This is a genomic window from Streptomyces sp. NPDC048479 (assembly GCF_040651435.1).
In the GTDB taxonomy this organism is placed as follows: domain Bacteria; phylum Actinomycetota; class Actinomycetes; order Streptomycetales; family Streptomycetaceae; genus Streptomyces.
Window position 1 is genome coordinate 1 of the sequence record NZ_JBEZKA010000026.1, and the last position, 55,365, is coordinate 55,365.

A 55,365-nucleotide genomic window follows, 5' to 3' on the forward strand; every position below is an offset into this window, starting at 1 on the left:
CGGAAGTGTAGTGCGCCAAGTATCGGCGCTGGTAGATGGTTCGTGGAATTGTGTGCCGACAGGGGCGGGGCCGGGGCTGCGAACTCACGCGGAGAACCCCGGCCCCGCTGCCGTGCCCTTGGGGGTGAGGGCGCCGACCGTTCCACCCAAGCCCGCAGTTCGGTACAGGTGGAAGACGTCGTGGTCTTGATTCACTCGGTCGTGTGACCGAAAAACCCTGGCAGAGCGCTTGTATTCGACCGATTATGGCCAGGGCCGAAAGTGCCCCGCTCCCCCACCGGCAGGTGAAGGAACGGGGCGGGCGGCGCTCCCGGTTCAGGAGACGGCGGATTCGGCCTTGTCGGTCTCTTCCGAGTTGAACTGCAGGAGCAGTGCGGTGTACTTCCGTCGGGCGGCCGGCTCCATCCGCTGCACCGTCATCTGCAGGAGCTGCTGCGGGTCGTCCCACGGCACATCGTCGGCGACGGTCGGCCGGCTGGACGCGCGCGGCCCCGGCGCTCTCGGTGCCGCGGCCGGCTCCTCTCTCTGGTCCGGCACTGGAGACGGGCTCTGTTCCGCGGCGGTCGCGGCCGGCGACACACCCTGGGTGGCCTGGGCAGGCGCCTGGGGTTGTGTGGGCGGTGGTGCGGGCTGGGACCGCTGGCGTGCCTTCTCGGCGCGCGCGTCGGCCTCCCGTCGCTGCTCCTGCGGCGTCAGCTTCCCCAGGTTCCGTACCTGCTCGGCTGTCCGGCGTCCCTCTGCCAGGTCGGCCTGCAGCTCGGGGCTGGCCTTCAGGATCGACAGCTTGGAGGAGATGGTGGACTGCGCAAGTCCCAGGCGCTGCGAGGCCTTGCTCTGGCTTCCGTAGAACTTCACCAGCGACTCGAGGGCGTTGGCCTCCTCGAGATCGGTCATGCCATCACGGTGGTAGTTGGCGACGAACGCGGCCTCGAGGAGTGATTCGTCCGTGGCCACCCGGGCGTCGTCGACGGTCACCTTGATGGTGGCCAGTCCGGAGCGCCGGGCGGCCTCGAGGCGGCGGTGCCCGTCGACGACCACGTAGCGGGCGCCGTCATCGAGTTCGCCGGCCCGGTCGGCCCGCTCTTCGAGGTAGGCGGCCACGCTGGCGACGGTGATGGAGTTGATGACGCCCAACTCTTGGACGGACTGTGTCATGTCGTCCAGGTTGCGCAGGTGGTCGCGTGGGTTGTCGGGATTCTGGCTGATCACGGACACAGGCAGTTCGGTGGGGTTGGGAACGCCTTCGGTGGGCGCGCCGGTTACGGCGGCGGTGGCCGCGCGCCGCGCACTGACCGGCCGTGCCCGTCCGAACGAGGCGCCGGTGCCGAGCTCGTCCGCGACCCGGGTCATGAGATCTCCCGGGCCAGGGCGCGCATCGTGACGGCCTGTTCGCTGCGGGGGGCGTACGCGAGGAGCGGCTGCTTGAGGCGGACGGCCTTGCGTTGCTCGGTCAGGTCGCCGACGACGGACACGACCCGCGGATCCTTTATGTCCATCCATGCCTGCAGCGAGGACGTGGCGATGTATCCGCGGCGCGGGTCGTACAGGTTGACCACGATGCCCAGGTAGTCGACTTCCAGGGCGAGGTCGTCGCGGAGGTCTTCGATCTGGGACGTGAGCAGGTCGTAGGCGTCTGCGGAACTGTCCTCTGCCTGGACGATGATGAGGACGCCGGACGCTCCGGGCCGTTCGCCGTCGCGTCGGCGCCCGTAGTAGACCGCGGCGTCCATGCTCAGGCCGAGGGTGGGCGGGCAGTCGATGATGATGGCGTCGTACTGGTCCTCGATGGGTGCGAGGGCCCGCTCCAGGGCCGCCTCGCGGGCGCGGACCTTGGACAGGGAGACGTCCAGGAGGAATCCGTCCTGGCAGCCGGGGAGCAGGTCCAGGCGGCCGCCGAACCGGTCGTCGGCAATCGGCACGATGAGATCTCTGATGTGGCCCTTGGCTTCGCCGGCCATGTGCTTGGTGAGGCTGTCGCCGTCCATGGGCAGTTCGTCGTGCCCGAGCTGCTTGGTGAGGTGGCGTTGGGGGTCGAAGTCGACGAGCAGGGTCCGCTGTCCGAGGCCGGGGAGCTCTTCCACGCTGAGGGGGTCCGCGGCGTGCGTGTCGGAGTCGTCGGGGTGGTCGGCGAGTTGGGCGGCGAAGTACTTGGAGATCCGTACCGGGTGAAGGGTGTTGCTGTCTTCCGCGAGGGCCTGGCCGAGGCCGGCGGCGATGGCTGTTTTGCCGACGCCGCCTTTCTGGTTGCAGACGACGGCGCGGCGGGTGTGCTCCGGGCGCTGGATCTGGGGCGCCGGGTTGGAGTCGAGCCACAGTTGGACAGACTGGGCGAGGCCTTGGATGAGGGACACCTTGCGGTCCGCGCAGACCGTCCTGAAGTCGTCCCACTGGCCTGGGGGGAGGAACGTGGCGAAGGAGTCGGCGCTGGCGGTGTCGACGGGGGCCGGGTTGGATGCAAGGGCGGTCCAGGCAGTGATGCCCTGTTCCACGGCGTTCTGGATGTCGATGCCGTGCTGGGCGGTTCGGATTTTCAGGTCCTGCCGGAGCCATCCCGGCAGTTTGGAGACGACTTTCTCGCGGTCGCTCGAGGTGGCTGGAGAACTCATGGCGGCCACCTTACTAACGTTGGTGATCGTTCGTGCCCATCGACACGTTAGTTGGTGTCTTTCACTCGGTCGGGTCCCGGATTATCACGCCGTGATAATCCGTCACTGCCCCTCGGCGGCCGGTCCGGACGGCGGCCGATTATCACGGCGTGATAATTGCCGATCATGGTCCGGGTGGCGGTGTCCGCGCGGGCTCGATTATCACGCCGTGATAATCACGCGCCCCGGCCCGCGCTGGCGTCCAGGTGCTCGCGCGTCAGCTGGTCGAGCATCCGCCGCTCGGCCGCGGCCTCGTAGGCGTCGACGACTTCCTCGGCCTCGAGATGGTCATTCGCCTTCTCCCACTCGAGGTAGGCCTGCCAGCACTGGGGTGCCAGGTGGTGCACGTCGGCGTGCAGCAGGCACGCCCTGGGCGGTTCGGCGGGCTGCGTGGCGGCCGACAGCGTAGGCACGGCGGTCTCCGTTCAGGAAGAAGGGGGTTGAGTGACCAAGTTCCCGCAGACGCCGGTGATCGGTGCCCCCGCCCGCGGTCAGGCGACGATCCGGCGCACGGGGATGCCGGCCTTCTTGGCGCGCCTCATGCAGTCCGCGGTGCCAGCCGAGTTGTTGTGATGGGCGGCGACGACCAGGACCGGACCGCGGTCGACGAGGAGCTGGTTGCGGCGGCGTCCGGCCGTGGGGCAGTAGTCGCCGCGCCGTCCGCGGCGCCGGTGTCCGGGCTTGCAGTCCGGGGCGCACGGTCCGGACCAGTCGGCGGGCTCGCGGTGGCGGGGGATGCCGTGTCCGATGGCCCACAGGTCTCCGAGGGCGTCGGCGCCGTCTTCGCAGGCGCCGTGCTCGAGCTGGATGCCGTCGTATCCGAGCTGCGTGGCGTCGTGCCACACGTCCATGAGCGTGTCGGCGAGAAGCTGCGGCTCCGGCCACGAGCGTGAGCCGGTGAGGCAGATCCGGGCGAGGCCGATGGGGCTGCTCATGCGGTGCCGAACAGCCGGCGGGGCTCGCGGCCGCCGTTGTGCTTGTAGGCGAGGGCTGCCTGCACGCTGGCCTGCAGCGGGTCTTTCGGCTTCGCGCCGGTTCCATTCCGCTTGAGGTCTTCGGTGGTCGGCTTGTGCTCGAGCGCCGCGGCGAGGGTCAGCCGGTATCCGGAGGATGCGGTTTCGCGGGTGCGTACGGGCGCTTCGGGCGTGGCGGCGGGCTCAGGTGCCGTGTCCGGGACGGTGGGGGATGCGAGGGCGCCGACGGACAGCACCCGGACGGCCCGTACAGCCTCCTTGCCCAGCTTGTCGTTGATCTGCTTGGCGAGCTGGCCGGAGAGAAGGCGGAGTTGGGTGGCGTAAGCGTCGCTGCCGGGGCGCAGGTCGAGCCGTCCACGGTCCGCGTCGTAAGCCACGGCGTCGACCTTGCCGACGAACTGCGGGCACAGGTCTACCCACCGCTCGAGGACGCTGCCGCCGTCCAGGCCGGACTTCCAGCCCTGCTCCGCGCTGAGTGTGCCGACCAGGTCGGCGAAGCTGACCGGGTCGCGGCCGCCGGTGCGGTCGACACGTCCCGCCGGCCGCCTCCTCCGAATAGGCGTGACACCCGGCCGGCCGTTGGCTTTCCACACGGCCAGGGTCTGGCGGGCGAGGTCCCGCCCGGACGCCGTGGGTGGGGTCTCGTCAGACATAGCTGGCCTCCTGTCGGGACTTGCTCTGGGCGTCCATGCGGACGGCGTACGTGCACAGGCGCTCGCCGTACAGGTCGATGGCGTCGTCGGGGTCGTCGGCGTAGTGGTCGGCGACGTCGGGCCACAGGTTCCAGTCCAGGCGGGCGGCGCGGCGGTCGTCGTCGGTACGTACCGGCTCGGCGGGGCCGGTGCCGAACAGCGCTTCGAGGGAGGCCAGGTCGGCGGCCTGCTGTGCAGTTGCTGCACGCCAGGTCTGGCCAGCGAGCCGTTCGGCATCCGCGGCCAGCACCGCGTCGTGGGCTGCCTGCTCGGCGAGGGCTGCGCGGATGTAGTTCGCGGGCTGCTTCGGCCGCCAGCCCAGGCACATGCCGGCGAGTTCGGCGGCGATGTCGTGGCTGTCCAGGCCGCGGTCGATGAACGGGCGCAGCACGTAGGCGAGTCGGCGGAGCCGTTCGGTCTGGGTCCAGTTGACGAGGGCACGCACCCGGCGGGCGATCTGGATGTCCCGGGCTACCTGCAGCGGATGACGGCGGGAGGGACCCCCCTCGCTGCTGCTGCGCTTTTGATCGGTCTGGTCGGGGAGGGATTCGGTTTCACGGCTCGCGCGCTTGCGCGGGGTGTAGTTAAAACCACTCTCTACCTGAACCTGACCCACTTCCTTAACCACGGTCAGGGAAGGGGGCGCACAAGATCCGGAAGGCTGGTTGTCCACAGGGGAGTTATCCACAGGCTTCCGCTGGTGCACGACGATGCGGGCCTCGTACCCGGTACCGATGACCTGGTGGCCCATGGCCCGGTCGTACACGGCCGGGATCACGGCGGCGTACACGGTCGCGGTGCCTGCGTAGCCCTTGAGGCCCAGTGCCCGGCGGATGTTGGTCTTGGTGCCGTGGACGACCCAGGCGAGGGCCCCGAGCTCGCGCAGCACGGCGGCGTGCCGCTTCACGGTCGACTTGTCGATGCCGAGGCGGGCCGCGGTCTCCTCCATGCAGTACCGGGCGTGCCCGGTGTCGTAGTCCATGCGGGCCCCCAGATCCTGCGCCACTTTGAGCGTGGTGGCGTTCGCCCGCGGGTGCAGGCCGGCTGCGATCAGCCATTCCACGGCGCGAAGCCACCGACGCGGGCCGGACCGGCGCGACGCAGTGTGTTGCACGTTCTGGGCAGTACCGCGGACCGGTTCGGCCTGGCCGACACTCTCGCACACGCGTTCGAAACTGTCAGGTGTGGTGATCGTGTCGCCAGGCGCCCGCTGTCCCGGAATTGCCTCAGAGGCAGGGGAGATTGTTCGCGAAACGCCGATAAGGGGGCGTGGAAGCTGACAAGAGGTCAGTGCGTCGGGCACTATGGACTCGCTTTCGTCCGATGGATGAGGGCAGCAAAAAGCCCGCCCTTGTTGGTGGGTGCTTCTCGGTAGAAGCAGTTCGCTCGGAGGATCTGGGCCGGTCGCCAAACCGGATCAGAGGCTCAGAGCCCTAGCTCGGTCGCCAAACCGAGCCGTATGAAGTGGCCGCGCACGGTGCGCCAACACCAGCGGCCGGCGGTAGAGGAAAGCCCCCGCCATAGGGGCACGTACCTCCCGCCCAGGAATCGCTAAGTCACGAGACCCCCTCGAACAACGAGACTTGACGGGCAAGCGGTCGGTTCGACCAGACCACTTCGGTTCCCCGCGGCACGTCGGTGCGACCGCGGGAGTTTGTGGCAGCTCGGTGTACGGACACCTCGAGCCGATCCCATTCGCCGTAGAGCTCGGTGTACAGAGGCGACGGGTAGCCGGACAGCAGGACCAGGCCCTGCACCAAATGCAGGGCCTTCGCCAAGGTGCGGTGGAAGTCCTCGCTGTCGGCCTCGTGCGCGTAGTCGCGTGCGCACTGACGCGTGCCGGACAGGTACGGGGGGTCAAGGTAGAAAACCGTGTCAGGCGCGTCGTGGACTTCTACAACCTCGACCGCATCCCGGTTCTCAACCACAACCGACCGCAGCCGGTCCGCGAGCTGCCACAGGCGATCCACCAAGTTCGTCGTGGCGGTGGCGTCCGTGTGCCGTGTCCTTATGCCATTGGACCATCCCGCGCGGCCGCCGGAACCAGCCGCATTGTGGCCCTGCGTCGTACGCACGAAGAACCGCCGAGCGCGCTCAAGGTCCGTGAGGCCTTCCTCGGACAGGTCTGCGGCCGCGAACTCATCGCGGGCGTACGGCGTGAGCTTAAGAGCGCGCACGAGGTCATCCTGCCGGTCCCTCAGAGCACGGAAGAACACGATGACGTTCCGGTCCAGATCGTTTATTACCTCAACAGGCGCGGGCCGCTTCGCGAACAGCACAGCGGCTGATCCGGCGAACGGTTCGACGTAGACCCGGTGATCGGGGATGAGGTCGACGATGTGGCCGGCCAGACGGCCCTTCGCTCCGTAGTAGGGGAAGGGGGGCCGCAGGCCGCCGCGGCTCACAGGAGCGGTTGGGTAGTGGTGACAGGGCCCGGCTGCATCGGCGGTGTGATCTTCACGCCGGTGGCTCGAGTCCCACTGTCTGTCTGCCCGGATGTCCGGGTACTCTTCCGCATAGCGGCCACGCTTTCACTTGTCTGGTAACTGGTGTCGTGGTCCGGCCCCGCTGCAGTCCTGAGTGTTGACGCACCCAGGAGCGGGGCCTTTCCTTTTGAGTTGTCGCGCCCGTCCGGCCGGCTCGTTTCTGAGTGGCCGTCTGGCGCTGTGCGCAGCCTACCGGTTGAAGTCGCCACGTGCCCAGCTCCTTGCCGTCTGTGTCGGATCAGCGTCTTGTCATCAGATGCCCAGGTCATCGGACAGCCGTGCGACTCACGATCTTTGTCCAATAGAAAGTCACCCCGAATAACGGATCCGAGCGGTCTGCCCTGGCTTCGCCTCAGGAGGCTCTGGCCAGCGGGAACGGGGGTTCCGGCGCGATCTGCGGCCGGATGTCGTGGAGTTCGGCGGGCTGGTCCTCGGCCTCTCGTTCGCGGCGGCCTGCGCGGCCGGTGCGGATGGCTTCGACGCATTTGGGGTGCCGGCAGTGCTGATTGTTGTAGTGGGCCTCACCGTGCTCCTTGGCGTCGTCGCGGAGCTTCTTGCCCTGTGCTCGGGCTTGTTGGAGGGCGCTGGCGAAGGCGTTGTCGGTGCGGGCGTGCCGTTGGGGGATGTTCAGGCTGATGCCGACGTGCGCGGCGGCGTCTTGGAGGCGCATGCCTTCGGCGACGGCGTCGAGGTATTGCTGGCGGAGTTGGTCGTTAAAGCGGTGGGCGGGTCCGCTGCCCGGGCCGCCGGTCACTGGTTGTCCCGGGGGCGGGTGGTGCCGTGTTCGTGGTCGGCGGGGTGGTGGAGGCGGGCGGTGCGGTCGGCGTGGCGGGCCATGCCCTGGTATCCGGCCTCGCGGAGGGCGGTGCGGAGGCGGTCGAATCCTTCCGGTGTCCAGCGGGGGCGGGCGAGGGATTTGCCGACGACGACGCCGACGGGCAGGGCGCGTTCCCAGATGGCGCGGACCAGTTCGGGGTCGGCGTCGGGCCATAGGAGTTCGGGGAGGCGGTCGGGGCGGCCGACGGTGTGGAGCATGCCTTGGGCGATGAGGCCGGCGAGGTGGTCGCCGGCGGTCTGGCACATGTCGGCCAGTTCCCGGTCGGCGGCCGCGGGGACGGGTGCGGCTGGCGCCGGGGTGATGGCGTCTGGGGTGGTGGTCACGAGGCTGCCTCCAGGCGCGCGGTCGGGACGGGGAGGAGGGTGGGGTGCTGGGCGAGGGGCGGTACGAGGCGCAGGCGCCGGGGCCCGCGCGCAGCCGGGACGGCGGCCGCGGTCTGCGGTGCGGGCGGGGTGTGGCGGCCGCGCGGGTAGTGCGGGAGGCCGGGGATGAGGAGCTGGATGGGCCGGCCGGGGGCGATACGGCGCTGCCGGATGCCGTCCGTGGTGGGGGCAGCGGCGTAGGGCCAGCGCCCGTCGGGCCGGATGGTCAGCGACGGCGGGATGAGGCCGTGCTCGCGGGCGGTGTCGAGGAGCTGCTGCCGGGTAGCGGTCTCCCGGTCCAGACCGAGCAGGCCGCAGAGCGCGGAGCGGTTCCAGTTCGCCGTGCGCAGGTCCATCCCGGCCCGGTAGGCGACGAGTTCGTCGTCCGTCTCCCGTGCGAGGGCGCGCAGGACGGCGCGCTTCTGGGGGGTGCGGCAGGCGGCCAGGTCCCGCTCCGGGATCCCGGTAGCACTGTCGTGGGTGCGGCGGGCGATCAGCGCCCGGTGGCGTTCGAGGGCGAGCTGCCCGCCCCAGATGCCCTCCGGTTCGGCCAGGTGCCCGTCGGCGGTCTCTGTGTTCGCATACGCGCGGCAGGCGTCCTTGACGGGGCAGTAGCTGCACACCTGCTTGGCGGCGCGTTCGCGGGCGTGCCGGCCGGCCTGCGGCTCGGCACCGTCACCGGTGTACGGGCCCCACGCGTCGACGGACAGGTCGGGGTCACCGGCCGCACGCGCCGGGTCTTCCGCGTCGGGGCCGCAGCCCCGGTAGTGGTACCGCGGGTGGTCGGTCAGGGCCCTCAGGGCGTCGCGGGGTGTCAGCATGTCGGTCCCCCCTCCGGGGTCTGGCGGACGTACAGATCTATGGCGTCGTCTAGGAGCCGGTCGGCTTCGGCGAGGACGGCCGTTGTCTGGGGGCTGTCGTCCAGTGCCCGGTCGGCGGCCGCGCGTAGGAGCCGTTCGTACGCTTGCCGGTCGCGTTCGTGGCATCCGGCGGTCAGATGCGAAGCGGCGCGCTCCGTTTCCAGAGCGCGCCGCATGTTCCGGTGCTGCCGCCATGCCAGGAGGCTGGCGGTCAGGGCCGTGGTGGTGAGCACCACGGCGTGCGTCAGGGGCATGGTGCTCACCTCCTTTGGGGGGTGTCTGTGCTCGGGTGTCACGGGCGGGGTGTCTGCCGGGCCCGGTAGGCCTCGATGTGCAGGACGGTGAAGCCGAGCGCCAGGGCGAACGGGATCATCAGGAGCAGGGCCACGGTGGTTCTCCTGTCAGGCGGCCGGGGGCCGGTTGCCGGGGAGCTGGCGCTGTTTGCGGCGCTGCCACCAGGAGTCGCCGGCGCAGAACACGGCGGACACGGTGAGGATTGCGGGGATGAGGATGCGCATGGTGGGGCCCCCTTATGCGGCCGTGACCAGCTGTGTGTCGGCGTACCGGTCGAGTTCCTCGCCCGTGATGGACTCGACCAGGGCGCAGAGGATGACTTCCGCAGCGTTGGGGGTGACGGCGTTTCCGTACTGGCGTACGCGTTCACGCTTGCTGCCGAGGACGATGTACTGGTCGGCGAAAGACATTGCGCGCCCGATCTCGTGGGGCTCGAGCATCCGGAAGAGGACGTCGTTGATGTCGACGTCGCCCTTGACGAGCGCGTACCGGTCACGGGTCGAGAGGGTGCCGACGGGCTCGGCCACCGTCTTGGCGGTGCCGTTGCCGTAGTAGGGCACCAGCAGGTGCTCCCAGGAGACGAGCGACTGGTGGCCGGCCGTCGTCATGGTCCGGAGGAATTCGGCTGCCGTGGTGCAGTGTTCGCCGCCGTCGCCCTTGCTGCCGTTGTTCCGCATCACCATGGCGGGGATGTCGGGTGTGACGAGGCCGTGGTGGTTGCCGTTTGCGGACACGGTGCCGAGCGCTTCGTGGATGGACCGGCCGCGCAGCTGGTCACCGCCGCCCCGCATGGTCACCATGAACGGCAGCCACGCCAGGCCGGTCTCGTTCCGCGCGGTCTGGGTCCGCAGCGGCGCGTTGGCCGATCCGGCTTCCTTGCCGTCCCGCCCTTCCACCGGGATCAGCAGCGGCGGGATCGCCAGCCCGTCGTTCTCGCGGGTGGTGCGGCAGGCCATCGGGTCGAGGACCGAGGAAGGATCGTTGCGCCAGGTGCCGCCGGCCGGAACCATGAACGGCTCGTAGGCCATGGCTTTGGTGGCCGTGGTGGTCTGCGCCGTGAGGGGTGCGTCGACCGGCCAGGTCCGCACGCCGGGCCTGCGCTCGAAGGTGTGCCCGGCCGCCTCCAGGGTGATGGGCCGGGCGAACTTGTCGAGGCCGGCCTGGATGCGGGCCAGCGTCTTGTCCGCCAGGGGCTTGGCCCGGTCGCCGATCCGCTGGCCGGGCAGGGTCCAGTCGATGGCGACTGCGGCGGGCAGGGTGGAGGGTTCGATGATGCTGTTGCGGCACTTGGCCTGCGGGCAGCGGTACACGTACTGCTGCCGGTAGCGGCCCATGTCCCGGCCCGGTGTCTTGAACGACTGGACGGCCTGCACCCACATGTCGCAGGTGGGGCACCAGGCGCGGGGCCGCAGCCACTTGTTCCAGTCCGGGGTCCGGTTCAGGGACTTGTGCCAGTAGGCGACGTACAGGCGGTCGCGGGACTGCGGGGCGCGGTGCAGGGCGCGCGGGTCGGCGTGCATGCTGTTCAGCGCGATCACGCGGGTGGCGTAGCCGAGTTTGTGGATCTCGCCTATCCACCGGTCCCACTGGTCCCAGGCGCGGACGTCGACGACGTTCTCCACCACGCCGGCCTTCACCAGGCCGCCGCGCTCCTGCACGCCGCGGAGGTACAGCGGCACCTCCTCCATCAGTGCGCGGGACCGCTCGACCTCTTCGGAGGGGGCGAAGGCGTCGTCGAACAGATCGCCCTGCAGGGTGGTGGCGAAGTCCCGCTTCTTGCCGCGGGCGTTGGACCACTGCGGGCATTCCGGGGAGGCCCAGAAGATGTCGGTCACGGGCCACCGGTCGACGGGGGCCTCGCGGATGTCGCCGCGGTAGTGGTCGACGGTGGGGAAGTTCGCGGCGTGGGACTCGATTGCGCGCTCCCAGTGGTTCGCTGCGCGCTCCACCCGGACGCTAGGGATGGCGTGCGCTCCCTGCGAGGAGCCACCGGCCCCGCAGAACCAGTCCATGACGGTCAGCGCGTCGTTGTCGGCTCGGTACATCAGGCGGCGCTCCTCTCGGTGTGGCCGCCCTGGGGGGCCTGCTTCAGTTCGGCGATGCGGACCGTGAGCAGCGTGCGGAACGGCAGCCAGTTCCCGAACGGGTCCTGCACCTGCTCGTCGATCACCGCATGCTTTTCCGCGTCGGCCATGACCTGCTCCAGTGCGAGGGGCTTGTCCCAGCAGCGCTGTGTCTGTCCCATCAGTCGGTCCAGGTGCGGGGCCGCGGTGCTGTCGTCCTTCCCCGAGGCGGCGGGCACGGCAGCAGGGGAGCTCTTAGCGGCTGGCTGGTTGTCCGTCTTCCGCTCGCGCGTCGGCCCGCCCAACTCGGCAGCAAGCTCCGGCGCCAGCTCCACACCCGGTTCGAGGATCTGAAGGTCCGATGAGGTCCACAGGTTCAGCGCCATGCCGAAGCGCATGCCGGCGTTGCGGAGCGCGTCGCCGATGATCTCCTTGACGGCGTTCGCGCCGTCCTTCCCCGTTGCGTCGCCGTACCCGATGCGGGTGACGCCGCACACCGTGAGGCGGATCCACATACCGCGGTTGCCGTCGTACTGCGGCAGGCCCAGCTGGTCGAGCGCCAGCGGCTCCCAGTCCCAGAACGGGTCCGTGTTCAGCAGCCGGTTCGTCGCCTCGGCGTGCCCGATGTACTTCAGGCAGATGTGTGCCTCGGTGACCTTCTGGCCGTTGCACCGCTGGCACTTGATCTCGGTGTGCCGGTCGCACACCTTGGGCCAGGTCTTCTTGGCCGAGCACGCCTTGCACCAAGGCTGGGGCTTGTAGCGGACCTCCCGCTGGTCGAACGGCTCCCGCAGCTTGTGCAGGGAGGCGATCTGCTCGGCCCGGGTGTAGCCGTACGTACCGGCTGGCTTCGGGGCCTGTTCCAGCAGTCGCTCCAGCCTGCTGACGAGGTCTTCGGCGTTCTGGTTTTGGGTGTGCGAGGTGGGGCCCTCCGCCGTGATGCTGGCGGGGGCCTCGGTGGCCGGGGGCATGAGGTCTCTCCTATGGGGTTGTTACAAGCGGTGCGGGTGCGGGCCCGGTTGTCGGCGTCCAGGCCCGCACCCGCGTGCTGCTACTTCTTCGCCTTGGGGGCGTACGGGCCGACCTTGTACTTGCGGAGCAGGCCGTCGATGGCGAGGCTCACCAGGTACAGGCGGTCGCCGCCCTCCCGGGCCTGCCCGCACATGCGGTGGACCTGTGCGACCAGGTCGGCGTCCGGGATGCGAACGACCAGGTTGACGCGCTTCCCACCCGTGGCGCGGGGCAGCGGCTTCGGCTCGAACTGCCCGTTCACGAACGCTGCCAGGATGGCGGTCACGTCCGCGGACAGGATGTTGCCGGCTGCGGCAGCTGCTGCCTTGAGCTGGTCCCGCCACTCTTCGCGCATGCCGAGCGACAGGCTCGGGCCCCGGTTGTCCTCCACGTCCTGGGAGTCCCTGCGGAGCCGGGTGACGAACTCGGCCCCCTTGGGGGAGAGCACGTAGTCGATGGCCTCGACCTGATCGGGGCGGCCGGCCTGGCGGCAGGTCTCGGCCGCGGCGACGAGGTGGTCGCGGCGCTTGCGGTCGGTGCTGGACAGGGGCACGGAGTGGGGTCCAATCGGCGGGCGCCGTCCGGACTTGTTGCGGCCGGGCGGTCGCGTGGGGGCGTTGACCACGCCAGTCTCCTCCAATTTGTTGTGCCACGGCAATGCGATCTGGGTGTGTGGCGGGGGGGTGGTGTTGCTTCTGGTGACAACCTTACGCGCTTCGCATTGCCATGGCAATACATTCACGCTAGGCTGGTGAACACACCACGAACCAGCGGGGGACACGATGAACGCCAAGACCGCGAAGAAGCGCCAGATCCTCAAGGCCCGCGCCACCGCCAACCGCGCAGCCGCCCGGATCCGCCGAAACGGCCAGGCCTCCCTGACCACCCACGCCCTCGCCACCGGCCTCGCCCCGAAGGAGGCTCGCACCGTCGCCTCCTCCCTCCGCAAGGCCGCCGCCCGCCTCGACATCACCGGCACCCAGCACCGCGTCCACGCCGGACGCCACATGCGCAACTGCACCCGGTACACGCCCGTCCAGGTCGCCGCGCTCGCCACCGTCTACCGCCCGCGGAAGATGGCCTACAAGCTGGCCGCCGACACCCTCCGCCTCGCCGCCTGACCGAAGGAGACCCCACATGGCCAAGACCACCACCGTCTTCACCATCGACGGAACCGAGTACAGCAGCCAGATCACCTACCAGGACGCCCATAACGGCTACTGGAACGCCGCGGGCAGCCGCCGCGACGACGACATGCCCCTCATGCAGACCGAGGCCTACTACGGGGAGCGCCACGTCGACGGCATGGACGTCATGTACCTCGACGACCTGATCGCCGCCTACGGGCCGCTCAAGGACGCGGACCCGGACCTGGAGGGCCGCACCAACGAGGTCACCCGCGCCCTCCGTACGTACCGCGACTCCATCCGTAACGTGCCCTCACGCCTCTCCCCGGCCCGAGCCTCCACCCTGATCGGGCGTCTCCAGGCGGGAGTCGAGGCTCTGGCCGGCCAGCTGAACCTCAGCCCGGACGCGCCGGTGGACGAGGACGCCTGACCCCCAGCACGACGAAGGCCACTGCCCCGAACGGGTAGTGGCCTTTCAAGTCACACTGATTGCGCACGCGCAGCGTAGCCGATCAACTGACGGACCTGCTAGAGCGATTGCAGATTCTGCAAGGACACTGGACCCATGGCCCGAACCGTGACCCAGCCCGCCCTGGTCGACGACCCTGAAACCGGCTACCGGCACCGGTACTGCCGCCGCTGCGGGCGTGAACTCACAGACCCCGCGTCCAGGCTGGCCGAATACGGCCCGGACTGCGACCGGGCCCGGCACCCCCAGGCGGCCCCGGAGCACGTGATGGACCAGGACCCGATACCCGGCACCTGAAGCAGCCCGCCCCTACCGGGACCGCAGACGGGCCTCTTCCCGGCGCGCCTGCCGGCCGTTCGTCGCCGCCTCACGACACTCCGCCTTTCGGCAGCCCGCGTTGTAACAGGCCTCCCGCCCATGACGCAGCGGACGATCCGCCGGCAACCGGGGCCGGCCCAGCGGACGGCGCGGCCTGAGCGCCTCCGCCAACTCCGCCCGCTCCTCACGCGCCCGTACCTCCTCCGGCACCACAAACGCACGCCGCAAACCCTCCAGCCGGCCCGGCAGCGGCTCCCAGCCCTCCGTGCCCGCCATCACCCAGTTCAGCGTGGCCACCCCCCGCGCATACGCCCTGCGCAGCCCGTCCGGTGCCAGCGGCACACCCGCCGGTTCCGACGCCGACCTCCGCACCAGCGTCACCCACAGCGCATCCGCCGACCCCTGCAGCGGGTACACCAGCTTGTCCCGGAACGTCAGCCACCGGCGCACCGCCACCCTCGTGCCCTCACTCAGCGGCAACACCAGCTCCACCTGGGGCAGATGCTTGCCGTTCTGCTGACGGCGCCGCACCCGCACCGTCGCCTCACCCTCACCCAGATCCGACATCCGCATCGCCGCCAACTCCCCCGACCGCGACCGCGTATCCAACGCCACCCCGGTCAACGCCAGCAGACGGGCCCGGTACTCCACCGACATGCCCGCATCCCCGCGCCCCAGCGGACCCCCCGACGCCAACCCGACCAGGAACCGGAACAGCTCCACCTCCTGCCCCCGTGTCGTCGTCGCCCGCGGCGCCGGCTGCACCACCGTGGGCAGCCGCACCCGCCTGTCCGGCACCACCTCACGCGCCAGGATCTCCAGACAGTCCCGCACAATGCGCCGCGTCGCCAACGGCATCGGCTTCCCGGCCTGGTCCTCCTGCTGCCACAGCTCTCCGGCCTCCGCCAGATCCCAGAACGCGTCCAGCGCAGCCCACGTGAACAACTGCCCGGCGTTGCGGTACGCCCGCCCCGGCATCTCCTCCCGGCCCACCGCCCGGTCCCACATGCCCACCACCATCCGCAGCTGCCGGGCCCGCTCCACCGACACCGAGCCGGTCACCCGGTCCGCGACCGCCGCCAACTGGCGTACCGACGGCGAACTGTACGTACGCTCGCTCACCCCTGCTGCTCCTTCGCCCGGCGCTCCTGGACCTTCAGCCACGGATTCTCCGCCCTGGACAGGGCCCGGTCGAGATACTCCCGCTTCACCACCGCGCTGCCCGGCTTCCACCGGCCCTGTTTCGTCGGGTCGCCGCCGGCGTCCGCGATGGCCTGCGCGCCACCGCGGCGCAGCCCGTGCGCCGTGACCTGCTGCCAGTTCTTGGCCCCGGCCTGGTGGGCGCGGCCGCGAACCCAGTCGTTGATGGCGTCCCCGGTCACGTAGTCGCCGCGCTCCGTGGCCGCGGCCCGGTTCTGCAGGGTGCCCCGCGAGGTGAGGGCTCGGAAGAAGGCGCCCTCGCGGACCCCGAGGCGGTGCAGCACGGTCAGCCAGTCCCGTACGGCCGCCACCGGGTCCAGAAGCGGGTCCGGGTCGGCGGGGATGTCGGTGTGCTCGCCCTTGCCGTCCTGATCAGTCTTGGAGGAGCGGATGTGCAGGGTGACGAAGTCGTCGTCGACGGCGACGTCGGCGATGGACAGGTCGGCGAGCTCCACGCGCCGGTTGAGCGCCCCGCAGCCGAGCAGGAGAACGCACCGGTCCCGCACCCCGGCTGGGGTGCGCAGGTCGCAGGTGGCGACCATGGCACGCAGCAACTCCTCCGTGATGGGCGGGGCTTTGCGCACCGCGGTCCGCTTGCCCCACGTCTTGCGGTACTCGTTCAGCATGCCGCGCGCCTGCTTTGTGCCGGGCTTCTTGTCCTCCGGCATCCAGGTGCGGATCGCGGACATGGCGGCGCTGATGGCGTTCGGGGACCGGCCGGCTTCGATGAGGTGGGCGACGTACTCGATGAACGTGGCGGTGGTGCACGGCCGGGCGACGCGGCCCTGGTCGGCACACCACCGTTCGAAGATGCCGCGCTGCGCCTTGTAGTTGGCGCTGGTGTTCTTCGGTGCGGACTGGTTCTCCAGCCGTTCGGCGGTCTTCTCCGAGACGTACAGGTCGCGTTCGGTGTACGCGGGGGCGTCGGCTTCGGTGGGCAGGCCCTGGCCGGGGTAGAGGATGGTGTGCCGGTCGACCACCGGCCGGGCGGCCGGGCGCGGTTCGATCGTGGCGGGGAGGCGGTCGTCGTCAACCAGCTCCGCGTCGACCACCTCGAGCTCATCGTGCGGGCTCATAGCAGGACGTTGGGCTGAAGGTCGAAGAAGAGCACCTTGGGATCGCGGTACGGCTTGCCGTGCCTCTTCTCTGCCGCGGCCGTGAGAGCAGCGACCAGCTTGTCGCAGATGGCCCCACGGGTCGCGTCGGCCTCGGGCCGGACTACGCCGCGGTCGCCCAGGAGCGTCTGCCGGCCGTCCACGGTGCCGGTCAGTGTCAACGCCCAGTGGTACGCCCCACGGTTGGCCGCCTCGGTCGCCATCCGGACGGTGATCTTGTCGACCGGGTCAAGGAGGCGGCGGGCACTGCGGTGCAGAGTCTCGTCGTACGGTCGGATCTCGTCGGCGGCTTCGTACTCGCGCAGATCCAGGATGCGGCGCAACTGATCCGTCTCGCGTAGGAGGGTCGTCATCAGGTGCTCCGTCTCGGCCTCGTTCGCCGCTGCACTCTCCCGATTGCTCACGCGCACTCCACCTCAGAATCCCTCTGGCGTGATCAGTAACGTACAAGGGAAATTATACGAGGGTGATCGCTGAGGCATCCCGCCGACGGCCGTCGACTTGTCTACGGAGAGCACAGACCCTTCTCGACGGCGTTGGCGATGACCCCCCCTGTCACGATCAGGCCGACCCATGTCAGCAGCAGCCCGAAGCAACACCCACCGATGATCACCTCCGCGTCTGTCGCCCCTCCCTCACGCACCTGCTTGATTAGGGCCACGCCGCCGACGGCTAGCGCCACGCCGAGGAGCAACGACAGCAGGGGGGCCGTACACCCGCTTGCAAGCTGGACTGAACTGGTCACAGTGAACACGTCGCTACCGTAGGGAACTTGTCACGAGTTGAGGGTCCGGCGCGCTGGCCATCGCCGAGGCCGCGCCCAGCGGGCGTCATGAATCGCATGTGAGCTTATCGCGGGTCACGCGCGATGATCCGGGTGCGACGGGCCGTCAGGCCGGCTCCGTAATGACTGTTATGGAGACAAGGCACCGAACGCCCCGCCCAGTTCGAGCCGTTCGATTCTGCTGTGAGAGCGATCCTAAGCGCGGCCCGGATCTCCGGACGGGTGGACTTCGGCGAACCGATGGCGATCAAGTCCTTACATACCTTAAGGTTCTGAGTATGAGTCAACCACGCAACGACGTCGGCATCGAAGAAGCCCGCAGGACACTCGGAGACATCGCCGACCGCGCACACAACGACGGACAGATCACCTACCTCACCCGGCACGGACGGCCCCTCGCCGCAGTCATCCCCGTCGGTTCCCGGTCCAGCGCCATCCCGGACGCCGCCATCGACGCCGCTATGGACGCGGCCTGGCCAGGCCTCCCCGAAGGCGTCAGCCTCAGCGAAGCACGCCGCCGCACCATCGCCGCCCTCAACGCCGCATACCCACACCTGGCCGACCTCCTGGACCAGGCAGAACGTCAGGCCATCGAAGCGGCCGACGCCCTCCCGCAGGCCTTGCAGAAGGTCGCCGACGCCTCCCGCCGCACCACCGACAAGTGAGGACCACGACCATGGTGGACGCCCAGACGATCCGCGTGCAGATCACGCAGGACGACAAGCCGTTCTCCGAGAGCGACGTGCAGGTATACCCGTGGCACATCGGGAACTACGGCGGCGACTGGACGATGTGGCTGGAGAAGGTGGCCCCGGAGTGGGTCGACCGGACCGCGAGCGGCATCCGCGACGAGGCGTTCCGCGCGGTCGCCACGGACCTCGGGAACGACGAGCAGCTGGCCGACGTCCAGTTCACCCACACCACCGAGCAGTGAGGACCACGGCCGTGAGCAGTGCCGACCGTCGCGTGTACGGAGTCTGGGAACCCGTCATGCACGAACCCAGCTCGAACCCCATGGAGTGGTGGCCCTCCATGACGGCTGCCAAGTCGGCCTTGCGGGAACGCCTGCACCAGCCCGGCGTCACAACGACCAGCCACCAGCGCCTCACCGACGGCCGAAACAGGCCGGATGCTCAGTTCTACGGGACTCCCGGACTGTGCTGCATCTTCCTGTACGACACTCCGGACGCCGTCGAACCGACTGGCATCCTGGACTTCGGTCCCAAGGGCGGCGTAAGGACGCGGCCCGCTCCGTAAGCCTGACCCGCGCACGACGATGCCCCAGACCGAGGAAAGCGGCCTGGGGCATCTGCACGTCAGGATACGAGGGCGCCACCGCTCGACCATGACGGGAGCGGGACAGTGCGATCGGAACAAGGAACGAGCGCTCTGGCCCCGCCGTGTTCGGCAGCGACCGACGCAACACAGATGCTACCCGCACCTGGCCGGCCCCGGTGAAACAGGGTGCCTCACGCTGCTGCCTTTCCCCCATCCACGGGGCCGCAGAAGGGGGATTGGCGGAGCGACCGGGCGGAGCCGATGCGGACCGCCATGATCCGTTATTCTGGGTGACTTTCTATTGGACAACCTTGATCGAACGCGTCGGCGGTGCGCGTCCCCTAGGTGCGGCGGCGGTCGGCAAGCAGGTTCAACGGCAGCAGCCCAGACGACGGGGACTGTTGCTGCTGGCCGGAGGGCTGCTGGGGCTCCGACGGGGACGGGCTGGGTGTGGGGCTGGGGCTGCTGGTCGGCTTGCAGTCGTAGCGCGGAGCGTCCGGGTCGAAATCATCGACGGGCTCGCACCGGTAGGTGACCCCGTTCTCATCGGTGTACGTCCATCCCGACGGCGGGGAGCCGTTGCTGCCGTCCTTGCCGGGCTGCCCCGGCGAACCATCCTGGCCGGCCTGGCCGGGGGCGCCGGTCGCATCGTTCCCGGCAGGTCCCGGCACGGTGGAGTCCGCACCTGGTGCGCCCGCCGGGCCGACAGCGCCGCGCGGACCGGGGCTGGGGGTGATGGTCGGCGCAGGCTTTCCCGAAGGCCCAACCGCGCCGACGGGCCCCGGCGGACCGGACGGGCCCACCACCGCGGCGCCGGGCTCCCCCCGGGAGCCGGCCGGACCGGTCACGGGCTTGCCGCCCATCCGCTCCACCTGGTTCGCCAGCGCGTCCCGGGCCCGGTTCGCCTCATGCAGATCGGTCGCCAGATTCTGAACCGTCAGCAGCGCCGCACCGGCCAGCAGAGCGCCCCCCACGGCCACGATGTTCCCGGGCCAAGACCTCCGCGGCTCAGCACTCTTGTGCCGGTTCACGCCGATGCCCCTTTCACAATCGATGCCAGATACGGCAGCACTGCCACGACCACGGTGATGACGGTCGCGATCATCCAGCGGCGGGTTGCCACCAGCCGCTCCGAGTCCTCCTTCCGCTGGGTCTCCAGCGCGGTCACGCGCTCCGACAGGCCGTTCTTCTCGATGGTGTAGACGTCCAGCGGGACGACTTTGTCGAGGCGCCTGTTGAGCTGGTCCATGTCCTCGCGCATGTCGGTGCGCATGGCCTGGATGAGCCGCCCCAGCTCGCCGTTCGACGGCTCATCGGCCATATCGATCTCCGGTTAAGTGCAAGGGTCAGGAGACCGGCACCACGGGCCTGCCGACGGCGGCCGCGGGGACGGGCGCCGTTACCTGGGTCCTGTCCCACATGCCGACGACGATGGTGACGAAGGCGAGTACGACGGCCTGCTTCTCTGCTGTCCAGTCCAGTCCGAGGCCGAGCGCGAGGGCGAGAGCGGCCTGCGAGAGTCCGACGACGGCGGCGCCCAGGCCGTCCTTGGCGATGACTGCGATGGTGATGCCCATTACGGTTGCGGCGACGCCGTTCACGTAGGCCTGGACTTCGGTGGATGCGTCCCAGCCGAACGCTGCGGCGAGCTTCACGATGATCGCGAACAGGGCCAGCAGTGCGGCAGGTTCACGTCCGAAGATCTTGACGGGGGTTTTCACGGGTTTCTCCTAGGTGGGAGCGGTGGGTGAGGGGGTCAGAGCTGCTTGGGTACGCGGAGCTTGTCCCAAGACGTCTTGCCGGGGATGCCGTCGGCTTCCGCCCCGACGAAGCCCAGCTTCCGTTGCCAGGCCGCGTACGAATTGCGGTCGGCGAGCGTGTAGTTGGGGCCGGGCCCGGCGGCGTAGCGGCCGCAGCCCACGGCGACCAGGCGCCTGCCCATGGAGGTGACAATCGGGGAGTGGCGGCCGGTGTGGAAGAACGCGGCGCCCGGGAACGGCTCGTACTGCGACGCAGCAGGCTTGGGCGCCGGTGCGGGGGCGGGCGTGGTCGCGCCGGGGACCTTGAGCTTCTGGCCGACGTTCAGGTCGTCCGGGTCCTTCAGCCCGTTCAGGGACACCAGCTTCGCCACGGTCGTCTTGTACTTGGCTGCGATGGCGGACAGTGTGTCGCCCTGCCGCACTGTGTACGTACCGGCGCTCGAGCTGGTCCCGCCAGGGCTCGGGGTGGTGCCGCCACCTGTCGCCGGCGGCTTGCCCGGCACGATGGACGTGTCGATCGCACCCGGATCCCAGTGGTCGTTGCCGGGGACGTGGCAGTGCCCGTAGTGGCCGCCCTTGGTCTGCCACGTCGTGCGGGACCGGGCACCCTTCGCCACGGCGGCCGCGGTCGCCGCCGGCTTCCCGGCCGGCCACACGTCCGGGATGCGGTGCGCCCGTCCGGCGGCGAGCAGCTTGCGGAAGTTGGGCTTCTTGGCCGGGTCGAAGCCCTTGGTCCACGGCTGGGCCGCGCGGCCCAGGACTTCCACCTGAATGTTGACCTCGCCCTCGCGGTTCGTGCGCCGGGTGCCGTCGTTCTTCAGGGCTCGGGCGCTCGAGGTCAGGGGACCGAACTGGCCGATGGCATCGGTGACCGGGTCGTAGCTGACCTGCGGCTCAGCGCCCGCCCGCATCAGGTACAGGGCGATGGAGGTGAAGTAGCTCGCGCCGGCGGGTGATTCGGTGGTGTGCCAGGTGAACCGGGGCGGGTTGCCCGGGGTGTCCATGGCGCCGCCGATGGACTGCGACCCGAACCGGACTGCGCCGTCGATGTACGCCGTGCCGGAGACGCCGCGGGGCAGATCCTCGAGGCGTCCGCCCTTGCCGTCCGGGTCGGGCGCGTACACCCGGAACTCGGACGCATCGGTGGGCACGTAGACGTCCAGGTCGCCGTCGTCGCGCAGGACGCAGAACGCCCCCTCCTGGCGGGGGTGTTCCTTCACCCACCGCTCCGAGTCGGGCAGAGCAGCGATGGCGCGGACTTCGTCGACGTGGGCCTGGTCGACGGTGCCCAGGTAGGTCGTGGTGCTGAGCACCGGGGTGTGGGGGTCCGGGGACTCCGCATGGTCGATGGCGACGTGGTACTCGCGGCTGGTCACGGGGCTACTCCGTCTTTCCGGGGCTGGCAGATGTCGATCTGGTCGCGTAGGGCCAGGTAGGTGCTGAGGCGCAGGCGGCCGTCACCGTGGTCCCCCCATGAGCCCCACGAGTTTCTGAACCGCAGGATCGTGTGGTCGGGGAGCAGGCGGCCGTCTTCGAGGGCGACCGCCTCGAGCGCGGTGACGCACACTTCGTGTCCGCCTTCGACCGGCGACTGGGACCACGTGGGGTCGGCGTCAATGAAGCCGTCCGCGCCGGGCGTGCTGAACGCGGCCAGCCACGGCATTCCCATCAGGACCGGACCGGTCTGCAGCAGCGCGCAGAGTTCTTCGGCTGTGGTGGCGTGCCCGTACTGGTCGATCAGGCCGCGGGCGCGCATCGCCTTGGCCACACCGAGGCCGGAGGAGCCGAAGTCCTCGGTGGGCCACTGGGCGTCGTGCCAGCGGTCCAGCTCGGTGGCATCCGCGTACAGGCCCAGGGCGAAGTGTTCGGCCTTGGCCGCGTCGTCGAGGTCGAGGCCGGCCGCGGTGGCCTGCTCCCGGGTCAGCAGGTTCGACAGGAGCGCGGTGGCCGCGTTGCCGGTGCAGGAGGACAGCGCGTCCACGTCCTGCTCGAGTCCGTAGGTGTCGGCGGTGTGGATGCCCTGGGACACGAGGTGGCACTGGTCGAGGACGGGGATGCGGGGTTCCCACGCGGTGGGGTGCAGTGGCTGGTCCGTGTAGGCGCGCCGGTAGGCGAGGCTGCGCGGGTCCAGCACGAGGTGACGCCCCAGATGGTCTGGGGTGTCGTAGGTGTGCACCGTCAGATTGGTGGGCAACGCCCGGTGCTCCAGTACTCCCCGCGCCAGAGCTGAATGGCTGTCTCTGCTTTTCCGCCGGTGGGGGCGGTTCGGCAGTCCCTCGGGGGGCGGAGCGCGTGGGGGTGGAGGGTCACCCCTTGTTGATCTGAGCGTACGGGTGTGCGGGCGTGGCGTTGCCCCTGCCCAGCGGGGTCAGGCTTCGCGGTACCAGCCGGACAGCGTGATGATCGAGGTTGCGCCCAGGTTGTCGCCGCGGATGAGGATGTCGGTCGGGCCGCGAAGCTGGTCGATGATGGCGCCGGAGCCGGAGAAGTTGATGTTGCCGACGCAGGTTCCGCCGACGCCGGAGTTGGTGCCGGCGACGATGCCGCCCGAGTAGGCGGGCAGGTACTGGCGGCGGTTCGCCGATCCGCGGTAGGGGGTGGAGGGGAGGCTGATGGTGACCGTGCCGGATCCGGTGCCTGCGGCTGAGAGGGCGATGTAGGTCTGGACAAACACCGCCTTCCCTATCTTGAAGTACCAGCCGTCGCGGGTGGAGAAGGTGGCTGTACCGGAACCGGCGACGGTGGGCGTGTACGACGACCAGGACGTGTCGCCGACGGACAGGGTCCCGGTGATCGACGCGTTGCCGGAGTTGTCGACGACGAACTGGTCGACCAGGTTTTTCTGAACCCGGACCATGTTCCCGGTGTGCCCGGAGGCGGCGTTCACGAAGAGGGCGCTCAGCGCGGATGCGTTGGGGGGCAGGACCTCGAGGCGGGAGTTGCACTGGGCGATGTTCGCCGCGATGTCGATGCCGCTGTTCTGGCTGGGAGTGGCGGAGTTCACGAACAGCAGGTGCGAGCTGGTGCCGTTCATGTAGAGACGGCCGCCGATGACGGTGGCGGAGTCGGACTCGCGGAAGCGTTCGGCGGCCCAGAAGTCCTCGCCCAGGAAAGTCCGCCACTTCATGTCGGAGTATCCGTTGGCGGTGAAGGTGCCGCTGTTCAGGCCCAGGTTCGCGGAGCCGGCCGTGTTTTCGACGACGTTGATGACGGCCTGGTTGGACCGGTCGTCGTTGGTGAGGCGCAGGTTCGGGTAGGTGCCATCGGGGTCGAGGTGGATGAGGGCCCCGTTTTCGCCTTCGAGGAGTACTCCGGCGTCGGAGAGTTCACCGACGGCGCGGCCGGTCGCATCGTAGACAATGATCTTGTTGGCGTCTGCTTCGTTGATGGTGATGCGCTGGCCGGTGGTGTCGGTCTGGATCAGGGTGCCGGTGATGGTGCCGCCGGTGATGGTCTTGCCGGTGATGGCGTCGGCGGCCAGTGCGGTGGCATCAACAGCCCCGGCCTGGATCTTCGAGGCGGTGACGGCGTTGGCGTCCAGTTTGGCGGTGGTCACCGCGAGGGCGTCCAGCTTGGCCGCGGTGACCGCCAGAGCGCTTATCTTTTCCGCCGTGACGGCCAGCGCATCCAGTTTTGCCGTTGTCACCGAGTTCGCCGCGAGCTCGTTCGCGGTGATCGACGCGGCGAGCACCATGCCGCCGACGATGAGCGTGCGAACTTCGATGTTGTCGAACTCGACCCATCCGGCCGTCACCTCCGAGGCCTCCACCTGCAGCCTGGCGGTCACGGTTCCCGTGGGGGCCTGGACCTGTGCGGTGGCCCGGTCCCAGGCGCCGCCGAGCGCCGGAGTCTCGTCCGCGACGCCGTACCCGGTCACCACACCGTCGGCGTCCTCGTAGCGGAAGAGGATTTTTGCGGTGGTGCCGTCGAAGCCGGCGGACACCCGGTAGTCCAGGGCGAGGAAGTGCCGCTCACCGGGCAGGACGGGGAACCGGCCGAGCTCGAGGTTCTTCCATGAGATGGCGCCTGCCGTGCAGTCCACGTGCAGCGCTTTGGGCGAGGTGTTGCCGGGCGCGACCACTGTCCAGTCGGTCAGGCCGGTGATGAGTGCGGCGGTGCGCAGGCCTTCGAAGCTGGGGTCGGGGGCGATGTTCCCGATGCCCAGGGCGAGCTGGTCCGCTCCGATGGCGCCGAGTTTGATTTTCGCCGCGGTGACGGCCTCGGCGGCCAGTTTCGTCTCGGTGACGATGCCGTCCAGGATGTCGTCGGCGACGACGGGGGCCGGCCCGTATGGTCCTGCCTGCGCGGAGGCGGTGGACGGGGTGCCGGACGTGCTGCGGGCCAGGAGGAGCAGGTAGACGTCGACGTCGGTGGGGACGATGACGGTCGCGCCGCGCGGGGTTTCGATGGTCGCCCGCAGGGTGCTGGTGTCCGGGGTGAAGCCGTTGACGGGTGAGGCGTGGACTTCGATGCGCTGCCAGTCCAGGGGCAGTACGGCGCCGCCGGTGAAAGCGCCGTCCCAGGACACGGCGACACCGCCGAGGACTGACAGGCCTATCGGCGTGGACGGGGTGGGGGGCGGGGGGCCGTTGACGATGTTGGCGGCGGTGGTGCCGTCCGCTTGCTGGCCGACCAGGGCGCGCAGTCCTCCGCCGCCGTCGTAGACCTGGAGGGCGGTGTCATCCAGGGATGCGGAGGAGAGGCGGGACTGCCGCTCGACCTGCCTGATGCGGGTTTCGAGCTGGGCCAGTCTGCGGCCGATGTCCAGGGTCACGAGACGCCCCCGTACTGGTAGGAGTCGGCCGGGGCCAGGGACAGGACGGCCTGCGGGCCGCCGGGGGCGTTGGGCTTCACGGTCCAGCCGGTGATGCGGCACCAGCCGGTGTAGTCGGTCCACGCGTTGTGGATGCGGGTGTACACGTCGTCGCCGACCTGCCAGGAGCCGAACGGGGCGGACCGGGTGTCGCGGATGGTGATCTCGTCGACGGCGCCCAGGTTCTGCCGCCAGGCGCGTTCGGCCTGCGCGCGGGAGGCGAGGATGTCGGTGCCTTTGATGTCGGGGAGGTCCAGAACGTGCTCGAGGCGCAGGCGGCCGTTGCGGACCGCGCTGATGGCGCGCCGTTTCGCGCGGCCGTCTCCTGACCCGGAGGCGATGACGACCTGCGCGTACTGGTCGCCCTGCAATGCGATTTCGGGGTCTTCGATGATGTTGACGCCGGAGGAGAAGGAGATGTCGGTGCGGCGTGCCCCGAGACGCGGCCAGCCCAGCCGGATCCGTTTGATGACGTCGGTCCTGCCCGTGTTCCAGGCGACGTCGCACGTGTAGTCCGGGGTGGCGTCCGCGGCCACGAGGTCGTCCACCTGATCCCCCAGGACCGTGTTTTCCCACCAGTTGAAGTGCAGCGGATCAGCGGTTGTGCCGACCTTGGCGGTGGAGGTGGTGGCGTCGACGGTGACCCCCAGGTCTCCGTCGGCCACCGATTGGGCGTAGGCCCAGATGTCGCGGATGACGTTGCAGGGGTCGGCGTTGGTGTAGGGGCCGCGGGCGCCGAGTTCGCCGTCGACGTCGTGCCGGCTCTGCAGGTACGAGGACCAGGACGCGGCCTCGATAGTGAGTTCGTTGCCTCTCGAGCGGACGTCCCACACCAGGCCGCCCCAGCGGAGTTGTCCGTCTTCTTCGACGTAGATGCAGGTGGTGCCCGGGTCGGCGAGGGTGGGCAGTTCGGACAGCAGACGGGGGGAGAGTTTCCCCGACAGGCTGCCCGGCCCGTTCAGCTCCGGGCCGTATTCGAGGTCGGTCAGCGGCAGAGCGAGGGACTGCCACGCCCCGGTCAGGGCGTGCTGGGTGATGACCCGCAGCGGGGCGCGGGTCATCGCGGCGCCTCGAAGAACTCCACGTCGTAGCGGAACGTGGTGCTGGTGTCGACGGCGACGGTGCCCGTGTTGCCCGTGGTGCCGGTGGCCTGGGCGCGCAGGAGCTGCGTGGTGCCGCGGTAGGCGTCGGGGATGGTCAGGGTGTCGGCGACGAACACGGTGACGCGCCGGGTCGCGGTCTGGTTGTCGTCCAGGATCACCGGCTGCAGGGTGAGGGAGGCGCCGAACGTGGCGCGCAGCGCGCCGATGAACTGGGCCACGGAGTACTTCATCTGGGAGATGTCGATGCTGATGACGGCTTTGGATGCCCAGTCGGGGACGGCGAGGCTCCAGCCCGCTTCGGTGGAGAAGTAGCTGTAGGTGCCGTTGCTGTTGCTGATGTTGGTGGAGGCGCCGGTCGGGGAGTGGACGAAGATCTGCCGCTCGCGGCGCGGGTTGGCGACCTTCCGCAGGTCCACGATCATCGCGTTCGTGATGGTGGACGTGGAGGCGGGGATGTCGATCCGGGCCAGCGGGATCCCGGTCCGCCCGTCGGGGATGGCGGTGGCGGACGAGGACACGCCGGAGATGATCTGGAAGTAGCAGATGGAATCCACTTCCGGGTCCAGGGTGCCCTCGTACTCGGGGTCCTCCACGCGCAGGATCAGCATGTCGGAGCGTCCCGCCCCGCCCGTTGCGGAGATGGCCACGGTGGCCGCGCCCGTGTTGCACACCGCGTAGTGCCCTTGGAAAGTGTTGAAGCGGCCGCGGACGACGCCGGATCCGTCGCTGACCTGAACGGATCCGCCCGGCGTGCCGAGCTGCGTGACTTTGAGATCGTCGCCTTCGGTGATCCCCTCGGCGCCGCGGGCCAGGTCGCGCACCAGCAGCCTGAATTGCTGCGCGGAGTGGGTGGCCCCGTTGACGAGGATGGGCCGCGGGAAAAGGGACATGGCGCGCTCCTCAGAGGGCTGTGTAGGCGTCGCGCCAGGTCAGGCGCATGCGGGCGGTGTTGGTGCCGTCGAATCCGGTCCAGCGCATCTCGGACTGGCCCGGCGGCAGGCTGAACAGATCGATCCGGCTCGAGGGGGAAAGGAGTGCGGAGGCGTTGCCGCCGTTCTCGCGCACCACGGTCCGCCGGCCGGGCCTGGTGTCGATCTCCACCCACTGGCTCGAGTTCGCCAGGGACAGGGTGGGCAGGGCGAGTTGTCGGCCGGATTCGGCGTGGGTGATGGTGACGGTGGCGACCGGGCCGGTGATGCGGATGACGGGCCAGGCGTCCGTGGTGCCCTGGTTGGTGGCCCAGCCGGGCCGGTCCGCCGCGGTCGTGCCGGACTGCACAAAGATGGGTGCGGTGACGGGGGCGGCGAACCCTCCGCCGGTCAGCCAGCCGAGGGGGATTTCGGTCGTGGTCTCGGTGTCGGCGTACCAGGTCGGGTCGGTGGCCAGGAACTCGATGTCGAGCGGCATGTAGCCGTGTTTGGCGGTGTCCATCTCCGCGTCCAGGCGCCGCAGCCGGCCGTTGAGGCGTTTGACCGGCCGTCCGGGGCGCTTGTAGCGCAACGCCAGCGTCTCCCCGCCCACCAGCCGGACCGCGGTGTCGGCGGCGGCCTGCTGCAGCGAGGCGAGCAGGTCGTCGCATGCGAGCTGGTCGCCGGGGATTTTGATGGCGGCGTCGATCTGGACCTGCCGGGGGGCAAAATAGTCCGGGCCGGGCCACGCCCCATCCATGGACGGCTGATCACTGTCGTTGTCGCGTACCGGTGGCCGGCCCAGGCCGGTGATGTCGCGGATGTTGACCGGGGTGCCCCGGCCGATCGCGACGCCGAAAAAGTCGATCTGACCGTCGGTGATGGCGAGATCAGGCACGAGCGTTCACCCCTCCCCTGCGGGCGCGCCGTACCTGGCGGCCGACCTGTGCTCCGATGTCCGTGGCGGTGGCGCCGGTGCGCACGGCGGGGACGGTGACGTACGTGTCGCCGCCTTCCTTGACGACGACGATCTGGCGGCCGGTCTGCATGTCGGTGAGTCCGACGCCGAAGCGGCGGGCGATGTCCCTGAGGACGGGCATGGCCTGGCGGCGTTTGGTCGCCCCGAGGGGGATGTAGCCCTCTCCGCCGGTCTCCGGCTCGGCGAAGCGCACCAGGCCGGCCTGGGTGGAGTAGATGCCGGCGCGGATGCCGCCGTTGGCGTAGGAGAGGCCTTTGTTGGCGCGGGCGAGGTCGGCCAGGAACTTGGCGCCGCGCGAGCCGAGGGAGGATTTGATCTGCGCGGATGCCTTGGTGGCGACGGCAATGATGTCGTCTTCGCCCAGGCCTGTGGTGTCGGCGACGTCGTGCAGCCCGGTCTTGCTGCTCTTGACGGCGGCGATGATGGCGACCAGCTGCTGCACCTGCTCGCTGGTGAGGGCGGTGTTGGCTTTGCCCGCGGCCGTGTTGGCCGCCGCTGCTTGCTTGCTGTTGCCGACTGCCGAGGCGGCCAGTTCCATGGCAGCCGTATCGCCCTGCGCCGCCAGCTGCTTGGCGAGTTCCCCGTATCCGCGGCCGGCCAGCGTCGCCAGGTTCGCCGCGAACTTCGAGTCCATGGCGGTGGCCTTGGACAGCTGCCGCGTGTAGTCGGTCAGCGACGCCTTCGCGGTCGCGGCCAGCCCCCGCAGTGCGGCCGCCATCTGGTTGATGTACTTCGTCGACCCGGTGGCCATCTTCTTGGTCAGCTCGTAGCCGTCGGTGCCCATCGCGGCGAGCGCTTCGGCGACGTCCCCGCCGACCCGGTCGGCGACCTTGGCCAGGTCTCCGTTCCAGCGGCGGGTCATGTCCGAGGTTGACTTGAGCCGCTTCTCGAGGGCGCCCAAATCGAAGTAGTTGATCTCCTTGCCCTTGACCTTCTTCGTCTTGTGGGCGGCCGAGCCTGAGTCGGAGGGGCTGTAGAGGGAGCCGGTGGACGGGTCGTAGCGCCAGTCGGTGACGTTGCCCTCGGCGTGCCACTGGATGGCGGCCGGGTCTCCCCCGAGGCGCCGTACGGTCTCCTCCGCGATCGCGCGGGAGCGGGGCCGTTTCGACGGACTGAGAGGGATGTAGCTCTCCCCGCCGGTCTCGTCCTCGGCCCATACGCGCCAGGCGCCGCGCGGGGCGATCTGCGCAGTGTGGTTCTCGCGCACGCCCTGACCGTTCATCCCGCCGCCGGCATAGAACGAGAGGACGCTGCCGCGGGCCTGCGGGGCCTGCACCAGGTCGGGTATTGCGTTGGCGTCCATGTCCCACTTGACGCGCTTCAGGTAGGTGGTGGTGATGGTGATGCTGCGGTCGGACAGGGCGTCGCGTGCCGCCTGCACGGCGCCGATGTTGCTCAGTGCGCCGCCGGTGATGGCGGTCACCTTGAACTGCCCGTCGGGCATCATCTCGACCTTGAAGCCGAGGGCGTTGAGCATGGAGATGGCGTCGGAGGTCAGCGCGCTGACGGTGACGGACTTCGCCCCGGGCGTGGCTTTGATTTTCGCGATGACGGCGTCCAGGCCGGCGATGGCGTCCTCGCGGCGCATCTCGATCAGCGTCGAGTGATTCGTGGGAATGCCCAGGATTTTGTCGGCCAGTGCTGCGGCCTGTTGCGCGTTGAGGCCCATCGCGCCGGCGTTCTTGATCAGGGCATCGCGGCCCCGGTCATAGATGCCGCTGACGTACTCCCACGGCTTCCCGGACGCGCGTGCGGCGGCCGCGGCTTCGTCGGTCTTGACTCCCAGATCCTGCAGCGCGGTCGCGGCGGCCTGCGCCTTCGGGCTGTTCAGGTCCAGTTCCCCATTGACCATCTTCAGGGAGCCGGCGTTGTCTTTGGCCGCCTTGGCGGCCGTGTCGATGGCCGCCTCAAAACCGATCATGCCGCCCAGGGCGGCCCGGTTGACGTCGTTGAGCGCCTGCACCGCGGCGCGCAGGCCGTCCGCGGAGGCCCGCTGGGCGTCCAGCTTCTTCTTGGTGGCCATGGCCTGAGCGCCGAACAGGCCCATGCCCGCCGCGGCCAGCTTGGCCTCGGCCGCGGCTGCGGCGACGGCCGCCTGGTACTGCGGAAACAGGTCGCTGATCTCTTTGGTGGACATGCCGGACTTCCGCAGCGCCCCCTCGAGCAGCGCAAAGTCCTCCGCGGCCTGCTTACCGTGACCGCCGGCGACCAGGCCCGCCATGGCATCGTCGAGGGATTTGAAGTCGTCCCCGAGCGCCTTGAGGGAGTCGCCTCCCTCCTTCATGTCCTTCAGGTTCCCGGAGATCCAGTCCCCGACGTCGTCCAGCAGCGGCACCCGGCCCAGCCCGGTTGCGCCGCCCTTCTGCGTCTCCTGCGCCTCCTGCGTCTTCTTCGTCAGCATCTCGACTTTGTCGACGAAGCCTTCGATGTCGCCGAACGTCTTCTTCAGCTCACCGGTGAACTGGCCCGTCTGGGACAGCTCCTTCAGCGAGGTGGTGAGCCGGTCCACGTCCGGGGGTGCGCCGCGGGCCTTCTCCGCCAGCTTGCTGATGCCGACCGCGGCCACGGCCAGCACACCCAGGCCGAGGGCGGCCTTCGTCATCATCGACATGGAGGCGGCGGTGGCGCGCAGGGTGGTGCCGACGCCGGCGGCGCGCATCACCGCGAAGTAGGCGCCCAGCCGGGCCACCGCGGCCGACCCGGTGACCGCTTCCAGACCCGCGGCCCCCAGGGTGACGAGCTTCATCACCGTGTACAGCTGCAGGAAGACCGACAGCGCGCCGGTGGGCACCGCGTTGACGAGTTTCGCCAGCACGTTGACGACCTGGAGGACGCCGACGCCCATGTCGGACGCGGCGACCAGCACGTGCAGCATGGTGCGCGCGAGTTCGGACAGGGTGTCGCCGACCAGGGGCGCGTTGGCCTTGGCGTAGTCGAGGAACTCGTGGACGCCGGCGCCGATTTCGCCGGTGTTCATGGACTGGGTGAAGCGGACCATGCCGGTGGTGGCACGGGACATGGACTCGACAGCGAAGGCCGTGAACTTGTTGATGAACCGGTCGAAGCCGGGGGTCTGCATGCCGCCGGCGGCCACGTTCAGCAGCCGGTCGAGCTCTTTGGAGGTGCCGCGGACCAGGCCCGTGGTCCTCGGCAGCAGGGCGCTGAACAGCTGCATCGACTTGGTGACGACCGGCATGGTGTCGCCGGCCAGCGCGTTCGAGTAGTCCTTGTAGTCGTCCTTGAGGACGCTGAACGCGGCCGCTGCTTCGCGGGTGGCGGGCGGCATCTCCCGGATGATCCGCAGGTTTTCTTTCTCGGCCGCGGCTGCCTCCGGGGAGGCCTTGCCGTGCTCGCGCACCGCCTTGTCGTACTTCTCCTGCGCCTCGGACGCCTCGGACATGGCCACGATCTGACCGGCGACGGCCGCGGTGAAGACGCCCACCCCGACGCCGGCGGCGGCCATTCCGGCGGCGATCGGGACGACGGCGGCGGCCACCGGGATCAGGGCGGTGGCCAGGCCGACCGCGGCCATCATCATGTTGCGGGTGCCGCCGGAGGCATTGTTGGCGGACTGTCCGACCGTGCCGAGGTTGCCGTTCAGGCCGCCCAGGTTGCCGGTCACGCGGGTGACGGAGCCGTCCAGGTCGTCCAGGTCGCCGCGCAGGGTGCGGGTCCGCCCGGCCAGGGTGTTCAGGTCGCCGTCCGCGGTGCGGGCCGCCGTGCTGAGGGTGCGCAGGCCGGTGGCGGCGGCCAGGGCCCGGCCGGCCAGGTCATCGAGCGCCGCGGCGGTGGCGGCTGCCCGGCCACGCAGGGTGCGCAGGGCGCGGGAGGTGTCCTGGGCGGCGTTCTGCACCGCGTTGAGGGCGGCGGCGGCCGCGGCCGCGTCCGGAGTGAGGTGGCCCAGGGCTGTGCGGACCCGGTCGGCGTCCTGGTGCAGGTCCCGCATCGCCGCGGCGGCCGCCGTGATCTGGGCGGCATCCCCGTCGAACTGGACGTTCAGGCGGACCGGGCTGAGGCGTTGCAGGTCGGCCATCGCGGTGCGCACCCGTGCCATGCCGGGGCCGGTGTCGTCATCGAGGCGGGCCGTGATGCGCACATGGTCGGCGGTGGCCCGCAGTTGCGCGTCGGCTTCCGCGGCGGCCCGGGCGATGTCCCGCAGGTCCCGCGCCGCGTCGCGGGCCTGGGCCGCCAGGCGGATGAGGTTGCGTTTGGCCGTATCGGAGGACACCCCGAGCCGGGTGACCTGCCGGTCCGCGGCCTGCGCGGCCTGGCCCAGGCTGCTGACGTCCGTGCGGGCGGCGCGGGCGGCCGCACCCAGCGCGCGGGCCTCGCGGGCACTGGTGCGCAGCGTACGGGCCAGGTCGTTGCCCTGGCCGCGCATGTCCACGCTCAAAGTCCAGTTGGCCACTGGCCCGCCCTCCCTGTCAGTCGTCGTCGTGCGCGCGCTGTCGGCGCTGTTGCCGCTTCAGTTCGCGTTCTGCCTGCATCGCGGCCTGCACCGCGATCGGCACGAGCGCGATCTTTTTGCCGTGCGCGTCCGGTTCGTCCTTGATCTGGTCCTGCTTTTCGCCGATGACCTGGCAGCCCACGCAGCGCTGCACGGAGGCGACATAGGCGTCTTCCTCGTCGTCACCGCCGTGGTCCCAGTCCTCGTAGCGGGTGCCGCACTGCGGGCACACGGTGCGCTGCCAGGCGTGGAAGGCGAGCGCTTTTTCCCGGTCCCGGGGCGACCAGCGGCCGTCACTGATGCCGAGGAACTGCGAATGCGGGATGCCCCACCGGTCACACAGTTCGAGTTCGGTCCGCAGCCGCTCATCCGCGATCAGCCTTTTCCCACGTCCATGCGGGTTTCGCCCTGCACTCCCCACGCGGCGTTGAACAGGGCAGCTGCCTCGCCCTCCGCCCATGTGTCGAGGTAGTGGCGGGCGTCGTCCTCGGTGATGCCGTCCAGCGAGGAGGCGGCGATCAGTTCCGGGGCCATCGCCTCGATGTTGAACGCTGACCCGTCCTCGGCCTGCTCCTCCGTCGCCGGATACTTGCGCTTCAGCGCCTCGAACAGGGGCCGCTCCAGGGCCTGGAAGTGCAGCACGATGGCTGCCTCGTCGAAAGCGGCCTGGGCTGCGGCCAGTTCCGCCTGGGCTGCGGTCAGGGCGCTTTCTGCGTCGTCCTGTCCGTCTTCCCGGCGGGCCTTGGCATGCCGCATCTGGAAGTCGGCCGCCTCCCGGGCCTTCTTGGCCTGCTGGTCGTCGCAGATGGTCAGCGTCGCGGTGGGCCGGATCCGGCTGCGCAGCCGCTCCCGGGTCGCCGACCAGTGCGCATCGGCAGCGACCGCGGCGGCGGGCGGCTCCGGCTGGGCCGCGGCCGTCTTGCGGGCGGCCGTCTTGCGTGCGGTGGGTGTGCTCATGGTGGTGGTCCTCCGTCAGGGGAAGGGGACCTGGCCGGGCGCCGAGGCGCCCCTTCCCGAACACGTCGGGCCCGGCCAGGAGCTGATGGGGAGCGGCGGGTCAGCCGCCCGGCGTGGTGGTGGTGACCGTGACAGCCGGGGTGGTGCCGCCGGTCAGGCCGGAATCGTCAGCCGTCATCTGCGGGACGTCGACACCGTCGTAGGCGCCGCCGAACGTGACCGCGATGGGGGTGCCCGGGTGCGGGCCGCCCGCGCACACCACGTCGCCGGGAGCCAGGTTGGAGAGCGCCACCAGGGCGCTCTGCACCGCGGCGGCGGTCGCGTTGTAGGCGATGGCGGCGGTGGTCTGGCCGGAGAACGTCAGCGTGTAGTCGCCGCCGGCCGGCGTGCCGGTGACGGTGACGGTCTGGATCTCGTCCGTGCCTGCGGCCGGGACGGCAGCGTCCAGCGCCGGAGTGTCCGTGATGGAGAACTTGACCATCCACTTGGCGGCTTCGTTGTCCACGGTGATCGCGGCCGACTTGGAGGCGACCCGGACCGGGTAGACGTCCATCGAATTCGACGCGGGGACGTCGCCCTTGCGGAGAATGATGATGTAGCCGGTGGTGCCCTTGGCCAGCGCCTCTTCCAGGGTGCTGCTCGTGTCGTCCTCGTAGAACGTGAGGGAGCTGTCGGCGGCCTGGTCGGATCCGGGAATCTTGGAGTCGAACGTCGACTCGAGGTCCGGGGTTTCGATCTCTTGGTTCTCCAGCGCGAAACCGTCAACGGCCGCAATGGCCTTGGTCAGCTTCGTGGCGCCGGCGATTTCGGCGCGGGTGGCGATGTAGCTGCTGGCGGCGATGGTCGATACGAACAGGATCTTCGTAACGCCCTTGCGGGAAAAGCGCGGCATGGCGGGGGACCCCTCAATGCGTACGGCGGTGGCGGCCACCTGCGTGGTGGCGTCCGCGTGGGGTCCCGCCGCGGTGCGGTCCTTCTGCCTGACCGTGGGTCAGGCGGGCGTCAGGTCGAACCTGAAGCGCTGCACATAGCTGATGATGGCATCGGCGGGATCATTCATTGCCCCCGCCTCAATGTCGAGAGAGCGGGCCGTGTTCCTCGCACCGGTCACGCTCAGCGGATACAGCCACAGCCCGGTGCCCGGATCGCGGCCCAGGAACACCTGGCGGGCCTTGTCGCCCATCCACTCGGCCTGGTCCTGCGTTCCGTACGAGTCCGGCAGTTCGGTCGTCGGCCCGGACACGGACGTGACCTGGTAGATGAGGGACGCGTCGGCATTCTCGTCCTCGAGCGGCGGCCCGGACAGGGTCACGGGCATCGCGTAGAGCAGGTAGTAGGGCGGCTCCGCACCCGTCGGACGGCGGCCCCGGCCGACCGGCATGCCGCTGGCTGTGGCCAGCATGGCGGACAGGGCCATCGTCACCGGCAGTCGGTCAATCACTCCAGCACCTCCTCGACGGCGTCCCGCATGCTCTGGCGCAACATCAGCTCGATGGCCGGGATCGCGGGCCCGACGTGCGCGAAGGGCGGCTGGTCGTAGTAGCGGCCCAGCGAGTCGAAGCCGGTGAAGCCGAACTCCAGGCGCCGGGCCTGCGGCCGGTCGGTGCGGATGGAGCATTCGGCGCCGTACGGGATACCCCGCGTCACGGTCTGCCAGGACGCCCAGTAGTCACCGGTGATGATGTTGGGGCCGGGCCGTCCGGACGCGTTGGCGCGGATCATGGCGCGGCCCACTTCCCCGACGTGCCGGATGCGGCGCTCGACCGCAGGCCCCAGGTTTTCGGCGGCCCGCTCGAGCCGGTCGGCCAGTTCGTCCGGGTTCACGGCGTCACTCCCCGGCCCGCGGTGCCCGGTTTTGGTCCAGGGCGGTACGGCGGACCACTTCGACGGTGGCGGCCTGGCCGGGGTCGGCACAGATCCAGGTACGGCCGAGCAGCGCGGCGCGTGCCGGGTCGTGCACGGCGACCACGGACGCAATGGCGTTCTCCGGCGGCACCGGCGCCGGGAGCGGGGTGACCAGGACATAGCTGGAGCGGGTCTGCGGCGTCCAGGGCTGCGTGGCATCGGGCACGGCGGAGCGTTCCATCGTCGTACTGCCGGACATGACTGCGCCCGGGCCTTCGTACAGGACCTCCCCGGCCGGGTACTCCAGCTGACCCGTGGTGGCGTTCAGGACCGGGTCGCCGACGCCGGGGGCGGCGACGCGGACCGTGTCGATGAGAATGTTGTCGCCGATCCACCGGACGGCTCCGGCCAGTGCGCTGTCCAGGCCGGCCATCAGCTGTGTCCCCGGGCCAGGTCGGCGAGCTGACGCAGCATCGCCCGGGTCAGGTCGAAGCGCTCGGAGCCGAGATCGTCCCGATGCAGCGCGGCAGTCTCCAGGGCGCCGGCGTCGATGTGGTCGAGGAACGCGGCCATCGCCTCCCCCGGGTCGGCCTGCTGGCCCACCGCGACGTGCGCCAAGCCCTCGAAGACAACGCCGTCCTGGGGCACCAGGTGCAGCACGACGGCCGGCCGGTCGTAGGGGGTGGGCTGCTGGATGCTGTAGCCGCGGACGTGGCGGGTGATGTCGTCGCCCTCCAGCAGCACCTTCCCGCCGGCCGTGCCGCTGCTGATGCTGATGTGCCGGGGCTGCTCGCTCATGCTCGGCTCAGTCACGGGCTCAGTCCATCCATCCGGGGGCGGGACGGGACGGGTAGTGCGCCAGGGCCCGGGTGAGCGCGGGCCAGTAGGAGGGCAGCCCGTCCCAGGTGTTGGTCAGGGGCACGTAGGCGGTGGAGGTGCAGAAGACGGTGTGGATGCCGCGCTGGCGTGCCAGACGTACGCATTCGGCGGCGTCGTCGCCGGTGGTGACGCCGTGGACGAGGGCGGCGAACCTCTCGGGCGGGTAGTCCCGCATCCAGTCGGGCATGGCTGCGGACCGCCAGGCGGCCAGGTCGTTTTCGAAGACGACGACCTGGTCGGCGATGTCCGCATACCCGGGGTGCGGGACGACGCCCGGATTGATGACGACATGATTCATGCCGTGTTCCTGCTGGCGGATCACCGTCAGCGCGGTCGCCTCCAGGTGGGCTTCGTCTGAGGGGCACTCGTCGAGGAAGGCGGCGGTAAAGCCGCGCGCCTCCCAGGTGTCGGCGTCGGCGTTGTTGAAGAAGTCGTCCCGGGCCCCGTAGTCGAGCGGGATGTAGCCAAGGACGCGGATGCCGGCGTCGCGGACTTCACGCGCGGCGTCACCGAGGACAGCGTCTTCCGGGTCACCGGGACCCGAGTCCTGGTTGAGGATCACCCAGTGGACGGGGGCGCCCTCGATGGTGAGAGCGGCCCAGTCGGCTGCGGCGAGGGCGGGGTGGATGTACATGGGCACCCCGGCGCCCATGGTGGCAGGAAGGGTCATGCGAGGCTCCCAAAGGCGAAGTCGGGCCGGTCGATGATGTCGGGCCGGGGCAGAAACTCGCGGATGCAGTTCGCGTGCGCGGTGGGGTGGGCGAGGGCGTCCTGCACGGTGCGCAGGGTGCCGTCGGCCTTGTCCTCGTCGCTGTGACCGGCCCATCCGCAGTCGTGGCCGTCGCGGACCTCCATCCAGTGGCAGCCCAGTTCGTCCAGCGCGGTCCGCGCCGCGGCCGTGTTGGCGGTGGTGACGGCCTGCCAGGAGATCGCTGCCCTGGCCCACGCGTCGACCGGGTGCCGGGCGTCGTTCGCGTAGATCACGGTGCCCAACGGATGGTCCCGGAGCAGTGCCGCCCGGTCGAGGGTGGCGACCTCGAACCGGCCGAACCGCATCCGTACGGCATCCAGCGCGGCCCGCAGGAACGCGCGGGCACGCCGCAGCCCTTCCTGCAGGCGGCCCATCAGGTCGGCGAAGTACTGGGTGGACAGCGTGGTGAGGGCGCCCTGGTGGCGCTGCGTCCACGACCACATGCGGTGCGGCCGGTCCACGTGGTCGAGGGTCGTCAGCGCGCCTTCCCGGTAGATCAGAGGCAGGTCGGTGGCGGCCCACCGGTGCGCGAAGGTGGCGACAGCGCGGTCGAAGTCGGCGACGGACCGGTTGAACATGGCGGTCGCCGTGCGTACGGCGCGGGTGCCGCCGCGGCCGGGCCGGATCCGGGCCAGCGCGTCCAGCAGCCTGGTCTGCGCGGTGCTGAGGATCCGCCAGGCTGCGGTGAGGCGGCCGGTGGCGTCGCGGATGAACTCCAGCAGGCGGGATCGCAGGGTGCGGCCGCGGCGTACGGAGGTGGTCATCGCCGGGGCCGTTCCACGAGGCGGATCACGTCGAAGCCGTAGCCGTCGGGCAGGCCGTCGCCGTCCTCGTCCGGGTCGTCCGGTGCGGGCGGGACGCCGGCCTCGAGCTGGGCGATCTGCCGTTCCAGCGCTTTGATGATTTCGCCGAAGTTGATGGCGACGACGCCGGGCACGTTGATGGATGCGGGCTGTGCCAGCAGCGACGCGAGGCGTTCGCGTAGCACTTCGAGGGCGACCGGGCGGGCGGTGCCGAGCCGGGTCAGGCGCAGCTCAAGGTCGGCGGTGTCGGTCGTGGTGCCGAGTTGGGCCAGCAGCCAGGCGCGAACGGCGGCGTCCATGGGTGTCTCCCGGTGCAAGGGGGTGGGGTGGGAAGGGGGTGTGGCGGGTGCGGGCCCGCGTCTGGCGCCCCCACCAGTGGTGCGGGCCCGCACTCCGCCGTGTGGCCGCCGGTGCCCTCAGCGGCGGCCGTCCGGCCCCGAGCCGGTCAGTCGGCCGCCGGCTTGCGCGCGGCCTGCTTGCGGGCCGCGGTCTTGCGCGCGGCCGGCTTGGTCTCCTGCGAGTCGTCGCCCTGGGCGGGTTCCGGCTGGGGGAGGTGGTCGTCAGCGGTTGCGGAAGTGTCCGAGGCGTCGCCAGAGGCGCCGTCCGGGCCGCCTGCCGAAGGGCTTCCGCCCTCCGGACCCGGATCCGTCCTCGCCTTGGGCAGGCGCGGCAGCTTCCGGTCCACCCACGCGGCCGGGTTGGTCACCAGGGCCGCCAGGCGCGGCTCCGGCAGAGTTCCCGGATCCAGCTTCACCGGCTGCCGGGTGTCCGGATCCTTCATGTACACCGTGGCTGCGAGCTGGGCTCCCATGGCTCACCACACCGTCGCAGCGATGTGGATGTCCGGGGTGTACATGATGGGCATGGCCGCGGCGTTGCACTTGGTCCACACCTGTACCGGGTCGTCCTGGTAGCCGGAGGTGACGATGATGCCGGGCGCCTCCTCCCGCTCGATGGACGGGTTGCCGCCCGAGGAGAGGACGATCCCTTCGGCGGTGAGCCCGTACTGGGTCTCCGCCATCTGCCGCGCGTTCGGGGGCAGCAGGAAGAACATGTTCTCCGGCAGCGGCCGCTTGCTGGTGCCGTCGTCCAGGGGGACCTGAACGTCGTACACGGTGATCGGCGGCAGGCCGTACCGGCCACGCACGACGTTGACCTGGTCGGGTGCGAGGACCGAGGTGGGGATCGTGGACGCGGAGTTCACGCTGCCGTAGTAGGCGGCCCGGTAGGAGTCGTTGCCCATGGCGAGCGCCATCGTCTTGTACGAGGTCAGCGCACGGGTGGGCGTCGGCGCGCCGGAGTCCCGCAGGACCTTGATCCAGGCCATTTCGTCGGCGAGCATGTCGGCGGTCGGGTCGGTCCACGCGGTGAGTGCGGCTGGCGTGTTATCCGTCGGCACCTTGTGGTCGGCCTCAAGGGTGAGACCGTTCTCGCCGACCAGGGTGAACTTGCCGTCGACCAGCAGGTCACCGGCCGCCAGTTCCATGCGGTTCTGGATGGACAGGACGTGGGCTGCGACGTCGTCGTAGATGGAGCGGACGAGGTCGTCGCCGTCCATGCCGCGCTGCACGTTCTGGAGGATCGTCTCGAGTTCGCCGACGATGTACTTCTGACCGAGCGGGAGCAGCTTTCCCTCGGTCACAACGCTCGTGATCTCACGGGTTGCGACCTTGGTCTGGGCGTCCCACGCGCGGTAGGAAGCGGCGGCGACACGGCGGCGGGTCGACCTGGTCTGCCACTTCACCGAGTTCACTGTGCGTTCGGGGATGACCGACTGGGTGAGCTCGTAGTCGGCCGGGGTCTGGATCTCGCGGACGAAGGCGTTGATCTCCGTCGGGTTGATGTCCCGCAGGAGGACCTCAAGCATGTCGTTAGGCATGGGGGGTCCCCTCTCAGACCTTGTAGATGAACTGGCTGTTGGACCCGGCGGGCAGGTCGGTGGGGTCGAAAGCGACCGGGAGCTTGGCGACGTCGATCTGGCCGTGGACCATCAGCGGCGCGGCGACCTTCGTGGTGGTGGGGTAGTAGGACACCTCCGTGAACAGGAAGCCCGCGAAGACCTCGGTGCCGTCACTGGCGGTGGCCGCGCCACCGGCGGTGGTGGTGGCGATGGTGATGTCCGGGCTGGTGCCGCCGCTGAAGGATTCGGTCGTCGTCGGTGCGGCTACGTCCTCACCGAGCTGGGTGCCACCCCAGGTGAGCGTCCAGGGTCCGCCCGCGTTGCCGGTGACGACGACGTCGCCGGGGGCGATGTTCGACAGCGCCACCAGGGCGGCCTGCACGGTGGCGGCGGTCGCGTCGTGGGCGATGGCGGCGGTGGTCTGACCGGACCACGTGATGGTGAACGTGCCGCCCGCCGGGGCGCCGGTGACCGTGAGGGTCTGCACCTCGTTGGTGACCGCGGCGTACGGCTCGTACAGGCCGGTCGTCGCGTTCTTGCCCAGCGGGATACCCGACTTGAGCTTGCGCTCCGGCTGGTAGGCGCTCGCCCCGGTCCAGTGCAGGGTCTCGCTGAACGCGGCCAGGTCGAGGGTTACAGACTGGTTGGCTTCGATGCCGAGCATGCTCATCAGCCACGGACGGCCGACAGCAAGCGTCTCGGTGCTGGTGTACGGCTGGATGTCCACGCCGTAGCCCCTTTCGCGAGGATCGCGGAAATGTGAGGGCACCTGCGTGGTGCCGTCCACGGGGGTTCGGGCGTGGTCCCAAGATCGTGCCGGTCGTGCGGGTGGTGCGGTCTAGGTCAGGCTGCGTCGTCCTTGCGGCGCAGCCCCATCGCTTCGGCCCGGGCCCGGGCGGCCTCCTTGACGGCGTTCTTGCCGGCGGGTGCGGTGCGGGCGGGGGGTGCGCCGGCCGGTGCCCCGCTGGGCGCCGGGGGCAGCGGTGAGGGGGCTGCGGTGCCGCCGAACAGTTCGGCGCGCCGCGCCTTGAGCGCTTCGGCTGCCGTGGTGATGGCGGCGTCGTCGGCGTCGTCCGCGAGGCGCATCAGGGCGGTGGCGTCGTCGAGGTCGTCGCCGGTCGCGCCGAGGCGCACGAGGGCGGACCGCACGCGGGATTCGCGATCGCGTTTGGCCGCTTCGGCTTCCCGCTGCTCGGCTGCGGCGATCCGCTCGTCCGCTTCGCGTTCCCTCTTCGCCAGCTCCTCGGTACGGCGCTGCTCCTCGGACAGCTGTGCCTGCCGGGTCTGTTCGGCGTCCTTGAGCATGCCGCCGAACTTGACGACGTCGAAATTGTCCGGGTCGAAGGGGATCCCGGCGGCTTCCGCGAGCTCCCGCAGAAGTTTGTTGCGGCCCTTGGTGTTCTCCCGCGTCATGATCTTGGAGAAGCGGTCCTGGGTCATGGCCAGGCCGGTGTCGTGGTCAATCAGCGGATCCGGGTGAGCGGCCGGGGCGGGCGGGGGCTGCTGGCCTGCGCGCGCTGCCAGGTCGGCCGGGGTGGGCGCGGGGGCGGGCGCGGGGTTCGGGTCCCCGTTGTAGAAGACGGCCATGCCGGGCACACCCGCATACGGGCGGGCCCAGCCGGGGTGGGCCGGGGTGGGGCGGTACAGCGCGGGGCGGCGCATGGGGGCAAGTCCTCCCACAGGAGAGTCGTCAGGCCCCGCGCCTAGGATCAAGGAGAGCACGGAAGTCATCAACTGCTCCCCCCGCCCCCCCGCTGCGCTGTCTGCTGCCCGGCCTGCGCGGTGTCGTCGGGCTGGCTGTCACCGGGTACCGGGGGCAGTTGCACCACCGGCACCGGCTCCACGTCGGGCGCCTGGCGGCCCAGGAATGCGGCGACTTCGTCCGGGTTGCCGAGCGCATCCGCGAGGAAGCGGGCCTGCTCGAAGGCGCGGGACTCGATCTGCTCGATCTCCCGGTCGGCGTCCTCGATCGGCCAGCCCGCCTCGGTCAGGCAGCGCACCGCCGTTTCCAGAGAGACCAGGCCGGCCTTGTAGGCGGTGGCGACCTGCTCGAGGACGGCAGCCTTGTCGGTCGGCGTGTACGGTCCGCGGACCAACTGTGCGGGCAGCGGCGTGATACCCGCCCAGTCAGGGTGCTGCCCGGCGAGGAACAGGCGCTGCACGAACCGCAGCATCAGCCGGTCCTTGTGCGCGCGGGCGAGGCGCATCCCGGAGATGAGGGAGTCGAGCGGGCCCAGGGAGAGTTCGAGGGCGTACCCGGAGGGGACTTTGGATGGGTCCATCGTGCCGAGCGATACGGCGGGCAGGCGGACGATGTTGGCGGCCTGGTCGGCCAGGTCCGCGCGGTGGTTGCGCAGTTCTGCGAGCTGGGGGGCGGTGTTGAGGGTGTCCATGCGGCCGCCCTCCCCGATTTCGAAGATCAGACCGGGGCCGACGGCGCGTTCCCGCTTGGACTGCCCCACCGCTTTGCCGGACAGGGCGAGGATCGGTGATCCGGTGGTGGCGGAGGCGCGGGAGGAGTCGGTGTCGGTGCCCTGCAGCTCATCAAAGACTTGCAGGGCCTTCGCCAGGCTGCTCTGTCCCCAGTGCTCTTCGGCCGGCGGCACCGTGTTGGGGACGTGGATGACCGGCACGAAGTCGATGTACAGGTCGAGCCGGTCGAGGACCTCACCGTCGCTGGATGCGGCGAAGGTGGCCACGTCCAGGGGCAGGGTGTCGACGTCGATCGGGCCCTTGATGTCCCCCAGCTCCCAGGTCGCGTCCGTGAGGTAGCAGGTACGGAACGTGGGTGCGTCGTTCCACGGGTACTGGCGGGAGATCGCCCCGTTCGCATCGACCTGGTCACCCGCGCCGATGGCGGGCACAGGCTGCTCCCCCTCGTCCGGCACCGTCATCACCGGGGCGCGCACGGGACGGCCGCCCTGATCCAGGCCGGAGGCGGATAGCGGGCGGATCCAGTCCAGCTCGTAGGTGATGCGGCGCAGGCGGGGCTTCAGCCCGCGCTTGACGTCTTCGGGGAGCTCCCAGGCGATGTGGATACGGTCGGGGAAGTCGGCGCCGTCCCCGTCTTCAGGGAGGACGGGAAAGTAGAAGCCGGGGTCGTAGGTCTTGATGCGGACCCGGTTTTTGCCCTGGTCCCAGTACACGAGGTACACGCCGTCCCCGAGGCCGACGGCCTTGCGTTCGCATTGCAGCATCCGCATCGGCAGGAGCTCTTCCTCCGCCCACTCCCGCAGCAGGTCCTGCACCCGTTCCGCGGCCGCCGCACTGCTGTCCCCGTCGGCGGCCTGCTCGGCACCGGGCACGGTGATGTGCTGCTCCCGGCCCAGCACATGGGAGACGAGTGTGTCGACGAACATGCTGGGATCACCGAACTCGCGGCGCTCCCGGGCGCTGTCGCCGTCGCGGACGGCAGCGAGTTCCGCGGCCTGGTTGTTGTCGTAGGCGGCCAGGAGTTTGTAGGCGGCCAGGCGCCGTTCGTCGGCGGCCGGCACCCAGGAGGCGTGCGCCTGCGGGAACGCGCGCCGGTTGGGCATGCCCAGGGTCGGGTCGGAGAACACCGGCTTGTAGTTCAGCCACGACCACGCGTCGATGACCATGCTCTTCAGGCCCACCGAGAGGTCCCCTCCGGATCAGGCCCCGCGCCTTGCGATCAGGGTACGGGGCCCGGGCGGTGACGATGCCCCCGGTCGGCACGGTGGCCACGCCGCCATCAGGCAGGAGGCACCAAGAAGGGTGCCCGGCGATTTCCGCAATCCGCCGACGCTGCCCGTTCGGGCCGCATATCGTCGACTCTGCCGTGACCTTCCGTCACAGCCGCGCCACTCCTTCGCACTTGGAGGGAGGTGAGAAATGGCCGGACGTCATCGGAAGCCAGGCAAGAAGAAGACCCCGAGCCGGGGAACCGTAACGTCGCTTGTGATCGCGATAGGTGTGCGCCTACTCGACCACATGTTCAACGACTGAGGCTCCTAGCTCAGGGCCTACGCAGCGCCCGGGGCGGTTCGCCGCTCCGGGCGTTCTTCTTCCTCTTCTTCTTCTTCCTGTTGCTTCCCCACCGTTACGCACGCAGTAGTGCACTGGGGTGGCGTGCTCCAACTTACAATCCGTTAGCGTTTTCCTCCGCGAGTTCGCCGAACTCAATCCAGAATCTATTGAATATCTGGGCGTGCAGCGCGACTGCTCCGCCGCCCGAGGGTTCCGGTGCGGCAGGCGGCCGTCCAGGGCCCTTCCCGGGCCGGTTCCGGTCGGTCACCGCCGTCCGGACAGGCGCTCGTCCTTGTAGGGCGACGTGTCCATGGGCACGGAGGCCGGATCCGCCAGTTCGGTCAGCGCGTGCACACAGGCATCCATCCGGTCGGGGCTGTCCATGCCGGGGATCCAGGTGACCAGCTGGCCCTCCAGACGCGGGAACTCGCCCACGTGATGCACAAGGCCCTGCGCATACAGCTGCGCCATCGGCTCCGCGCGCAGCCGCTTCCCCTGCTGGGCGTGCACCGGAATGATGATCGGCATGAGCAGGCCGCCGGTCTCGCCCTGCTCGGCCAGTTGCCGCCAGGCCTGGCGCAGGATCTGTTCGGCCATGTCGCCACCGAAGTTGTCCTCCACCACGAACGCATCCGCCCGCAGTTCGATGGCCAGGCGGCAGGCCTCGAGCCCCCACGTGTCGGCGCCCATGTTCGCGGACCGGTCGGCCAGCACGTAGTACTGCTCATCCGTGGTGCGGCCGGCTCCGCAGATGCCGGTCTCGTCATGGGTGTCGCCCTCTCCGCCGGCGTGATCGACGGCGACGATGACGCGGGACAGGTCGACGCCGCGGAACGCGACGGGGGTGATCCTGTTGTCGGTGATCCACGGCCATTTCCACACGCCGCCCTCGAGCGGGCGCGGCTTCTGCTGGTACAGGCTCCACCAGACGCGTTCGCCGACCGCGCGCCGGATCTTCTCGAGGGCTTTGAGGGCGTAGCGGCGGGGCCACAGGGCCTGGCCTATCTCCCGTCCGATCGGGTCGTCTTCGGAGTCGGCGACGGCGGGCAGGTCGAGGATGGTCCAGTCGGAGAGGTCCTGGCCTTCGAGGATGCGGCCGGCGAGGTCCTGCTCGTGCCATCTGGTCTGGATGACGATGATGGATCCGGCGGGTTCCATGCGGGTGTTGAGGACGGCGGTCCACCAGTCCCACAGGCGCCGTCGCATGGTGGGTGATTCGGCGTCCGCCGCGTCCTTGATCGGGTCATCGACGACGGCGAGGTGCGCGCCCTTTCCGGTGAGGCCGCCGCCGACACCGGCGGTGACCAGACCCCCCTCGAGCCGGTCGCCGGTCTCCGGGTCCGCGAGGTCGAACCGGTTGGCGGCCTTGGACCCGGCGTGCAGGGCGATGCCGAGCTGGCCGCCGTAGGCGTTGATGGCGTCGCGGATCCAGCGGCCGTGGTCGTCGGCCAGGTCCGCACTGTATGAGGCGATCATGACGCGGCGGTCCGGATGCCGCGCCAGGAACCACAGCGGCGCCCAGCGTGCCGCCCGGCGCGATTTGCCGTGCCGCGGCGGCATCGTGATGAGGGCCTTGACCTGCTCCCCGCGCGCGATCCGCTTGAACAGCCCGTCAATCAGATCCAGGTGGGCGGCCTGCATCTCGCGGCCGTCGGTGAGGATCCCGGCCATCGACCCGGGTGACCGTTTGAGGGCCATGTCCCGCTCGACTCCGGCCAGCACGGTGCGCAGTTCGGGGCTGGCCGCCCTAGCGATACGGCGCCGCTGAACCCGGTTCAGCCGCCGGTAGGAGGCGACAACCTTGAGGAGTTCCTCGGCCCCCTCGACCGGGCCGTCGTACAGGTCAGCTGCCGTCGTCATCGCCGTCGAGGCCGTCATCGTCCAGGCCGTCGCCTGCATTGTCCGGATCCGGGTCGCCGTCACCGGCGGCACTGATCAGGGCCTGCAGCTCCGCTGCGGTGGTGGGGCCGATCGTCACCGGTCCGCCGCCCGGCCCGGACAGTTCGGTACGGACGGGTTCGGCCACCCCGAACAGGCGGATCCGTTCCGCGATGAGCCGGCGCACGGTCTCCACGGCCTTGAGGTCGCCCTTGATGGCCTTGGGCCATACCGCGGCCTGCAGCCGGTCCAGGCGCAGCCCCTCGACGTGGCGGAGCTGTTCGACCTGCTCCTTCTCCTCAAGCCGGTTGGCGTCGAGGGCGCGGCAGACGTCCTTGGATGCGGCCTGGCGGCTGGCGTATTCGAGGCGGTCGGCGATGGTGTCGAAGTCCATGCCGGCGAGGCGCAGCGCGATGGCCGACGCGCGGCGTTTGGCGGTGGCGGCCTGCTGGGCTTTGGAGGCGGGCATCAGTCGTCACCACCGGGCTGGGTGAAGTCGTGCGCTTCGCCGGTCGATTCGAGGACGGGCTTGGTGCCGGCGGCCTGCTGGTACCGGCGGCAGATGACGTCGATGTACGCCGGTTCCATCTCCATCAGCAGGCCGACACGGCCAGTGGTGTGGCAGGCGAGCAGGGTGGAGCCTGATCCGCCGAAGACGTCTAGGACTATCTCGCGGGTGTGTTCGGGATCCACGACGCTGAACGCCCATTCGGCGAGGGCGACGGGCTTCTGCGTCGGGTGCACTCGCTTGTCGCGCTCGCTGGCGCGCAGCATGCCGTTCCACATGTGCCGCAAGAGGCGGACCGCTCCGGTGTGGTTCGTCCAGGCAAGTTCTGCGTCGGCGAAGTCGTTCCCGCCGTTCTCTTTGTCCCAGATGAGCCAGCACGAGGAGTCGGGGAGCTGTGCGGATGCGGCGAAGTGGTTGCCGCCCCACCACACGTGTCGGGCTGTGGGGTATTCACTGGTCAGCAGGGTGAAGGCGTCGCGTACTACGTCGGTGTTGTCGTCACCGGCGATAGGGGCGTACGCCTGGGCGGGTGCCAGATTTGCACGGCTGGCGCCTCCGTCTTTTGGTACGGCCTTGATCCCGTAGGGGGGATCCGTGTAGACAAGCGTGGGCTCAAGGTCTTGGGCGAGGCGTGCCACGTCATCGGGGTTGGTGGAGTCGCCGCAGAGTAGGCGATGGGGACCGAGGTGCCACAGGTCGCCGGGCTTGGAGATGGGTTCTGACGGGGGGGCTGGCACGTTGTCTGAGTCGTCGAGGGAACCGAGGTCCTCGGGCGGGGTGAGGAGCGCTTCGACGTCTTCTTCGCTGTAACCGGTGCCCTCGTAATCGCCATCGAGGTACGAGAGCAACTCGGCCAGGGCGTCGTTATCGTACGTCCCAAGTTCCGCGGCTCGGTTGTCCACCAAATTAATGCGTCGTGCGGTTGCGTCGTCGCAGAGGATGAGCTCGCAGCGCGCCGTGTGGTGTCCTTCGGCGTTCAGGCCGAGCATGGTGTGATTCCCCGCCAGGACGATGCGCGGCCCGTCGGGGATCTCGCGGACGACAAGGCTGCGGTACTGGCCGTTCTTGCGGAGGCTGGAGCGGATGGCGTCGACGTCGCCGCGTTTGGCGTTGCCGCCGAATGGGGTGAGTTCGTCCAGGGGAATGTCGGCGGTGCGCAGGTAGGTGACGCCGTCGGGGCTGGCGGTTTCGGTCATGGCGGTGGGGCTCCCGCATGTCGATAGGTCAGGCCCCGCGCCTGGTACGGATGATCCCTGATGTTCTGCTTTGGCTTCCCCCCGCCCAGGTGCGGTGCCATCCTGCGCGGCATGGGACGTATGGGTGGAGCGGGTCGTGGAGTGGTGGCCGTGGTCGCCATCGGGGTGCTGGCGGTGGGCTGCTCGAGCGGGGACAGTGAGCCGGACGCGAAGCCGAAGTCGTCGGCGAGCGCGTCGGTCATGTCGGTGGGCGAGGCGATGGACGCGTACACGGCCGCGTCGGCGCCGGGCTGTACGACGGCGCCGGAGTGCCAGCAGCTGGTGACGGACCAGTTGGCGGCGGCGGTGCAGGTGCGGACGGCGATGCAGGCGAAGGACCCGGCCGCATACGCGGAGCCGATCCGCATGGTCAGCCTGGCCGAGGAACGCGCCGACCACTACGGGCGGGACAACCTGGGCGCGAAGGGCAATTCGTTCGCGGTGTCGCAGCCGCTGCAGCAGATGGTCGCCTGGTTTCGGGAGCATCCGGGGTCGTGACGTGGGCCGGCCCCGCCAGCGAGCGTCTGGCGGGGCCGGTTGAGCCCGGTGGCGGCGGACGGGGGGCCGCGGTGGGGCTCGGGGGAGTGGTGTTGGGGTGTGCACGGCCCGTTGTTTTCCTTGGCGCGGGGACACTAAGGAATCCCGGGCCGTGCACGTCTAAGCGTTGCGTACGATCACGCGTTTGTCCGGGCTGCTATCCCCCGGTGCGCAGGTCTGCGAGGAAGCCGTCCAGTTCGTCGGGCTTGACGAGCACGTCGCGCCCTTTGGATCCGTCGGCCGGTCCGACGACACCGCGGGCGTGCATGTCGTCCATGAGCTGCCCTGCCTTCACGAAGCCGATGCGCAGCTTGCGCTGGAGCATCGACATGGAGCTGAACTGGGTGGACACCACCAGTTCGATGGCCTGCTCGAGCAGGTCGTCGATGTCCGTGGCGGTCTCGGTGGCGTCCGTGCCGGTGTTGGTCTCGGTGGCGGCCGGGGACTCGGTGGTGAGCTCCGGGGTGGAGCCGAGGCCGTACATGCCGCGGACTTCCTTGCCGTCCTTGGTCTGCCGGTGGATCCTTTCTGCCTTGGCCAGCTTGGACAGGGCGTTGTCGAGGGTGGATCCCTCGAGTCCGGCCAGGCGCCCGATCTGGTCCTTGTTCTGGTAGATGACTTCGAGGCCGAGCGGGTCGGCGACGTCTTCGAGCGCGGCGAGGATCTTTTCGTCGGCGCTGGCGGGCTTCTTGGGCACGTCGACACTGGCGAAGAACACGGTGGGGCCGCCGTCGGCGCCGTCTTCGTCGTCCTGGTCGGAGGGCAGGACGGAGTAGGCGGCCAGCTCGTGCCGGTCGTCCCAGAACGGCCAGTCGACGGGGTAGGCGATGTTGTCGGCGTCGATGTACGGGGTGGCGTCCTCGAGGGTCCACATGCGCATCATCTCGGCGTGCGCTCCCGGGCTGGCAGCAAAGGCCAGGCCGAACGTCCGCTCCGGGTCATCGAGGGGGGTGGTCGGGTCGTAGACCATGTCCCGGTCCCCGCTCCAGGCGGCGGGGATGTCGGCGGGGTTGCAGCCGGCGAAGTTCTCGGGCAGGTCGATGAGGTGCTTCTGCTGCGAGTCGGAGCGCAGGAGGATCAGGGATCCGCCGTAGAACATGTTGTCGCGGATGGCGGCGTCTCCGCCCCACTGGGCGAGTTGAAGGAGCTGGTTGGCGCCGGCGATGGGCATGCCGAGTGAGCGGCCGAGGGTGGCGCCCGCGTTGATGATGAAGGTGGCTTCCTTCTTGTACTCGGCGTTCTCCCCCAGCAGTTTGCTGGCCTCGTCCAGAACCAGGGGGGCCCAGGGCATGTTGGCGCTGGCCTGGAAGTTCTTCATGCCGAGCCACTTGGACTGCTCGATGCGGTGCTGCAGGCCGTGGTAGTAGATGCGCAGCGCGCCTATGGCGTCGTCCAGGCCGCAGCCGGAGTGTGCGGCCATCTTCTCGTTGGCGGGGTTGGAGGAGCCCTTGGGGTCGGCGTAGATGATCGCGGACCGGTTGACGTGGTGGGCGAGGGAGATGAGCTGGAGGGTTCCGCCCTTTCCGGAGCCGGTGACGCCGGCTACGAGGATGTGCTGGCCGCCCAGGTGGGGGTCGTGGATTTGGATGCGGGCGGGGAAGCCGGAGACTCCCAGGCCGATCTGGATGTAGCCGTTGGCGTTGGCTTTGAGGACGTGGACGCCGGGGAATGCGGCGCCCTTCTGGAGCGGGTTGTGGTCCATCTTGCGGATGACGGCTTCGCGGGGGTTCTGCCGCGGCTCGTAGGAGACGAGCAGCGGGTTGGTGCGCAGCGCCCCGGCGAGGTCGAGGCGGTCGGGGTGGCGCAGCCGGTCGAGGTCGTCGCCGGCGACAACGACGGCGACCTGTCCGCCAGTGGCGGGGTCGTCCTGAATGTCTTTGAGGTGGGTGCCGGCCATGATGCCGCCGGTGCGGGACACGTACTTCTTCCAGGCCCCGGCCAGGGTGGTGAGGTCGAGCTCGGGGGGCGGGGTCAGGTTGACGGTGATGTGCCGCTCGCCTGCGTGCGCGCCGGGCCGGAAGGTGATCCAGGTGGCGGGGACTTGGTAGACGGAGGACACGGTTTCGGCGGTGACGTTGACGGAGGATCCGGCCGGGGCGGTGATGGTGCCGGTCCACCGGGTCGGGCTGAGGGTGCGCAGGGTGAGTTCCTGGCCGCGGTGAGCGCCGCTGTGGGGGTTGGAGATGTGGTCGGCCCACCGCTTGAGGATCTGCCCAGCCTCGGTGAGGGGCGGGGCGGGCACGCCTGGCGGTACTGCGGCCTCGCCTGCAGGCTGCTGGGTGGGCGTGCGGCCCAGGACTTTGCGGAGCTTGAACGGCACCAGGGCGACGGCGGCCCACCAGCCCAGCGACACGATGCCGGGCACGGCGGGCAGGGTGCCGATGCCGGCCATAAGCGCGTCAGCGCCTTCTGGGCCCATCGCGATGCCCATGCCGAGGGCCATGCCGGTGGTCAGTGTGGAGATGAAGAGCGGTGAGCTGTGGGCGCGAACGATGTCCCCGCCGGGAATGCTGCTGAGCACGCCGGGTGGGAGGCGGCTCATGTAGTTCGCGCCCATGAACCCGGCCGCGCCGCCGTATGCGATGGCGGCGGTGAACGCTGCCCCGCCATCGAGGAGCGGGGCGAGGACACCGGTGGCGAGGGGCGCGGCCGTGGTGACGATGGCGACGGCGCGTTCGGCGGCCTCGGTGCGGTGGGTGGTGGTGGCGTTGCTGTTCATGAGGGGCTCCTCGGGCGGTTCGGCGGGGGCGGACGGGGCGGGTGCGGCTATTGCTGGCGGAGCCATTCGCGGTCGACGTCGTAGATTTCCAGGCCGAGGGGCGAGCGGCCGACGGCTTCGTTGATGCCGTCGTGGGTGGCGTGGGCCTGGTCGTGGGCGGCCTGCGCGGCCTTCGCGGTGGTGTCACCGGCGGTGGCGTAGGCGATGGCCGCCTCGGACAACCCGGCCGTGATCTTGCCGAGTTCGGCGGTTTCGGCGATGGTCGCGGTGTCGACGCGCATGGCGCCGATCATTTGGGCGACGCGGGCCGTGTCGCGGGCGTCGCCGTCGATCTGCTGGGCTTTGCCGCGGATCGCGTCGGAGTCCCTGGCGACCTCCTTGGACAGCGCGGAAACGTCCCGCTTGAGCTGCTTGTACGACGTGTCACGCATGGGTCATCTCCTGGTACCAGCGCATCTCGGCGGGGGCGGTTTCATCGGAGTCGACGACGGCCTGGTAGATGCCGCCGTACCGGGTTTCGGCGTTGGCGAGGACCACCCGGGCCGCTTCAGCGGCGCGGACGGCCCGCTTGTAGATCTCCTCGGCCTTGGCGGCCTGCGCGGTGGCGGCTTCCTGCAGCCTGGCCAGGGTGGCGACGACCTTTTCGCCGCCCTTGACGCCCTTGGCCTGCTCCAGCAGCTGAGTGGCCTTCGCTGCCTGGGCGTCGGCGTGGGCCTTCAGCCCACGGGTGTCTTCCGCAACCTTGGCGAGGACCGCGGCCTTCTCGGCAAGACGGCGCTCGAAGCTTTTGAGGGAGCGGACCTCTCCACGGCTGATGTGCTGGCGGGCTGCGCCGTCCCCGAGCTGGATGTGGGTGGCGTCGACGTGCTTCACCTGGATGGGCTGCGGCGGGTGGTAGTCGGCGCTGCTGCGGGCTCCGGTCACTGGCTGGTCCTCGTCTCGCTGCTGCTTACGGGTCTCGTGCGCCTGGTCCAGGCGCGTCTTTTCGCGGGCGGCTGCCTCGGTGGTGTCCGTGTAGCCGTCTTTGGCGCCGTCGCGGTAGGCCTGGACGTGGGCGACGACGCGGGCTGCGCGGGTGCCGTCTCGGTATCCGGTTTCGCGGGAGTCGCGGGTGTTGAGCGGTGTGCCGTTGGTCTGGCCGGCCGGGGCGGGACCCGTGTTCTTGCTGTTCTTGTCGGCCTTGCTGTTCTTGTCGGCCTTGCTGGTCTTGTCTGTGGTGGTGGTGGCGCCGGGTGCGGTGCCCGCACCCGGCGTCGGTCCCTTGGCGGGGGCGGTGTTCTTCGGGCCCAGGGTCTTGCCCGGCGCCTTGTCGGTCTTCGTCTCGGGCTTCGTGCTGGTCTTCTGCAGGCTGGGCTTCTTGGTGTCGGGGCCCTTCGTGGCGCTGTCGCCCTTGCCGCTGCCGGGGGTGTTCTTGCCCGCCCCGCCTGCCGGACCCTGGGGCCCGGCCTTGCCGGTGTTGGACGTGCCACCGCCCGTACCGCCCTTCGCCCCCTTCGAGCCGTCTGCCTTCGTGTCGCCTGCCTTCGTCTTCGGGGAGCGGTCACTGTCCTGGCCCTTCGATCCGCGGGAGGCTCCCCCACGGCCCTGCGAGCCACCCGAGGCGCCCGCTCCACTGCCGCCATGTCCGCGGCCTCCGTGCTCACGGCCTGACCGGCCGCCAGCAGAACCACGGCCCCCACCGGAGCGGGACCCGCCGGAACTGCCGGTGCCGCCAGAACGCCCCCCGGGCCCGCGGTGCGCGCTGCCGTTGGAATTCTTCGGGCCCTTCACCGCACCACTGCCAGACGATTTCCTGGTCAGCGACTTCCCCGAATTCCCGCCCCCGGACTTTCCCCCGGAACCTGAACTGCCGGAGCCTTTCCCGAGAATGCCGCCGGAGCGGTTTACCGTGACCTGCCGGGTTTCCTTTATCTGCCGCGCCTGCGCCTTGGCTTTCGCCAGATCCAGCCGCTTGACGTTCGCGCCCGCGCCTTTCTTCCAGCGTTCCGCACCGGCCAGCAGCCACGCCCGCCAAATGCTCTGGTTCTGGCGGGCATTGCTGCTGCTGGCGCCATTCTGGGGGGTGGTGTCGTCGTCGTGGTAGGCAGCGCTGGACGCCCCCGCGACAGTCCCGTCGTGGGCGCCGTCCGTGGTGGGCTGGAGGGTGAAGGCGGCCGGGCGCGCGGGGTCGACCGGAGCGAACATGGACGCCAGCAGGCCCGGCTGCGGGGCGCCGGCCGGGCTGGTCGCGGGCGGGTCGTTCGGGTCGGGCACTGCTGCGGGGACCGTGTCGGCCGCCATCAGATCCTCACTCTCGATCGTTACTACTTCTGGCTTCTCGCCCCGGCAGAGAGCCCGTTCGGGCCCCGTGGGGGTCTGGATGGGGCGTCGATCGTCGTTTTCTGGGCCAGGAGTAAGTGGGAAGTAACTACGCCTGGCTGCTCTGCTTGCCCTTCTTCGCGGCGAACAGCAGGACCAGGACGAGGGCGCCGCCGCCGATCAGAGCGCCGTCGTTGACGCCGCCCGAACCGTCGCTGCTGGCCTGCCTGGAGGACGCCGCGGTCTGCAGGTCGTCACCGCCGGCGCTGCCCGTGTACTGGTCCTGGCAGACGTCCACCAGGTCCCGGTAGGACGGGGAGCCGAAGCCCTTGCCGACCAGGTGTTCCTTGCCCTTGACGCACGCATTCACGGACGTCTGCCGGGCCTTTTCCTCACTGGTCTGGGTCGTCTTGCTGGCCTCGTTGGCCCGGTTGATTTCCTTCAGCTTTGCCAGCTCGAGCGCACCTGCTTGCAGCGCGATCTCCTGCGCCTTCGCCTCGTTTTCAGCGGCCTGCGCGGAATACGACTGGTAGCCGATCAGGCTGCCACCGGCGATAACGGTGGCGCCGATGGCGATGGCGGCCTTTCCGCGCTTCGTCAGACCCGCCTTGGGCGCGTACTGGGCTCCGTAGGGGGTGTGGTCGATGTGTTCCTGGGGGGCGTTCACGGCGGCCATTCCGTTGATGATTCGGTCGAATTCGTCGGGGGCGGGCATTTCACTCTCCGTTCGCTCGGGCCGCGTATGCGGACCGGGTCAGCAGGGTCTGGACTGCGGAAAACTGCTGGTCAGGCAGGTCGTTCCAAGCGAAGAACTGCATGGTGACGCCCGCCGAGTTGAGGGTCTGCTGCATGTAGTGCACGGCCCGCTCGCGGCCGGCGGGGGTGACGTGCCCGGTCTTCTCGAGCAGCTTCTGGGCGCCGCGGATGCACAGCCGGCCGGTGGGGGTGACGTCCAGGGACTGCGCCCAGCCGCGCGTCTCGAGCACCGCGAGGGTCTGCATCAGGTGATTCGACGGGGACTGCGGGACCGGGTTGTTCCACCAGCCCAGGTCGGCCATCAGGCCGCGCACCGTGGCGGGCAGGAAACGGTGATGCCAGGGCGGGGTGCCGGGCACGTCGGGCAGGGTCCGCGGGCCGGGCCCCACCGGAGTGCGGGTGGGGGCCCGGGGCTTCGGCGGGGCCGTCGGCTTCAGCTGGGTGGCATCCATCAGCTTCGGCTCCCCTGGGTCTGGCCCTTGGACGACTTCCACATGTCGCGGGCGACGGAGAGGCGGTCGTAGGCGGTGGTCTGCTTCAGGTCGAAGTGCTCCATCACCCACTCGAGGGACACCGCTTCGGGGTCACCCGCTTCGGAAATCCGGGTCAGGACCTCCTCGATTTCGGCCTGCCGCTTGCCGCGCGGAGCCGAACCCGAAGCCGAAGTGGCGGCCGCTGTCCGACCTGAACCCGAAGCGGGACCCGAACCGGAACCCGAAGTGGTTCGGATGCGCTGCTTCGCATCCGAAGCGATCCGGTGTGCTTCGGCGCGGGCGCTCTCCTCCCGCGTGCGGCGGGCGGTCGCTGCGCGGGCTTCGGCTGCCATGAGCTGCTGCTCCTGCTCCAGGCGCGTAGCGGCCGCGGCCTGCTGGCGGCGCTTCAGGTTCGCTTCGGCTTCGGCCAGTTCCTGCTCGCGGGCGATCGCGGCGAGCTTCGCTTCGGTTTCGGCTACGAGCAGGCGGGCCGCTTCGGCTTCGGCTGTCCGCTTCGCTTCGACTTCGAGCCGGGCCACTTCGGCCGCCACTTCGGCTTCGGCTTTCGCTTCGGCTTCGGCTGCTTCGGCCCGGGCCACTTCGGCACGGCGCTTCGCTTCGGCTTCGGCCTGAAGCACTTCGGCTTCGTACTTCGCTTCGGCTCGCTTCCGCGCTTCTGCTTCGGGCAGCTGGATGGCCTCGGTGATGCTCATGCCGTCCTTGGCGAGCGTCAGGACCAGCAGCTGATCGGCGCCGGCCTTGCGGCGCCAGGCGCGGCCGTGCTCCTTGCGGAGCTGGGCGCGGTAGATCCGGGCCTGCCGCTCGAGGATGAGGACCTGGTCGTAGGAGCGGATGTTCCACAGCCGCATGCGGCGCCAGATCCGGAACGAGCCGAGGGGGGCGACGATCCAGCGGGAGAGGGGGATGCCGTCGATGTGCTTGTCGGCGGTGATGTCGGCGATGCGGCCGACCGCGTGGCGTGCGGCTTCGACGGCGATGACGAACAGGACGGGGATGACGCCGTGCATGCCGACGCCGATCCAGTCGGGCCATGCGGTGGCCGCGTTGAAGGCGATGGTGGCGCCGGTCAGTCCCCAGGCCACGTGGCGCAGCATCGCGAAGGGCATGCGGAGCCAGGTGAGGAGGAGGTCGAGGGCGAGGAAGGCGATGATGCCGGCGTCGACGGCGATGGGGAACGCGCGGGCGAAGTCACCGAAGCCCTTGCGGCGGGCCAGCTCGGTGACGGCGGCGTAGGAGCCGATGAAGCCGAGTGTGGCGATGACCAGGACGGCCACGACGACGAGGCCGATCAG

Annotated in this window: 58 protein-coding genes and 2 pseudogenes (1 of these 60 only partly in view); 7 read left to right on the forward strand and 53 right to left on the reverse strand. The window is 69.9% G+C overall.

The annotated features are described in order from the left end of the window. Positions 1–315: 315 nt before the first annotated feature. The 14 genes from AB0D12_RS31460 to AB0D12_RS31525 form a co-directional block, all read right to left on the reverse strand. Positions 316–1,350, reverse strand: coding sequence for a ParB/RepB/Spo0J family partition protein (locus AB0D12_RS31460; RefSeq protein ID WP_362690315.1), 1,035 nt, complete (start codon positions 1,348–1,350; stop codon positions 316–318). Continuing rightward, positions 1,347–2,606 (reverse strand): ParA family protein, encoded by a 1,260-nt coding sequence (locus tag AB0D12_RS31465; protein ID WP_362690318.1) that lies wholly within the window; start codon positions 2,604–2,606, stop codon positions 1,347–1,349. The genes AB0D12_RS31460 and AB0D12_RS31465 overlap by 4 nt, the downstream gene beginning before the upstream one ends. Positions 2,607–2,821: 215 nt before the next feature. Then, positions 2,822–3,058 (reverse strand): hypothetical protein, encoded by a 237-nt coding sequence (locus tag AB0D12_RS31470; RefSeq protein WP_362690321.1) that lies wholly within the window; start codon positions 3,056–3,058, stop codon positions 2,822–2,824. Positions 3,059–3,136: 78 nt separating this feature from the next. Next, positions 3,137–3,580: an SLOG family protein gene (locus AB0D12_RS31475; protein ID WP_362690324.1), complete on the reverse strand. Its 444-nt coding sequence runs from the start codon at positions 3,578–3,580 to the stop codon at positions 3,137–3,139. Then, positions 3,577–4,272 carry a DciA family protein gene (locus tag AB0D12_RS31480; RefSeq protein WP_362690327.1) on the reverse strand — a complete coding sequence of 232 codons (696 nt, stop codon included), beginning with the start codon at positions 4,270–4,272 and terminating at the stop codon, positions 3,577–3,579. Before AB0D12_RS31480 ends, AB0D12_RS31475 begins: the two co-directional genes overlap by 4 nt. Next, positions 4,265–5,374 (reverse strand): cell wall protein, encoded by a 1,110-nt coding sequence (locus AB0D12_RS31485; protein ID WP_362690330.1) that lies wholly within the window; start codon positions 5,372–5,374, stop codon positions 4,265–4,267. The genes AB0D12_RS31480 and AB0D12_RS31485 overlap by 8 nt, the downstream gene beginning before the upstream one ends. Positions 5,375–5,867: 493 nt before the next feature. After that, positions 5,868–6,716: a DNA adenine methylase gene (locus AB0D12_RS31490; RefSeq protein WP_362690333.1), complete on the reverse strand. Its 849-nt coding sequence runs from the start codon at positions 6,714–6,716 to the stop codon at positions 5,868–5,870. Positions 6,717–7,149: 433 nt separating this feature from the next. Then, complete coding sequence (locus AB0D12_RS31495; protein ID WP_362690336.1) at positions 7,150–7,551, reverse strand: hypothetical protein; 402 nt, start codon at positions 7,549–7,551, stop codon at positions 7,150–7,152. After that, positions 7,548–7,958, reverse strand: coding sequence for a hypothetical protein (locus AB0D12_RS31500; RefSeq protein WP_362690339.1), 411 nt, complete (start codon positions 7,956–7,958; stop codon positions 7,548–7,550). The genes AB0D12_RS31495 and AB0D12_RS31500 overlap by 4 nt, the downstream gene beginning before the upstream one ends. Further along, the gene (locus AB0D12_RS31505; protein WP_362690342.1) at positions 7,955–8,818 is read right to left on the reverse strand and encodes a WhiB family transcriptional regulator; all 864 of its coding nucleotides are present in this window, start codon (positions 8,816–8,818) and stop codon (positions 7,955–7,957) included. Before AB0D12_RS31505 ends, AB0D12_RS31500 begins: the two co-directional genes overlap by 4 nt. Continuing rightward, positions 8,812–9,111, reverse strand: a complete 300-nt coding sequence (locus AB0D12_RS31510; protein ID WP_362690345.1) for a hypothetical protein — start codon at positions 9,109–9,111, stop codon at positions 8,812–8,814. Before AB0D12_RS31510 ends, AB0D12_RS31505 begins: the two co-directional genes overlap by 7 nt. 276 nt (positions 9,112–9,387) lie before the next feature. Next, positions 9,388–11,196 carry a DNA cytosine methyltransferase gene (locus tag AB0D12_RS31515; RefSeq protein WP_362690348.1) on the reverse strand — a complete coding sequence of 603 codons (1,809 nt, stop codon included), beginning with the start codon at positions 11,194–11,196 and terminating at the stop codon, positions 9,388–9,390. Further along, positions 11,196–12,185, reverse strand: a complete 990-nt coding sequence (locus AB0D12_RS31520) for a hypothetical protein (RefSeq protein WP_362690350.1) — start codon at positions 12,183–12,185, stop codon at positions 11,196–11,198. The genes AB0D12_RS31515 and AB0D12_RS31520 overlap by 1 nt, the downstream gene beginning before the upstream one ends. A gap of 80 nt (positions 12,186–12,265) precedes the next feature. Further along, positions 12,266–12,778 carry a hypothetical protein gene (locus AB0D12_RS31525; RefSeq protein WP_362690353.1) on the reverse strand — a complete coding sequence of 171 codons (513 nt, stop codon included), beginning with the start codon at positions 12,776–12,778 and terminating at the stop codon, positions 12,266–12,268. A gap of 229 nt (positions 12,779–13,007) precedes the next feature. Between AB0D12_RS31525 and AB0D12_RS31530 the strand changes: the two genes are divergently transcribed. The 3 genes from AB0D12_RS31530 to AB0D12_RS31540 all read left to right on the forward strand — a co-directional run bounded on the left by AB0D12_RS31530 (position 13,008) and on the right by AB0D12_RS31540 (position 14,118). Continuing rightward, complete coding sequence (locus tag AB0D12_RS31530; RefSeq protein ID WP_362690356.1) at positions 13,008–13,346, forward strand: hypothetical protein; 339 nt, start codon at positions 13,008–13,010, stop codon at positions 13,344–13,346. Between the two features lie 16 nt (positions 13,347–13,362). Further along, positions 13,363–13,782: a phiSA1p31-related protein gene (locus AB0D12_RS31535; protein ID WP_362690359.1), complete on the forward strand. Its 420-nt coding sequence runs from the start codon at positions 13,363–13,365 to the stop codon at positions 13,780–13,782. A 135-nt stretch (positions 13,783–13,917) separates the two neighbouring features. Continuing rightward, positions 13,918–14,118 (forward strand): DUF6011 domain-containing protein, encoded by a 201-nt coding sequence (locus AB0D12_RS31540; protein WP_362690362.1) that lies wholly within the window; start codon positions 13,918–13,920, stop codon positions 14,116–14,118. A gap of 12 nt (positions 14,119–14,130) precedes the next feature. Here the strand turns inward: AB0D12_RS31540 and AB0D12_RS31545 are convergent, their stop codons facing one another. The 4 genes from AB0D12_RS31545 to AB0D12_RS31560 all read right to left on the reverse strand — a co-directional run bounded on the left by AB0D12_RS31545 (position 14,131) and on the right by AB0D12_RS31560 (position 17,208). After that, the gene (locus AB0D12_RS31545) at positions 14,131–15,261 is read right to left on the reverse strand and encodes a hypothetical protein (RefSeq protein ID WP_362690364.1); all 1,131 of its coding nucleotides are present in this window, start codon (positions 15,259–15,261) and stop codon (positions 14,131–14,133) included. Continuing rightward, positions 15,258–16,415, reverse strand: coding sequence for a tyrosine-type recombinase/integrase (locus AB0D12_RS31550; protein WP_362690367.1), 1,158 nt, complete (start codon positions 16,413–16,415; stop codon positions 15,258–15,260). The genes AB0D12_RS31545 and AB0D12_RS31550 overlap by 4 nt, the downstream gene beginning before the upstream one ends. After that, on the reverse strand, positions 16,412–16,858 hold the full coding sequence (locus tag AB0D12_RS31555) for a hypothetical protein (RefSeq protein ID WP_362690370.1): 447 nt from the start codon (positions 16,856–16,858) through the stop codon (positions 16,412–16,414). Before AB0D12_RS31555 ends, AB0D12_RS31550 begins: the two co-directional genes overlap by 4 nt. 101 nt (positions 16,859–16,959) lie before the next feature. Further along, entirely contained in the window at positions 16,960–17,208 is a 249-nt protein-coding gene (locus AB0D12_RS31560; protein WP_362690373.1) for a hypothetical protein, read from the reverse strand. A 308-nt stretch (positions 17,209–17,516) separates the two neighbouring features. On the opposite strand from AB0D12_RS31560, the gene AB0D12_RS31565 reads away from it, so the two are divergent. Genes AB0D12_RS31565 through AB0D12_RS31575 form a run of 3 tightly spaced genes read left to right on the forward strand, consistent with a single transcriptional unit; the run spans position 17,517 to position 18,495 of the window. Beyond that, complete coding sequence (locus AB0D12_RS31565; protein ID WP_362690376.1) at positions 17,517–17,903, forward strand: type II toxin-antitoxin system prevent-host-death family antitoxin; 387 nt, start codon at positions 17,517–17,519, stop codon at positions 17,901–17,903. Beyond that, the gene (locus tag AB0D12_RS31570) at positions 17,900–18,172 is read left to right on the forward strand and encodes a hypothetical protein (RefSeq protein WP_362690379.1); all 273 of its coding nucleotides are present in this window, start codon (positions 17,900–17,902) and stop codon (positions 18,170–18,172) included. The genes AB0D12_RS31565 and AB0D12_RS31570 overlap by 4 nt, the downstream gene beginning before the upstream one ends. Positions 18,173–18,183: 11 nt before the next feature. Further along, the gene (locus AB0D12_RS31575) at positions 18,184–18,495 is read left to right on the forward strand and encodes a hypothetical protein (RefSeq protein WP_362690382.1); all 312 of its coding nucleotides are present in this window, start codon (positions 18,184–18,186) and stop codon (positions 18,493–18,495) included. A gap of 362 nt (positions 18,496–18,857) precedes the next feature. On the opposite strand, the gene AB0D12_RS31580 is transcribed toward AB0D12_RS31575, so the two are convergent. The 29 genes and pseudogenes from AB0D12_RS31580 to AB0D12_RS31720 all read right to left on the reverse strand — a co-directional run bounded on the left by AB0D12_RS31580 (position 18,858) and on the right by AB0D12_RS31720 (position 47,230). Then, positions 18,858–19,490: a hypothetical protein gene (locus AB0D12_RS31580; RefSeq protein WP_362690385.1), complete on the reverse strand. Its 633-nt coding sequence runs from the start codon at positions 19,488–19,490 to the stop codon at positions 18,858–18,860. 53 nt (positions 19,491–19,543) lie between these two features. Continuing rightward, positions 19,544–19,837 carry a hypothetical protein gene (locus tag AB0D12_RS31585; protein WP_362690388.1) on the reverse strand — a complete coding sequence of 98 codons (294 nt, stop codon included), beginning with the start codon at positions 19,835–19,837 and terminating at the stop codon, positions 19,544–19,546. Between the two features lie 25 nt (positions 19,838–19,862). Continuing rightward, a complete protein-coding gene (locus tag AB0D12_RS31590) occupies positions 19,863–20,237 on the reverse strand; it encodes a hypothetical protein (protein ID WP_362690391.1) in 375 nt (124 codons plus the stop codon). Positions 20,238–20,272: 35 nt separating this feature from the next. Continuing rightward, positions 20,273–20,524, reverse strand: a pseudogene (locus tag AB0D12_RS31595) (peptidoglycan-binding protein); the annotation flags it as partial. 60 nt (positions 20,525–20,584) lie between these two features. Continuing rightward, positions 20,585–21,280 (reverse strand): annotated as a pseudogene (locus tag AB0D12_RS31600) (LysM domain-containing protein); the annotation flags it as partial. A gap of 368 nt (positions 21,281–21,648) precedes the next feature. Continuing rightward, positions 21,649–22,470 (reverse strand): hypothetical protein, encoded by an 822-nt coding sequence (locus tag AB0D12_RS31605; protein WP_362690394.1) that lies wholly within the window; start codon positions 22,468–22,470, stop codon positions 21,649–21,651. A gap of 174 nt (positions 22,471–22,644) precedes the next feature. Then, positions 22,645–25,050, reverse strand: a complete 2,406-nt coding sequence (locus tag AB0D12_RS31610) for a hypothetical protein (protein ID WP_362690397.1) — start codon at positions 25,048–25,050, stop codon at positions 22,645–22,647. Continuing rightward, positions 25,047–26,150: a hypothetical protein gene (locus AB0D12_RS31615; RefSeq protein ID WP_362690400.1), complete on the reverse strand. Its 1,104-nt coding sequence runs from the start codon at positions 26,148–26,150 to the stop codon at positions 25,047–25,049. Before AB0D12_RS31615 ends, AB0D12_RS31610 begins: the two co-directional genes overlap by 4 nt. Continuing rightward, a complete protein-coding gene (locus AB0D12_RS31620; protein WP_362690403.1) occupies positions 26,147–27,082 on the reverse strand; it encodes a hypothetical protein in 936 nt (311 codons plus the stop codon). The genes AB0D12_RS31615 and AB0D12_RS31620 overlap by 4 nt, the downstream gene beginning before the upstream one ends. Positions 27,083–27,092: 10 nt before the next feature. Then, on the reverse strand, positions 27,093–27,998 hold the full coding sequence (locus AB0D12_RS31625) for a hypothetical protein (RefSeq protein ID WP_362690406.1): 906 nt from the start codon (positions 27,996–27,998) through the stop codon (positions 27,093–27,095). Next, on the reverse strand, positions 27,991–32,487 hold the full coding sequence (locus AB0D12_RS31630; protein ID WP_362690409.1) for a hypothetical protein: 4,497 nt from the start codon (positions 32,485–32,487) through the stop codon (positions 27,991–27,993). Before AB0D12_RS31630 ends, AB0D12_RS31625 begins: the two co-directional genes overlap by 8 nt. 16 nt (positions 32,488–32,503) lie before the next feature. Next, positions 32,504–32,947: a hypothetical protein gene (locus tag AB0D12_RS31635; protein ID WP_362690412.1), complete on the reverse strand. Its 444-nt coding sequence runs from the start codon at positions 32,945–32,947 to the stop codon at positions 32,504–32,506. Continuing rightward, on the reverse strand, positions 32,902–33,483 hold the full coding sequence (locus AB0D12_RS31640; RefSeq protein WP_362690415.1) for a hypothetical protein: 582 nt from the start codon (positions 33,481–33,483) through the stop codon (positions 32,902–32,904). Before AB0D12_RS31640 ends, AB0D12_RS31635 begins: the two co-directional genes overlap by 46 nt. Positions 33,484–33,583: 100 nt before the next feature. Further along, the gene (locus AB0D12_RS31645) at positions 33,584–34,375 is read right to left on the reverse strand and encodes a hypothetical protein (protein WP_362690418.1); all 792 of its coding nucleotides are present in this window, start codon (positions 34,373–34,375) and stop codon (positions 33,584–33,586) included. 99 nt (positions 34,376–34,474) lie between these two features. Further along, on the reverse strand, positions 34,475–34,924 hold the full coding sequence (locus AB0D12_RS31650) for a hypothetical protein (RefSeq protein WP_362690421.1): 450 nt from the start codon (positions 34,922–34,924) through the stop codon (positions 34,475–34,477). Next, positions 34,921–35,307 carry an HK97 gp10 family phage protein gene (locus AB0D12_RS31655; RefSeq protein ID WP_362690424.1) on the reverse strand — a complete coding sequence of 129 codons (387 nt, stop codon included), beginning with the start codon at positions 35,305–35,307 and terminating at the stop codon, positions 34,921–34,923. The genes AB0D12_RS31650 and AB0D12_RS31655 overlap by 4 nt, the downstream gene beginning before the upstream one ends. Before the next feature lie 4 nt (positions 35,308–35,311). Then, positions 35,312–35,761 (reverse strand): DUF6093 family protein, encoded by a 450-nt coding sequence (locus AB0D12_RS31660; protein WP_362690427.1) that lies wholly within the window; start codon positions 35,759–35,761, stop codon positions 35,312–35,314. Continuing rightward, positions 35,761–36,141, reverse strand: a complete 381-nt coding sequence (locus tag AB0D12_RS31665; RefSeq protein ID WP_362690430.1) for a hypothetical protein — start codon at positions 36,139–36,141, stop codon at positions 35,761–35,763. Before AB0D12_RS31665 ends, AB0D12_RS31660 begins: the two co-directional genes overlap by 1 nt. A gap of 4 nt (positions 36,142–36,145) precedes the next feature. Further along, positions 36,146–36,877, reverse strand: a complete 732-nt coding sequence (locus AB0D12_RS31670) for a spherulation-specific family 4 protein (protein WP_362690433.1) — start codon at positions 36,875–36,877, stop codon at positions 36,146–36,148. Further along, on the reverse strand, positions 36,874–37,722 hold the full coding sequence (locus tag AB0D12_RS31675; RefSeq protein WP_362690436.1) for a hypothetical protein: 849 nt from the start codon (positions 37,720–37,722) through the stop codon (positions 36,874–36,876). Before AB0D12_RS31675 ends, AB0D12_RS31670 begins: the two co-directional genes overlap by 4 nt. Next, positions 37,719–38,060: a hypothetical protein gene (locus AB0D12_RS31680; RefSeq protein WP_362690439.1), complete on the reverse strand. Its 342-nt coding sequence runs from the start codon at positions 38,058–38,060 to the stop codon at positions 37,719–37,721. Before AB0D12_RS31680 ends, AB0D12_RS31675 begins: the two co-directional genes overlap by 4 nt. A 146-nt stretch (positions 38,061–38,206) precedes the next feature. Beyond that, complete coding sequence (locus AB0D12_RS31685; RefSeq protein WP_362690442.1) at positions 38,207–38,572, reverse strand: hypothetical protein; 366 nt, start codon at positions 38,570–38,572, stop codon at positions 38,207–38,209. Positions 38,573–38,575: 3 nt separating this feature from the next. Further along, positions 38,576–39,640, reverse strand: coding sequence for a major capsid protein (locus AB0D12_RS31690; protein WP_362690445.1), 1,065 nt, complete (start codon positions 39,638–39,640; stop codon positions 38,576–38,578). Between the two features lie 13 nt (positions 39,641–39,653). Then, entirely contained in the window at positions 39,654–40,388 is a 735-nt protein-coding gene (locus tag AB0D12_RS31695) for a hypothetical protein (RefSeq protein ID WP_362690448.1), read from the reverse strand. A gap of 116 nt (positions 40,389–40,504) precedes the next feature. After that, positions 40,505–41,323 (reverse strand): hypothetical protein, encoded by an 819-nt coding sequence (locus AB0D12_RS31700; protein ID WP_362690451.1) that lies wholly within the window; start codon positions 41,321–41,323, stop codon positions 40,505–40,507. 68 nt (positions 41,324–41,391) lie between these two features. Then, a complete protein-coding gene (locus AB0D12_RS31705; protein WP_362690454.1) occupies positions 41,392–43,275 on the reverse strand; it encodes a hypothetical protein in 1,884 nt (627 codons plus the stop codon). Between the two features lie 637 nt (positions 43,276–43,912). After that, entirely contained in the window at positions 43,913–45,526 is a 1,614-nt protein-coding gene (locus tag AB0D12_RS31710) for a terminase family protein (RefSeq protein WP_362690457.1), read from the reverse strand. Further along, positions 45,492–45,995 (reverse strand): hypothetical protein, encoded by a 504-nt coding sequence (locus AB0D12_RS31715; RefSeq protein WP_362690459.1) that lies wholly within the window; start codon positions 45,993–45,995, stop codon positions 45,492–45,494. The genes AB0D12_RS31710 and AB0D12_RS31715 overlap by 35 nt, the downstream gene beginning before the upstream one ends. Then, positions 45,995–47,230, reverse strand: coding sequence for a DNA methyltransferase (locus tag AB0D12_RS31720; RefSeq protein WP_362690461.1), 1,236 nt, complete (start codon positions 47,228–47,230; stop codon positions 45,995–45,997). Before AB0D12_RS31720 ends, AB0D12_RS31715 begins: the two co-directional genes overlap by 1 nt. A 111-nt stretch (positions 47,231–47,341) precedes the next feature. Between AB0D12_RS31720 and AB0D12_RS31725 the strand changes: the two genes are divergently transcribed. Continuing rightward, a complete protein-coding gene (locus AB0D12_RS31725) occupies positions 47,342–47,767 on the forward strand; it encodes a hypothetical protein (RefSeq protein ID WP_362690464.1) in 426 nt (141 codons plus the stop codon). 196 nt (positions 47,768–47,963) lie between these two features. Here AB0D12_RS31725 and AB0D12_RS31730 read toward each other — a convergent pair whose 3' ends face one another. From AB0D12_RS31730 to AB0D12_RS31755, 6 genes are all read right to left on the reverse strand, one after another. Beyond that, positions 47,964–50,525, reverse strand: coding sequence for a DNA translocase FtsK (locus tag AB0D12_RS31730; RefSeq protein WP_362690467.1), 2,562 nt, complete (start codon positions 50,523–50,525; stop codon positions 47,964–47,966). 47 nt (positions 50,526–50,572) lie between these two features. Next, on the reverse strand, positions 50,573–50,956 hold the full coding sequence (locus AB0D12_RS31735) for a hypothetical protein (RefSeq protein ID WP_362690470.1): 384 nt from the start codon (positions 50,954–50,956) through the stop codon (positions 50,573–50,575). Further along, on the reverse strand, positions 50,949–52,805 hold the full coding sequence (locus AB0D12_RS31740) for a hypothetical protein (RefSeq protein WP_362690473.1): 1,857 nt from the start codon (positions 52,803–52,805) through the stop codon (positions 50,949–50,951). The genes AB0D12_RS31735 and AB0D12_RS31740 overlap by 8 nt, the downstream gene beginning before the upstream one ends. Before the next feature lie 127 nt (positions 52,806–52,932). Next, complete coding sequence (locus AB0D12_RS31745; protein ID WP_362690476.1) at positions 52,933–53,538, reverse strand: hypothetical protein; 606 nt, start codon at positions 53,536–53,538, stop codon at positions 52,933–52,935. A gap of 1 nt (position 53,539) precedes the next feature. Then, positions 53,540–54,031 carry a hypothetical protein gene (locus AB0D12_RS31750; protein WP_362690479.1) on the reverse strand — a complete coding sequence of 164 codons (492 nt, stop codon included), beginning with the start codon at positions 54,029–54,031 and terminating at the stop codon, positions 53,540–53,542. Beyond that, a protein-coding gene (locus AB0D12_RS31755; protein WP_362690649.1) for a DUF2637 domain-containing protein crosses the window boundary here: on the reverse strand, positions 54,031–55,365 show its 3' portion. The gene runs 78 nt beyond the window's last position; 1,335 of the gene's 1,413 nt are visible here — the last part of the coding sequence; the start codon falls outside the window, past its right edge; it ends in the stop codon at positions 54,031–54,033. Before AB0D12_RS31755 ends, AB0D12_RS31750 begins: the two co-directional genes overlap by 1 nt.

Coding starts and splice junctions, on each gene's coding strand:
- AB0D12_RS31460 (WP_362690315.1), bottom strand. CDS start 1,350: ATGACCCGGGTCGCGGACGAGCTCGGCACCGGCGCCTCGTTCGGACGG.
- AB0D12_RS31465 (WP_362690318.1), bottom strand. CDS start 2,606: ATGAGTTCTCCAGCCACCTCGAGCGACCGCGAGAAAGTCGTCTCCAAA.
- AB0D12_RS31475 (WP_362690324.1), bottom strand. CDS start 3,580: ATGAGCAGCCCCATCGGCCTCGCCCGGATCTGCCTCACCGGCTCACGC.
- AB0D12_RS31480 (WP_362690327.1), bottom strand. CDS start 4,272: ATGTCTGACGAGACCCCACCCACGGCGTCCGGGCGGGACCTCGCCCGC.
- AB0D12_RS31505 (WP_362690342.1), bottom strand. CDS start 8,818: ATGCTGACACCCCGCGACGCCCTGAGGGCCCTGACCGACCACCCGCGG.
- AB0D12_RS31510 (WP_362690345.1), bottom strand. CDS start 9,111: ATGCCCCTGACGCACGCCGTGGTGCTCACCACCACGGCCCTGACCGCC.
- AB0D12_RS31515 (WP_362690348.1), bottom strand. CDS start 11,196: ATGTACCGAGCCGACAACGACGCGCTGACCGTCATGGACTGGTTCTGC.
- AB0D12_RS31520 (WP_362690350.1), bottom strand. CDS start 12,185: ATGCCCCCGGCCACCGAGGCCCCCGCCAGCATCACGGCGGAGGGCCCC.
- AB0D12_RS31530 (WP_362690356.1), top strand. CDS start 13,008: ATGAACGCCAAGACCGCGAAGAAGCGCCAGATCCTCAAGGCCCGCGCC.
- AB0D12_RS31535 (WP_362690359.1), top strand. CDS start 13,363: ATGGCCAAGACCACCACCGTCTTCACCATCGACGGAACCGAGTACAGC.
- AB0D12_RS31540 (WP_362690362.1), top strand. CDS start 13,918: ATGGCCCGAACCGTGACCCAGCCCGCCCTGGTCGACGACCCTGAAACC.
- AB0D12_RS31550 (WP_362690367.1), bottom strand. CDS start 16,415: ATGAGCCCGCACGATGAGCTCGAGGTGGTCGACGCGGAGCTGGTTGAC.
- AB0D12_RS31565 (WP_362690376.1), top strand. CDS start 17,517: ATGAGTCAACCACGCAACGACGTCGGCATCGAAGAAGCCCGCAGGACA.
- AB0D12_RS31585 (WP_362690388.1), bottom strand. CDS start 19,837: ATGGCCGATGAGCCGTCGAACGGCGAGCTGGGGCGGCTCATCCAGGCC.
- AB0D12_RS31615 (WP_362690400.1), bottom strand. CDS start 26,150: ATGACCCGCGCCCCGCTGCGGGTCATCACCCAGCACGCCCTGACCGGG.
- AB0D12_RS31620 (WP_362690403.1), bottom strand. CDS start 27,082: ATGTCCCTTTTCCCGCGGCCCATCCTCGTCAACGGGGCCACCCACTCC.
- AB0D12_RS31640 (WP_362690415.1), bottom strand. CDS start 33,483: ATGAGCACACCCACCGCACGCAAGACGGCCGCCCGCAAGACGGCCGCG.
- AB0D12_RS31645 (WP_362690418.1), bottom strand. CDS start 34,375: ATGCCGCGCTTTTCCCGCAAGGGCGTTACGAAGATCCTGTTCGTATCG.
- AB0D12_RS31660 (WP_362690427.1), bottom strand. CDS start 35,761: ATGGCCGGCCTGGACAGCGCACTGGCCGGAGCCGTCCGGTGGATCGGC.
- AB0D12_RS31670 (WP_362690433.1), bottom strand. CDS start 36,877: ATGACCCTTCCTGCCACCATGGGCGCCGGGGTGCCCATGTACATCCAC.
- AB0D12_RS31675 (WP_362690436.1), bottom strand. CDS start 37,722: ATGACCACCTCCGTACGCCGCGGCCGCACCCTGCGATCCCGCCTGCTG.
- AB0D12_RS31680 (WP_362690439.1), bottom strand. CDS start 38,060: ATGGACGCCGCCGTTCGCGCCTGGCTGCTGGCCCAACTCGGCACCACG.
- AB0D12_RS31685 (WP_362690442.1), bottom strand. CDS start 38,572: ATGGGAGCCCAGCTCGCAGCCACGGTGTACATGAAGGATCCGGACACC.
- AB0D12_RS31690 (WP_362690445.1), bottom strand. CDS start 39,640: ATGCCTAACGACATGCTTGAGGTCCTCCTGCGGGACATCAACCCGACG.
- AB0D12_RS31700 (WP_362690451.1), bottom strand. CDS start 41,323: ATGCGCCGCCCCGCGCTGTACCGCCCCACCCCGGCCCACCCCGGCTGG.
- AB0D12_RS31710 (WP_362690457.1), bottom strand. CDS start 45,526: ATGACGGCCTCGACGGCGATGACGACGGCAGCTGACCTGTACGACGGC.
- AB0D12_RS31715 (WP_362690459.1), bottom strand. CDS start 45,995: ATGCCCGCCTCCAAAGCCCAGCAGGCCGCCACCGCCAAACGCCGCGCG.
- AB0D12_RS31720 (WP_362690461.1), bottom strand. CDS start 47,230: ATGACCGAAACCGCCAGCCCCGACGGCGTCACCTACCTGCGCACCGCC.
- AB0D12_RS31725 (WP_362690464.1), top strand. CDS start 47,342: ATGGGACGTATGGGTGGAGCGGGTCGTGGAGTGGTGGCCGTGGTCGCC.
- AB0D12_RS31730 (WP_362690467.1), bottom strand. CDS start 50,525: ATGAACAGCAACGCCACCACCACCCACCGCACCGAGGCCGCCGAACGC.
- AB0D12_RS31735 (WP_362690470.1), bottom strand. CDS start 50,956: ATGCGTGACACGTCGTACAAGCAGCTCAAGCGGGACGTTTCCGCGCTG.
- AB0D12_RS31740 (WP_362690473.1), bottom strand. CDS start 52,805: ATGGCGGCCGACACGGTCCCCGCAGCAGTGCCCGACCCGAACGACCCG.
- AB0D12_RS31745 (WP_362690476.1), bottom strand. CDS start 53,538: ATGCCCGCCCCCGACGAATTCGACCGAATCATCAACGGAATGGCCGCC.
- AB0D12_RS31750 (WP_362690479.1), bottom strand. CDS start 54,031: ATGGATGCCACCCAGCTGAAGCCGACGGCCCCGCCGAAGCCCCGGGCC.